55 protein-coding genes and 1 tRNA gene are annotated in these 56,539 nt (G+C 54.2%); 20 read left to right on the plus strand and 36 right to left on the minus strand.

Features of this window, described 5'->3' with window-relative positions:
* The 8 genes from HMPREF9098_RS05405 to HMPREF9098_RS05440 form a co-directional block, all read right to left on the minus strand.
* Nucleotides 1-320, minus strand: a 320-nt coding sequence (locus tag HMPREF9098_RS05405) for a DNA polymerase beta superfamily protein (RefSeq protein WP_003782732.1), incomplete at its 3' end; no start/stop codon positions are given.
* 92 nt (nt 321-412) lie between these two features.
* On the minus strand, nt 413-736 hold the full coding sequence (locus HMPREF9098_RS05410) for a DUF6968 family protein (protein ID WP_003782734.1): 324 nt from the start codon (nt 734-736) through the stop codon (nt 413-415).
* Nucleotides 729-1,487 carry a nucleotidyltransferase domain-containing protein gene (locus HMPREF9098_RS05415; protein ID WP_003782735.1) on the minus strand — a complete coding sequence of 253 codons (759 nt, stop codon included), beginning with the start codon at nt 1,485-1,487 and terminating at the stop codon, nt 729-731. The genes HMPREF9098_RS05410 and HMPREF9098_RS05415 overlap by 8 nt, the downstream gene beginning before the upstream one ends.
* 100 nt (nt 1,488-1,587) lie before the next feature.
* A complete protein-coding gene (gene carB / locus HMPREF9098_RS05420) occupies nt 1,588-4,803 on the minus strand; it encodes a carbamoyl-phosphate synthase large subunit (RefSeq protein ID WP_003782738.1) in 3,216 nt (1,071 codons plus the stop codon).
* Nucleotides 4,804-4,809: 6 nt separating this feature from the next.
* The gene (locus HMPREF9098_RS11945) at nt 4,810-5,544 is read right to left on the minus strand and encodes a hypothetical protein (protein ID WP_169309623.1); all 735 of its coding nucleotides are present in this window, start codon (nt 5,542-5,544) and stop codon (nt 4,810-4,812) included.
* Between the two features lie 625 nt (nt 5,545-6,169).
* On the minus strand, nt 6,170-7,552 hold the full coding sequence (locus HMPREF9098_RS05430) for a nucleobase:cation symporter-2 family protein (protein ID WP_003782742.1): 1,383 nt from the start codon (nt 7,550-7,552) through the stop codon (nt 6,170-6,172).
* Between the two features lie 133 nt (nt 7,553-7,685).
* Entirely contained in the window at nt 7,686-8,819 is a 1,134-nt protein-coding gene (gene carA / locus HMPREF9098_RS05435) for a glutamine-hydrolyzing carbamoyl-phosphate synthase small subunit (protein ID WP_003782743.1), read from the minus strand.
* Between the two features lie 335 nt (nt 8,820-9,154).
* Nucleotides 9,155-11,371 carry a UvrD-helicase domain-containing protein gene (locus tag HMPREF9098_RS05440; protein WP_040564293.1) on the minus strand — a complete coding sequence of 739 codons (2,217 nt, stop codon included), beginning with the start codon at nt 11,369-11,371 and terminating at the stop codon, nt 9,155-9,157.
* Nucleotides 11,372-11,535: 164 nt separating this feature from the next.
* Between HMPREF9098_RS05440 and HMPREF9098_RS05445 the strand changes: the two genes are divergently transcribed.
* Together HMPREF9098_RS05445 and recA are read left to right on the plus strand one after the other, a co-directional pair.
* On the plus strand, nt 11,536-11,742 hold the full coding sequence (locus tag HMPREF9098_RS05445; RefSeq protein WP_003782748.1) for a (2Fe-2S)-binding protein: 207 nt from the start codon (nt 11,536-11,538) through the stop codon (nt 11,740-11,742).
* 175 nt (nt 11,743-11,917) lie between these two features.
* Complete coding sequence (gene recA, locus HMPREF9098_RS05450; protein ID WP_003782749.1) at nt 11,918-13,033, plus strand: recombinase RecA; 1,116 nt, start codon at nt 11,918-11,920, stop codon at nt 13,031-13,033.
* 82 nt (nt 13,034-13,115) lie between these two features.
* Here recA and HMPREF9098_RS05455 read toward each other — a convergent pair whose 3' ends face one another.
* Nucleotides 13,116-13,724: a hypothetical protein gene (locus HMPREF9098_RS05455; RefSeq protein WP_040564294.1), complete on the minus strand. Its 609-nt coding sequence runs from the start codon at nt 13,722-13,724 to the stop codon at nt 13,116-13,118.
* Between the two features lie 119 nt (nt 13,725-13,843).
* Complete coding sequence (locus tag HMPREF9098_RS05460; protein ID WP_003782751.1) at nt 13,844-14,551, minus strand: SAM-dependent methyltransferase; 708 nt, start codon at nt 14,549-14,551, stop codon at nt 13,844-13,846.
* Between the two features lie 170 nt (nt 14,552-14,721).
* Here HMPREF9098_RS05460 and HMPREF9098_RS05465 point away from each other — a divergent pair, with 170 nt between their 5' ends.
* Nucleotides 14,722-16,005: a valine--pyruvate transaminase gene (locus HMPREF9098_RS05465; protein WP_003782752.1), complete on the plus strand. Its 1,284-nt coding sequence runs from the start codon at nt 14,722-14,724 to the stop codon at nt 16,003-16,005.
* A gap of 69 nt (nt 16,006-16,074) precedes the next feature.
* On the opposite strand, the gene HMPREF9098_RS05470 is transcribed toward HMPREF9098_RS05465, so the two are convergent.
* From HMPREF9098_RS05470 to argF, 3 genes are all read right to left on the minus strand, one after another.
* A complete protein-coding gene (locus tag HMPREF9098_RS05470; RefSeq protein WP_003782753.1) occupies nt 16,075-16,680 on the minus strand; it encodes an imm11 family protein in 606 nt (201 codons plus the stop codon).
* Nucleotides 16,681-16,752: 72 nt separating this feature from the next.
* A complete protein-coding gene (gene pdxA, locus HMPREF9098_RS05475) occupies nt 16,753-17,736 on the minus strand; it encodes a 4-hydroxythreonine-4-phosphate dehydrogenase PdxA (RefSeq protein WP_040564295.1) in 984 nt (327 codons plus the stop codon).
* A 77-nt stretch (nt 17,737-17,813) separates the two neighbouring features.
* Complete coding sequence (gene argF, locus HMPREF9098_RS05480) at nt 17,814-18,815, minus strand: ornithine carbamoyltransferase (RefSeq protein WP_003782755.1); 1,002 nt, start codon at nt 18,813-18,815, stop codon at nt 17,814-17,816.
* Between the two features lie 192 nt (nt 18,816-19,007).
* Between argF and HMPREF9098_RS05485 the strand changes: the two genes are divergently transcribed.
* The 4 genes from HMPREF9098_RS05485 (at nt 19,008) to HMPREF9098_RS05500 (ending at nt 23,215) form a co-directional block, all read left to right on the plus strand.
* Nucleotides 19,008-19,895 carry a patatin-like phospholipase family protein gene (locus tag HMPREF9098_RS05485; protein WP_040564296.1) on the plus strand — a complete coding sequence of 296 codons (888 nt, stop codon included), beginning with the start codon at nt 19,008-19,010 and terminating at the stop codon, nt 19,893-19,895.
* Between the two features lie 72 nt (nt 19,896-19,967).
* A complete protein-coding gene (locus HMPREF9098_RS05490) occupies nt 19,968-20,600 on the plus strand; it encodes a hypothetical protein (RefSeq protein WP_003782761.1) in 633 nt (210 codons plus the stop codon).
* Nucleotides 20,597-21,562: a PhoH family protein gene (locus HMPREF9098_RS05495; protein ID WP_003782764.1), complete on the plus strand. Its 966-nt coding sequence runs from the start codon at nt 20,597-20,599 to the stop codon at nt 21,560-21,562. The genes HMPREF9098_RS05490 and HMPREF9098_RS05495 overlap by 4 nt, the downstream gene beginning before the upstream one ends.
* 171 nt (nt 21,563-21,733) lie before the next feature.
* The gene (locus HMPREF9098_RS05500; protein ID WP_003782765.1) at nt 21,734-23,215 is read left to right on the plus strand and encodes a S41 family peptidase; all 1,482 of its coding nucleotides are present in this window, start codon (nt 21,734-21,736) and stop codon (nt 23,213-23,215) included.
* A 92-nt stretch (nt 23,216-23,307) separates the two neighbouring features.
* On the opposite strand, the gene HMPREF9098_RS05505 is transcribed toward HMPREF9098_RS05500, so the two are convergent.
* The 10 genes from HMPREF9098_RS05505 to HMPREF9098_RS05550 form a co-directional block, all read right to left on the minus strand.
* Complete coding sequence (locus HMPREF9098_RS05505) at nt 23,308-24,666, minus strand: DEAD/DEAH box helicase (RefSeq protein WP_003782768.1); 1,359 nt, start codon at nt 24,664-24,666, stop codon at nt 23,308-23,310.
* Between the two features lie 76 nt (nt 24,667-24,742).
* A complete protein-coding gene (locus HMPREF9098_RS05510; protein WP_003782770.1) occupies nt 24,743-25,165 on the minus strand; it encodes a F0F1 ATP synthase subunit epsilon in 423 nt (140 codons plus the stop codon).
* Between the two features lie 10 nt (nt 25,166-25,175).
* On the minus strand, nt 25,176-26,573 hold the full coding sequence (gene atpD, locus HMPREF9098_RS05515; protein ID WP_003782772.1) for a F0F1 ATP synthase subunit beta: 1,398 nt from the start codon (nt 26,571-26,573) through the stop codon (nt 25,176-25,178).
* 41 nt (nt 26,574-26,614) lie between these two features.
* Nucleotides 26,615-27,487 (minus strand): F0F1 ATP synthase subunit gamma, encoded by an 873-nt coding sequence (gene atpG, locus HMPREF9098_RS05520; RefSeq protein ID WP_003782774.1) that lies wholly within the window; start codon nt 27,485-27,487, stop codon nt 26,615-26,617.
* A gap of 20 nt (nt 27,488-27,507) precedes the next feature.
* Complete coding sequence (gene atpA, locus HMPREF9098_RS05525) at nt 27,508-29,055, minus strand: F0F1 ATP synthase subunit alpha (RefSeq protein ID WP_003782775.1); 1,548 nt, start codon at nt 29,053-29,055, stop codon at nt 27,508-27,510.
* Nucleotides 29,056-29,064: 9 nt separating this feature from the next.
* Nucleotides 29,065-29,613 carry a F0F1 ATP synthase subunit delta gene (locus HMPREF9098_RS05530; protein WP_003782776.1) on the minus strand — a complete coding sequence of 183 codons (549 nt, stop codon included), beginning with the start codon at nt 29,611-29,613 and terminating at the stop codon, nt 29,065-29,067.
* Between the two features lie 4 nt (nt 29,614-29,617).
* Nucleotides 29,618-30,088: a F0F1 ATP synthase subunit B gene (locus HMPREF9098_RS05535; RefSeq protein WP_040564297.1), complete on the minus strand. Its 471-nt coding sequence runs from the start codon at nt 30,086-30,088 to the stop codon at nt 29,618-29,620.
* A gap of 52 nt (nt 30,089-30,140) precedes the next feature.
* The gene (gene atpE / locus HMPREF9098_RS05540) at nt 30,141-30,380 is read right to left on the minus strand and encodes a F0F1 ATP synthase subunit C (protein WP_003782778.1); all 240 of its coding nucleotides are present in this window, start codon (nt 30,378-30,380) and stop codon (nt 30,141-30,143) included.
* Nucleotides 30,381-30,428: 48 nt separating this feature from the next.
* Entirely contained in the window at nt 30,429-31,295 is an 867-nt protein-coding gene (atpB, locus tag HMPREF9098_RS05545) for a F0F1 ATP synthase subunit A (protein WP_003782779.1), read from the minus strand.
* Entirely contained in the window at nt 31,285-31,635 is a 351-nt protein-coding gene (locus HMPREF9098_RS05550) for an ATP synthase subunit I (protein WP_003782780.1), read from the minus strand. The genes atpB and HMPREF9098_RS05550 overlap by 11 nt, the downstream gene beginning before the upstream one ends.
* 224 nt (nt 31,636-31,859) lie before the next feature.
* Between HMPREF9098_RS05550 and HMPREF9098_RS05555 the strand changes: the two genes are divergently transcribed.
* On the plus strand, nt 31,860-32,588 hold the full coding sequence (locus tag HMPREF9098_RS05555) for a YebC/PmpR family DNA-binding transcriptional regulator (protein WP_003782781.1): 729 nt from the start codon (nt 31,860-31,862) through the stop codon (nt 32,586-32,588).
* 94 nt (nt 32,589-32,682) lie between these two features.
* Nucleotides 32,683-33,279: a hypothetical protein gene (locus tag HMPREF9098_RS05560; protein ID WP_003782782.1), complete on the plus strand. Its 597-nt coding sequence runs from the start codon at nt 32,683-32,685 to the stop codon at nt 33,277-33,279.
* A gap of 57 nt (nt 33,280-33,336) precedes the next feature.
* On the opposite strand, the gene HMPREF9098_RS05565 is transcribed toward HMPREF9098_RS05560, so the two are convergent.
* Nucleotides 33,337-34,134: a YoaK family protein gene (locus HMPREF9098_RS05565; RefSeq protein ID WP_003782783.1), complete on the minus strand. Its 798-nt coding sequence runs from the start codon at nt 34,132-34,134 to the stop codon at nt 33,337-33,339.
* A gap of 105 nt (nt 34,135-34,239) precedes the next feature.
* Entirely contained in the window at nt 34,240-34,866 is a 627-nt protein-coding gene (gene sodA, locus HMPREF9098_RS05570; RefSeq protein ID WP_003782785.1) for a superoxide dismutase [Mn], read from the minus strand.
* 162 nt (nt 34,867-35,028) lie between these two features.
* Between sodA and HMPREF9098_RS05575 the strand changes: the two genes are divergently transcribed.
* The gene (locus HMPREF9098_RS05575) at nt 35,029-36,564 is read left to right on the plus strand and encodes an ABC transporter permease (protein ID WP_003782790.1); all 1,536 of its coding nucleotides are present in this window, start codon (nt 35,029-35,031) and stop codon (nt 36,562-36,564) included.
* A gap of 297 nt (nt 36,565-36,861) precedes the next feature.
* Here HMPREF9098_RS05575 and HMPREF9098_RS05580 read toward each other — a convergent pair whose 3' ends face one another.
* Nucleotides 36,862-37,845 carry a putative transporter gene (locus tag HMPREF9098_RS05580; RefSeq protein ID WP_003782794.1) on the minus strand — a complete coding sequence of 328 codons (984 nt, stop codon included), beginning with the start codon at nt 37,843-37,845 and terminating at the stop codon, nt 36,862-36,864.
* Between the two features lie 107 nt (nt 37,846-37,952).
* Nucleotides 37,953-39,755, minus strand: a complete 1,803-nt coding sequence (recQ, locus tag HMPREF9098_RS05585) for a DNA helicase RecQ (RefSeq protein WP_003782796.1) — start codon at nt 39,753-39,755, stop codon at nt 37,953-37,955.
* 264 nt (nt 39,756-40,019) lie between these two features.
* On the opposite strand from recQ, the gene HMPREF9098_RS05590 reads away from it, so the two are divergent.
* The 3 genes from HMPREF9098_RS05590 to HMPREF9098_RS05600 all read left to right on the plus strand — a co-directional run bounded on the left by HMPREF9098_RS05590 (nt 40,020) and on the right by HMPREF9098_RS05600 (nt 42,467).
* Nucleotides 40,020-40,682: a histidine phosphatase family protein gene (locus tag HMPREF9098_RS05590; protein ID WP_003782799.1), complete on the plus strand. Its 663-nt coding sequence runs from the start codon at nt 40,020-40,022 to the stop codon at nt 40,680-40,682.
* Between the two features lie 175 nt (nt 40,683-40,857).
* Complete coding sequence (locus HMPREF9098_RS05595; RefSeq protein ID WP_040564298.1) at nt 40,858-41,391, plus strand: gamma carbonic anhydrase family protein; 534 nt, start codon at nt 40,858-40,860, stop codon at nt 41,389-41,391.
* A 23-nt stretch (nt 41,392-41,414) separates the two neighbouring features.
* Entirely contained in the window at nt 41,415-42,467 is a 1,053-nt protein-coding gene (locus HMPREF9098_RS05600) for a metallophosphoesterase (protein WP_003782801.1), read from the plus strand.
* Nucleotides 42,468-42,565: 98 nt separating this feature from the next.
* On the opposite strand, the gene HMPREF9098_RS05605 is transcribed toward HMPREF9098_RS05600, so the two are convergent.
* The 4 genes from HMPREF9098_RS05605 to folE2 form a co-directional block, all read right to left on the minus strand.
* Nucleotides 42,566-42,642, minus strand: a tRNA-Pro gene (locus HMPREF9098_RS05605).
* A gap of 35 nt (nt 42,643-42,677) precedes the next feature.
* A complete protein-coding gene (locus tag HMPREF9098_RS05610; protein WP_003782802.1) occupies nt 42,678-42,998 on the minus strand; it encodes a hypothetical protein in 321 nt (106 codons plus the stop codon).
* Nucleotides 42,976-43,284 carry an integration host factor subunit alpha gene (locus tag HMPREF9098_RS05615; RefSeq protein ID WP_003782803.1) on the minus strand — a complete coding sequence of 103 codons (309 nt, stop codon included), beginning with the start codon at nt 43,282-43,284 and terminating at the stop codon, nt 42,976-42,978. The genes HMPREF9098_RS05610 and HMPREF9098_RS05615 overlap by 23 nt, the downstream gene beginning before the upstream one ends.
* 139 nt (nt 43,285-43,423) lie before the next feature.
* The gene (folE2, locus tag HMPREF9098_RS05620; RefSeq protein ID WP_050781232.1) at nt 43,424-44,200 is read right to left on the minus strand and encodes a GTP cyclohydrolase FolE2; all 777 of its coding nucleotides are present in this window, start codon (nt 44,198-44,200) and stop codon (nt 43,424-43,426) included.
* 248 nt (nt 44,201-44,448) lie between these two features.
* On the opposite strand from folE2, the gene HMPREF9098_RS05625 reads away from it, so the two are divergent.
* The 4 genes from HMPREF9098_RS05625 to HMPREF9098_RS05640 all read left to right on the plus strand — a co-directional run bounded on the left by HMPREF9098_RS05625 (nt 44,449) and on the right by HMPREF9098_RS05640 (nt 48,688).
* Complete coding sequence (locus HMPREF9098_RS05625) at nt 44,449-45,603, plus strand: trans-sulfuration enzyme family protein (RefSeq protein ID WP_003782808.1); 1,155 nt, start codon at nt 44,449-44,451, stop codon at nt 45,601-45,603.
* A gap of 348 nt (nt 45,604-45,951) precedes the next feature.
* Nucleotides 45,952-46,536 carry a ubiquinol-cytochrome c reductase iron-sulfur subunit gene (gene petA / locus HMPREF9098_RS05630; protein WP_003782812.1) on the plus strand — a complete coding sequence of 195 codons (585 nt, stop codon included), beginning with the start codon at nt 45,952-45,954 and terminating at the stop codon, nt 46,534-46,536.
* 14 nt (nt 46,537-46,550) lie between these two features.
* Nucleotides 46,551-47,900, plus strand: a complete 1,350-nt coding sequence (locus HMPREF9098_RS05635; RefSeq protein ID WP_003782815.1) for a cytochrome b — start codon at nt 46,551-46,553, stop codon at nt 47,898-47,900.
* A gap of 14 nt (nt 47,901-47,914) precedes the next feature.
* The gene (locus tag HMPREF9098_RS05640; protein WP_003782816.1) at nt 47,915-48,688 is read left to right on the plus strand and encodes a cytochrome c1; all 774 of its coding nucleotides are present in this window, start codon (nt 47,915-47,917) and stop codon (nt 48,686-48,688) included.
* 132 nt (nt 48,689-48,820) lie between these two features.
* Here the strand turns inward: HMPREF9098_RS05640 and HMPREF9098_RS05645 are convergent, their stop codons facing one another.
* The 4 genes from HMPREF9098_RS05645 to HMPREF9098_RS05660 form a co-directional block, all read right to left on the minus strand.
* Entirely contained in the window at nt 48,821-50,140 is a 1,320-nt protein-coding gene (locus HMPREF9098_RS05645; RefSeq protein ID WP_003782819.1) for a M16 family metallopeptidase, read from the minus strand.
* Nucleotides 50,130-50,807, minus strand: coding sequence for a trimeric intracellular cation channel family protein (locus HMPREF9098_RS05650; RefSeq protein ID WP_003782820.1), 678 nt, complete (start codon nt 50,805-50,807; stop codon nt 50,130-50,132). Before HMPREF9098_RS05650 ends, HMPREF9098_RS05645 begins: the two co-directional genes overlap by 11 nt.
* Nucleotides 50,808-50,840: 33 nt before the next feature.
* Nucleotides 50,841-52,172, minus strand: a complete 1,332-nt coding sequence (gene pcnB, locus HMPREF9098_RS05655) for a polynucleotide adenylyltransferase PcnB (RefSeq protein WP_003782822.1) — start codon at nt 52,170-52,172, stop codon at nt 50,841-50,843.
* A gap of 194 nt (nt 52,173-52,366) precedes the next feature.
* Nucleotides 52,367-52,657 (minus strand): hypothetical protein, encoded by a 291-nt coding sequence (locus tag HMPREF9098_RS05660; protein ID WP_003782825.1) that lies wholly within the window; start codon nt 52,655-52,657, stop codon nt 52,367-52,369.
* A 397-nt stretch (nt 52,658-53,054) separates the two neighbouring features.
* On the opposite strand from HMPREF9098_RS05660, the gene HMPREF9098_RS05665 reads away from it, so the two are divergent.
* A complete protein-coding gene (locus HMPREF9098_RS05665; RefSeq protein ID WP_003782829.1) occupies nt 53,055-53,534 on the plus strand; it encodes an FKBP-type peptidyl-prolyl cis-trans isomerase in 480 nt (159 codons plus the stop codon).
* Nucleotides 53,535-53,626: 92 nt separating this feature from the next.
* Nucleotides 53,627-54,229, plus strand: a complete 603-nt coding sequence (locus HMPREF9098_RS05670; RefSeq protein ID WP_003782831.1) for a Maf family protein — start codon at nt 53,627-53,629, stop codon at nt 54,227-54,229.
* A 58-nt stretch (nt 54,230-54,287) separates the two neighbouring features.
* On the opposite strand, the gene HMPREF9098_RS05675 is transcribed toward HMPREF9098_RS05670, so the two are convergent.
* The gene (locus HMPREF9098_RS05675) at nt 54,288-54,809 is read right to left on the minus strand and encodes a Spy/CpxP family protein refolding chaperone (RefSeq protein WP_003782832.1); all 522 of its coding nucleotides are present in this window, start codon (nt 54,807-54,809) and stop codon (nt 54,288-54,290) included.
* A gap of 324 nt (nt 54,810-55,133) precedes the next feature.
* Here HMPREF9098_RS05675 and xseA point away from each other — a divergent pair, with 324 nt between their 5' ends.
* Nucleotides 55,134-56,486 carry an exodeoxyribonuclease VII large subunit gene (xseA, locus tag HMPREF9098_RS05680; protein ID WP_003782833.1) on the plus strand — a complete coding sequence of 451 codons (1,353 nt, stop codon included), beginning with the start codon at nt 55,134-55,136 and terminating at the stop codon, nt 56,484-56,486.
* Nucleotides 56,487-56,539: the final 53 nt, after the last annotated feature.

The raw sequence follows: 56,539 nt of genomic DNA on the forward strand, positions 1-56,539 counted from the left end.
CTCCATTCGGTTTTGAACGCGTCCATCAGCGGCGAGCGGTAGCGCACGCAGTCGGGCGGGGAGGCGAGCAGCTCCAGCGTGTTTGGGTTGCTTTGCAGCAAAAGCTCGATAAACCGCCCCAGCTCGTAATACACGATGTCGTTGGTTTCGTTGCTGATTTGCGGGACGTATTCCATGCCGTAAAACATAGATTTGGGCAGGTAAAACACGCCTTTGATGTCGGTATCGGATTCGGGCGTCGCCAAACCGTAGGCGCGGCTGCCAGAAACGGCTTCGAGCAGAAGCAGGTTTTGTGTGTGCAAGTCTTCGATGGTGAGCATTTTCAGACGACCTTTTGTGAGGTGGTTGTGTATTAAAAAGCAGCCTGCACGTTCAGGCTGCCTTTGTTGTGTGTCGGATTTGTGAATCCAATTTATGGCTGCTGTTGGTTGGAATTATCAAGCAAAGGAAATCCAAGATTTTTATCCCCGTTCCAAGATAAATTTTCTTTTTTCCAGAAATCGGAGTAAGACAGAATAGTACCAAGTTTAATCATAGCTAAATAAATAGCCTGCAACATATCTTCACCGATTGCCCTTCCCTCATCCACATAATCATATTTGCTTATTTTATATTGGCAAATATACGCTTTGTATTCGTCAGAAAAAAAGGGGAGATACATGGTAATTTCAACAGGCTCGCCATTTTCTGTATGTAATTCTCTATGTCCTATGATTTTATGCATAAATTTATCCATTTACCGCTGCCAAGGTTTCGCGGAACAATTCATTCAGTGGTGCGCTGTCGGCAGCTTGGGCGGCAGGGGCGGATAATTCGGAAACTTCGTTATATAAATCAACAGTCAGGCGTTGTAATTCGGGCGACAGCGTATGCAGGTAACTTTCGTCCTGTTCCGCCTTGATGGCCACCAAATCGGTGATTTGGGCGGCGCAGTCCGTTTGCCATTCGCTCATCAGTTCCGCCAGCGTCATCGGCGGGATGCCGCCTTGTTTCACCGCCCACCGTGCCGCGAGCAGAGGGCGAAGGACGTAAAACCATTTTTTCAGTTTGACGGGTTGTGCCAAATCCATGTTTCTCAAAGCGTTGCCCGCAATGCCGCGATAATGGTGCAGCAGCGCGGCGGCTTGGACGTATTGCGGCGCAAGCGCGTTCAGACGGCCTGTGAAATCATCGTCCTGCGTATAAACCATCGGCGAACGCAGCCATTCGAGCAGCGTGGCATTGCTTTTCCGCAGCAGGCGCAACGCTTTGCGGATGTCCCAGCCGCCGACGTCAAACCATTGGTTTTCGATAAATTCAAAGGTGTCTTTCACTTCGTCGATTTGCAGATAATATTGCTGCGGATGGATATAAATGGCGCGCACGTCGTAATCGCTGTCGGGCGAGGCAAAGCCCCATGCGCGGCTGCCGCTCTCTACCGCCAGCAGGAAATGCAGCGGCTCGGTATGGGCGATGTGGGTGAGTTTTTCTTGAATGGCTTGTTTCATGATTCTTCCTTAAAGAAAGCCGTCTGAAAACCTTAAATCAAAGTTTTCAGACGGCCTTTGTGCAGGCTGCTTTTTATTTTTCAGGCAGCCTGTATTTCCATTACTTCAACGCCTTCAACCGTCCATGCAACTCCTGCACGCTGTACACGCCCAAGTGGTCGCGGCTTTTTGCGCCTTCGCTCATGGCTTCGCCGCCGGCGATGGTGGTGTATTGCGGCACGCGTTGGGTGAGGGAGGTGCGGCGGATGCTGTGGCTGTCGGCGATGGATTGCGCCGAGCTGCTGACAGTGTTCACCACCAGCGCGATTTCGCCGTTTTTAATCGCGTCCACGATGTGCGGGCGCCCTTCCTGCACTTTGTTTACCGCTTGCACGATGATGCCGTGCTCTTTCAGGTATTCGGCGGTGCCGCGTGTGGCGCAGACGCCGTAGCCGAGGGCTTGGAAGTTTTGCGCGGTTTTGACGATGAGCGGTTTGTCTTCGTCGCGCACGGCGAGGAAGATTTTGCCGGTCGGGTTCAGGCGTTCGCCTGCGCCGAGTTGGGCTTTGTAGTAGGCTTCGCCGAAGCTGGCGCCCACGCCCATCACTTCGCCGGTGGAGCGCATTTCCGGGCCGAGGATGGTGTCCACGCCGGGGAATTTGATGAAGGGGAACACGGCTTCTTTAACGGCATAAAAATCGGGAACGACTTCTTTTTCCACGCCTTGCTCTTGCAGGGAAATGCCTGCCATGCAGCGCGCGCCGACTTTGGCGAGCGGCACGCCGGTGGCTTTGGAGACGAAGGGGACGGTGCGGCTGGCGCGCGGGTTCACTTCCAACACGAACACCACGCCGTCTTGCACGGCAAACTGGACGTTCATCAGACCGACCACGCCCAGCGCGTAGGCCATGGCTTTGGTTTGGCGGCGGATTTCGTCTTGGATTTCTTCGCTGAGCGAGTAAGGCGGCAGCGAGCAGCCGGAGTCGCCGGAGTGGATGCCTGCCTGTTCGACGTGTTGCATGATGCCGCCGATAACCACGTCTTTGCCGTCTGAAACGCAGTCCACATCGACTTCAATCGCGTTGTTCAGGAAGAAGTCGAGCAACACGGGGCTGTCTTCGGATACCTGCACGGCTTCGCGCATGTATTTTTGCAGCTCTTCGGCGGAGTGGACGACCTGCATGGCGCGGCCGCCGAGGACGTAAGACGGGCGCACGACCAGCGGATAGCCGATTTCTTCGGCTTTGACGAGCGCTTCTTCTTCATTGTGGGCGATGCGGTTGGGCGGTTGGCGCAGACCTAAGTCGTTCAACACTTTTTGGAAACGTTCGCGGTCTTCGGCGGCATCGATGCTGTCGGCGGACGTGCCGATGATGTTCACGCCGTTTTCAACCAATGCGTTGGCGAGTTTGAGCGGGGTTTGACCGCCGTAATGCACAATCACGCCCCACGGGTTTTCGGTGCGGACGATTTCCAACACGTCTTCCAGCGTCAGCGGCTCGAAATACAGGCGGTCGCTGGTGTCGAAGTCGGTGGATACGGTTTCGGGGTTACAGTTGACCATGATGGTTTCAAAGCCCGATTCGCGCAGGGCGAGCGCGGCATGAACGCAGCAATAGTCAAACTCGATGCCCTGACCGATACGGTTCGGGCCGCCGCCGAGAATCATCACTTTTTTACGATCGGAAGGGCGCGCTTCGCATTCCTCTTCGTAAGTAGAGTAGAGGTAGGCGGTTTCGGTGGCGAACTCGGCGGCGCAGGTATCGACGCGTTTATACACGGGATGCAGCTTCAGCGCGTAGCGGTGTTCGCGCACTTCTTTTTCTTTTACGCCTAAAAGCTGCGCGATGCGTTTGTCGGAGAAGCCTTTGCGTTTCAGACGACGTAAGGCGGCAAAATCCACATCTTGCAGGCAGCCTGCACTTACCTGCTGCTCTTCTTTCACCAAGTCTTCGATTTGCGCCAAGAACCAAGGGTCGATGGCGCAGATTTCGTGGATTTCTTCCAGCGTGAAGCCCGCGCGGAACGCGTCTGCCACAAACAGCATACGCTCAGGGCCTGGGTTCGCCAGTTCGCGGCGGATTTCCGCTTTGTCGGAGCTTCTCGGATTGAAGCCGCACAAGCCTGTTTCCAAGCCGCGCAGGGCTTTTTGGAAACTTTCCTGAATGGTGCGGCCCATCGCCATTACTTCGCCCACAGATTTCATCTGCGTGGTCAGGCGGTCGTCTGCGGCAGGGAATTTTTCAAACGCAAAACGCGGGATTTTGGTGACGACATAGTCGATGGAAGGCTCGAACGACGCGGGCGTGCGGCCGCCGGTGATGTCGTTGCGCAACTCGTCCAGCGTAAAGCCGACCGCCAGTTTTGCCGCCACCTTCGCGATCGGGAAGCCCGTCGCTTTGGAAGCCAGCGCGGACGAACGGCTCACGCGCGGGTTCATCTCAATCACAATCATCTCGCCGTTTTCAGGGTTCACCGCAAACTGCACGTTCGAGCCGCCCGTGTCCACGCCGATTTCGCGCAATACCGCCAAGCTTGCGTTGCGCATGATTTGGTATTCTTTGTCCGTGAGTGTTTGCGCCGGTGCAACCGTAATCGAGTCGCCCGTATGCACGCCCATCGGGTCGAAGTTTTCAATTGAGCAGATAATGATGCAGTTGTCGGCCTTATCGCGCACCACCTCCATCTCGTACTCTTTCCAGCCGAGGACGGACTGCTCAATCAGCAGCTCATGCGTGGGCGACGCATCGAAACCGCGTTCGCAAATCGCCAAAAACTCGTCTTTATTGTAGGCAATGCCGCCGCCCGAACCGCCCATCGTGAAAGACGGACGAATCAGCGTCGGGAAGCCGACCTGTTCCTGCGCCGCCAAAGCTTCGTTCATTGTGTGGCAGACAAAGGATTTCGGGCAGGAAAGGCCGATTTTCTCCATCGCCTCCTTAAAGCGGCCGCGGTCTTCTGCCTTGTCGATGGCGTCTTCCGTCGCGCCGATCAGCTCGACATTGTATTTCGCCAGCACGCCGTTGCGCGCCAAATCCAGCGCACAGTTCAGCGCGGTCTGGCCGCCCATCGTGGGCAGAATCGCATCGGGCCGCTCCTTGGCGATAATCTTCTCCACCGTCTGCCACATAATCGGCTCGATGTAGGTAACATCCGCCATTTCAGGGTCGGTCATAATCGTGGCGGGATTGGAATTCACCAGAATGACTTTATAGCCTTCTTCACGCAAAGCCTTACAGGCCTGTGCGCCCGAATAGTCAAATTCGCAGGCCTGACCGATAACGATAGGGCCGGCGCCGATGATAAGGATGGATTTTAGGTCGGTACGTTTGGGCATGGTGTTTTAGCCTTTGTTCGGTTTTAAATAAATTTGGAGAGGATTATTCTTTAATTGCTGATTTAAATTTTTGGTCTTAATAGAAGCCCATTTTTCCAGAATATTCTTTAATTTAATTTTTTCATTTAAGTACTCTTTTAATTCCCACCTCTTATTGCTAAGAGATAAATTTCTTAATTTTATATATTGGAAAGAATTTTTTATCTGAAAAATAAGAGGAATAACATCATGTCTTTCTAATGTACTCATCCAACCAAAAATTTCATTTATGTCTATTGGAATTTCATCATAATTTGACTCTTCACAATAAGATGTAACAAACCTAACTTCTTCTAATAGCAGTCGGGGGTAATTTTTGCATGATGAATGATTTGGTAAAACATATTTAGGCTCAAACCAATCAGTATATTCATCTGAGCCATAATAATCATATAGCACATCTATGTTATTTAAAGGTGTTAAATTTTCCAATGGTTTGGAAACCCATCCTTCCCATGTGCAAATTAGTTCAGCGCCTCTATCATAAATCTCAAAATTCGGCACAATTCCTTTTTTACCTAAGAAATTCATACCTGCATCTATATTATAAGGGTCAAGTGTTTGGCTTCCTTTTGCTCCTTTTGTGGAGTCAAAACAAGCAGTTCGAGCGATTTGGATTGCACGGTTAGGATACGTTAGATGTATCAGTTTATCTTTTCCAAAAAGTTTAAATGGTTTTGCTTCATTATTTGGATATGTCATAAAATTTCCGAAGTAAGCATAGCAAGCCATAACCCACATATAGGGTGTGTGCGGAACGCACGCACGTGTTCTCCATTTTCCCTGCAACCCCAACCCACCGCGTGCGTGCCTTGCAGCACACGCCCTACCGATGGATTCAAAGGTTGTCTGAAAAAACGTTCGCAACGTTTGTTCCATCTGTCTTGCGATAAGGCTACCTGAAAAATTCCCGCTGTTGATATTTTGGGCATTCTTTTTCAGACGACCTGCAACGCTTGAATCTGCCGCAACCTGCTCCCTCCCCCGTGGGGGAGGGTTGGGGAGAGGGCATTCTCCCAAATCGCGGCAATCTTTCCCAACGCCCTAACCGCCCAAACACAAGCCTTGCGGCTTGTTGCCCTCTCTCTAGCTCTCTCCCACGGGAGTGAGGACGGGGTGGCTGTTGGGATTAAGGATTCTTGGTTGTGCAGGCTGCTTTTTGTTTTTCAGACGGCCTTTTAAACGTTCACTTCAGGCAGCATGCACGCCATAATCTTCAAAAAACCAATCAAAAGCCGTTGCCGTCATGCAGGCTGCTTTTCATTTCTGCCACCACGCTCCGCTATTATACGCCCAACGCCGTCCGTTCCGGCCGTCTGAAATGGGTTTACACTTCCAAATCGTCGCTGAGATAGACGCGGCTTGCGTTGTCGTCCGGCATCACGAGGTTCATCAGCAGCGCGGCCAGCCCGCCCATGCAGATGGGGTTTTGGAACAGCTCTTTCAGCGGCAGTTGGCCGAACACTTCGGGTTTGAAGCTCACGCCGAGGCCGAGGCCGATGGAGGTGGCGGCAATTACCATTTCGCGGCGGTTGATGCCGTGGCTCATGAGGATGCGCACGCCGGCCACGGTAATCAAGCCGAACATCAGCACCATCGCGCCGCCGATAACGGGGCTGGGGATGGTGGTGAAGGCGCGGCCGACGACGGGGAACAGCCCCAAAATCACCAAAATGGCGGCGATGAATTTGCCGACGTGGCGGGAGGCGACACCGGTCATCTGAATCACGCCGTTGTTCTGCGCGAAGGTGGTCAGGGGCAGCGAGCCAAGCGCGGTGGCAATCACGGACACCAGCCCGTCGGCCAGCACGCCGCCGCGCAAACGCTGTCTGAACGCTTCGCCTTCATAATCTTCGCCGGACACCATGGCGGTGGCGGTCAAGTCGCCCACGGCTTCGAAAATGCTGAGCAGGTACACCAGTCCGGCCACGAAAAACGCTGTCCAGTGGAATTCAAAGCCGTATTTGAACGGCACGGGCAGCGTGAATGCAGGCAGGTTTTGCAACACGGAAAAATCGACCATGCCCATTACCAGTGCGGCAATATAGCCCGCCACCATGCCGACGGCGATACCGCTCATCCGCAGCAGCGGGTTTTTCATGCAGTTGAACACCAGCACCACGAGCAGCACAAACGCCGCCAACCCGATGTTCTGCATCGAGCCGAAGGTGCCGTTGCCCAACGCGGTAAATCCGCCGCCAAATTCGGTAATCGCCACGCTAATCAGGCTCAGGCCGATCATCATCACCACCACGCCGCTGACGGTGGGCGTAATCACTTTTTTCAGATACGGCAGCAGCCAAGCCGAACCGGCCACCAGAAACGCGCCGACAAAGGCCACGCCCAAAAGCGCGGACATCATGGCGTTGGTGTCCATGCCCTGCTCTTTCATGCCGCTGCCCAGCGCAATCATCACGCCGACAAAAGAAAAGTTCACCGACTGAATGGACAGTAGCCCCGAACCGACCGGCCCGAAGCGGTTCACCTGCAAATAAGTGCCCACGCCGGAAGCGACCATCGCCATCGACACCAGATAGGCGGTCATTTCAGACGGCAGTTTCAATGCGCCGCCGACAATCAGGGCGGGGGTAATCATGGGGACGAAAATCGCCAGCAGGTGTGTTACCGCGCTGAGCAGCGCATTGGCAAAAGGCGGTTTGTCTTCGAGGCGGTAAACCAAATCGGTGGCGGGGGATTTCGGTGCGGACATTCGGATTCCTTGATGTGTGCAGATATGGCAGCAAACGGGATTGGCCATGCCATATCGGGTTTGCCAAAGGTTTTGTTTTTATAGAACGAGGGGTGCAGGCTGCTTTTTGCTGCCCAGGCAGCCTGCAGGGTGGTCAAACGCCTTTTGCCGCTTTCATATTGTCAATGAATTTGTCAAACAGATAGCCGACATCCTGCGGACCGGGGCTGGCTTCGGGGTGGCCTTGGAAGCAGAACACGGGTTTGTCGGTCAGCTCGATGCCTTGCAATGTGTTGTCGAATAAGGATTTGTGGGTAATTCTTGCGTTGGCGGGCAGGGTGTCGGCATCGACGGCGAAGCCGTGGTTTTGGCTGGTGATGACGACTTTGCCGCTGTCCAAGTCTTGCACGGGGTGGTTCGCGCCGTGGTGGCTGAAGTGCATTTTCAGGGTTTTTGCGCCGATGGCTAGGCTGATGAGCTGGTGTCCCAAACAAATGCCGAAGATGGGTTTGCCGCTTGCCATCAGTTTTTGCACGGCTTCGATGGCGTAGGTACAAGGCTCGGGGTCGCCGGGGCCGTTGGAGAGGAACACGCCGTCGGGGTTGAGTGCCAACACCTCTTCCGCGCTGGTTTGGGCGGGGACGACGGTCAGGCGGCAGCCGCGTGCGGCAAGCATACGCAGGATGTTGGTTTTTACGCCGAAATCGTAGGCGACGACGTGGAACGGCTGTTCGGCAGGGGTAACGAAACCTTTGCCCAACGCCCATTCGCCTTCGGTCCATTCGTAGGCTTCTTTGCAGGAAACTTCTTTTGCCAAATCTTTGCCGACCATGCTGCCGAACGCGGCGATGAGTTCTTGCGCTTTTTCAACCGTGGCGTCCGCGCCGGTCAAAATCGCGCCGCCTTGTGCGCCTTTTTCACGCAGCAGCGTGGTCAGACGGCGGGTGTCGATGTCGGCGATGGCGACGGTTTTGTTGCGCACCAGATAGTCGTGCAGGCTTTCGGAGGCGCGGAAGTTGCTGTGCAAGAGCGGCAGGTCGCGGATAATCAAGCCTGCGGCATAAACGCTGCGGCTTTCTTCGTCTTCGGCGTTGGTGCCGGTATTGCCGATGTGGGGGTAGGTGAGGGTAACGATTTGTTTGCAGTAGGACGGGTCGGTCAGGATTTCCTGATAGCCGGTCATGGAAGTGTTGAACACGACTTCGCCGGAAGTCGAACCTTCGTAACCGATTGATGTGCCGTGAAATACGCTGCCGTCAGCGAGAACGAGTAATGCGGGTGTGGTCATGAATGGGACTCCGTGAAGATGGGTAATCAGAATGTGCTGCCTACGGCATGAATGGGGGAATACGGCAAGGCGGCGGCGAAATTTGTTCAAAAAAAAACACACGCAACAAATTAAATTTGTGTCATGTGCTTTCATTGGTCTGCCGGTGCGTGCTTCGCCTTGCAGGAAAGCAAGCTATTTTAAGCGAAACGGGGTTTTTGTTCAAGGAAAAAAGCAGCCTGCACTTGGCCGGCACGGGCATTCAACCCAGATATTCAAAATAAAATCATGCGATTATATTTGATTGGTTTTATGGATTCGCGCGATCGGGCAAAGTGCAGGCTGCTTTTCGGGCATCAGCGTTTTTCCAGTTTGGCAAACGCGGTGTCGAGCTCTTTAATGCCTTGTTTGCCGAAGTTAATCGTGAGCCGCGCGCTGTTGTTGCGCTGCACCGCGTCGATAATCACGCCCGTGCCGAATTTTTCGTGGCGCACGTTTTGGCCGATGTGGAAGCCGTCAAAATCTTGTGCAGGCTGCTTTTGCCCGAAGTCCTGCCCGACAACGCGGCGCGGCGGATTGTGGGTTAAAGCGGCGGGTGCAGGCTGCTTTTTGGGACGCAGCAGGTGCACCAAATGGGCCGGGATTTCATCGACAAAGCGCGATGTGGTGCCGAACTGCGTCTGCCCGTGCAACAGGCGTTGCTGCGCCATGCTCAAATATAGGCGGCGGCGCGCACGCGTGATGGCGACATACATCAGCCGCCGCTCTTCGGCAATGCCACCCTGCTCTTTCAGGCTGAATTCGCTGGGGAAGCGCCCTTCTTCCAAACCGCTCAAAAACACGGTATCGAATTCCAAACCTTTGGCGGCGTGGATGGTCATGAGCTGCACCGCGTCCTGCCCCTGCTCCGCCTGCGCTTCGCCGCTTTCCAGCGCAGCATTGCTCAAAAACGCCAAAATGGGGAATTCGGGCAATGCTTCGGCGTTTTCGGGCAGGATTTCAAACGCACTTTCTTCGGGTTTGAAAAAATGGGCGGCATTCACCAGTTCGTCCAAGTTTTCGGTGCGCTCTTGCTCTGCAGGCTGCTTTTGCTGCCGGTAATGCTGATACAGGCCGCTGTCGTCCAAAATATTCTGCAGGATTTCGGGCAGCGCAATCACGCCCACCTGCTCTGTCAGTCCGTCCACCAGCCGCACAAACGCCGCCACCTTCTGCTGTTTCGCCGCCAAAGTGCAGGCTGCTTTCCAAAGGCTCGTGCCCTGCCCCTGCGCCGCCGCCTGGATATTTTCCACCGTGCGTGCGCCGATGCCGCGCGGCGGAAAGTTAATCACGCGCAACAGCGCATTATCGTCATCCGGATTCACCGCCAGCCGCAAATACGCCAGCGCGTGCTTCACTTCCTGCCGCTCGTAAAAGCGCAGGCCGCCGTAAATCTTATAAGGAATGCCCGACTGGAACAGCTGCTGCTCCAACACGCGCGACTGGGCATTGCCGCGGTACAGCAGCGCGATTTGCTGCAAAGCGTGGCCTTCGCCGTGCAGCGATTTGATTTCGTCCACCATCCATTTGGCTTCTTCCAAATCGTTGAACGCCGAGAAAAAGCGGATTTTTTCGCCCGCCTCCGCCTCTGTGTGCAGGTTTTTGCCCAAGCGGTCGGTGTTGTGGGCAATCACCGCATTGGCCGCCTGCAAAATCGTGCCCACCGAACGGTAATTCTGTTCCAGCTTAATCGGCGCATCAATGCCGAATTCGCGCATCAAACGGGTCATATTGCCCACGTTTGCGCCGCGGAAACGGTAAATCGACTGGTCGTCGTCGCCCACGGCAAACACAGCCGCACCGTCGCCCGCCATCAGTTTGAGCCATTCGTATTGCAGCGTGTTCGTGTCTTGGAACTCGTCCACCAAAATATGGCGGAAACGCTGCTGGTAATGCGTACGCAAGGCCGCGTTCCGCTGCAACACTTCATAGCTGCGCAACATCAGTTCGGCAAAATCCACCACGCCTTCGCGGCGGCACAATTCGTCGTATTGCGCATAACATTCAATCAACTGTTTGGTGTGGTGGTCGGGCGCTTCCAACTGTTCGGCGCGCAGGCCGCTTTCCTTCTGCGCGTTGATAAACCCCTGCAACACGCGCGGCGCCACGGTTTCTTCGGCAATGCCCAACTGTTTGAGCAGGCGCTTCACCACCGCCAGCTGGTCGGACGCATCCAAAATCTGAAAGCTCTGCGGCAGCTGCGCGTCGCGGTAATGCAGGCACAGGAAGCGATGGCACAGGCCGTGGAACGTGCCCAGCCACATGGCACGCAACGACACGGGCAGCATGGCGCCCAGCCGCGTCTGCATTTCTTTGGCGGCTTTGTTGGTGAACGTTACCGCCAGAATATTGTTCACGCCAGCCATGCCGTTTTGCAGCAGCCAGGCAATACGGGTCGTCAAAACGCGGGTTTTGCCGCTGCCCGCCCCCGCCAGCACCAGCACGGACTGCGCGGGATAGGTCACAGCGGAAAGCTGCTCGGGATTCAGGTGGTTCAATAAGGAAAAATGCGGATTCTGTTCGGAAAACGACATGGTGCAGGCTGCTTTTGTGTGTAGGTAAAATGAAGGGCATTGTAGTGGTTTATCCACAAAATAGCGAATAATCGTTCCGAAGGTATTGCTAAGGCGAATAGAAAACACTATCATTGCGGTTATCGAAATCATTTGGGCGAATTCTGCCGAATCAGAGGTGTGTCATGTTTGTATGTATCTGTAATGCGATTACCGACCACAAAATCAAAGAAGCCGTGGCTTCCGGCGCCAATTCTTTGACCGACTTGAAAGACCAGTTGGGTGTGGCCACCTGTTGCGGCTGCTGTGCGGATTTGGCCACTTCCTTTTTAACGGCAAACGCGGGCAATGCCCACACGCAAATGCATTCGTCCATTACCGTGGAGCGCTAAACCCGCTTCGCACCCCATCGGGAACGCCCCAATTCGGCATTCCCGTTATCCTATTCCTTTTTACTTTGTTTTGACGGCGGCTTTATCGGGCTGCCGTTTTTTTCTTCGGCGATTGCGCATTTGTGTGCGATAATGCCGTGTTTCGAATTGAATTTGAGAAAGCTAGGGAAATCTTATGGCAGAGAAAAAAAACAACAAGGTGGGCGTGAACAAGCCCGCCACGGAAGCCGAACGCGCCACCGCATTGCAGGCTGCTTTGGCACAAATCGAAAAGAACTACGGCAAAGGCGCCGTGATTAAAATGGACGGCAGCCATCAGGAAGAAGGCTTGCAGGTCATCTCCACCGGCTCGCTGACACTGGACTTGGCCTTGGGCGTGGGCGGTTTGCCGCGCGGCCGCATCGTGGAAATTTACGGCGCGGAATCATCGGGCAAAACCACCTTGTGCCTGGAATCGATTGCCCAATGCCAAAAAGCGGGCGGCACCTGCGCGTTCATCGATGCCGAGCACGCGTTCGACCCCGTTTATGCGCGCCAACTGGGCGTGGAAGTAGAAAAGCTGCTGGTGTCACAACCCGACACGGGCGACCAGGCATTGGAAATCTGCGATATGCTGGTGCGCTCCGGCGCGGTGGACATGGTGGTCATCGATTCGGTGGCGGCGCTGGTGCCGAAAGCCGAAATCGAAGGCGAAATGGGCGACAGCCATGTCGGCCTGCACGCGCGCCTGATGAGCCAGGCTTTGCGCAAATTGGCCGGCCACATCAAAAAAACCAACACGCTGGCAGTGTTCATCAACCAAACGCGTATGAAGATCGGCGTGTCCTACGGCAATCCGGAAACCACCACCGGCGGTAACGCGCTGAAATTCTATGCTTCCGTGCGCCTGCACATTTCGGGTACCACCAAAATCGAAAACAAAGCCGGAGACGTGTTGGGCAAAGAAACCAAGGTAAAAGTGGTGAAAAACAAAGTGGCGCCGCCGTTCCGCACCGCCGAATTCGACATTATGTACGGCGAAGGCATCAGCTGGGAAGGCGAACTGATTGACGTGGGCGTGGAGCTGGACGTGATTCAGAAATCGGGTTCCTGGTTCAGCTACGAAGGCAACAAAATCGGCCAAGGCAAGGACAACGTGCGCCAATGGCTGAAAGACAATGAAGACGTGGCACAGGAAATCGCGAACAAAATCCGCGAATTGATGACGAAAAACCACGTCGTGCTGGAATCGAAAAAAGGCGGCGACGATGCCGACCATGACGACGATAGCAATCCGTTCGATGACGAATAATATCGGCCGATGAGAAAAGCAGCCTGCACTTTGGAAAATGAAGTGCAGGCTGCTTTTGGGTTGGATTTACAGGAAAGAGGAATTATGCCAACAGGCCTAATACGCCGCCTGCATAGACATTATATGCATCCATTTTCTCCCAGCAGGCAATCAGCCGCCCATCTTTAAAAAAGAATCTGGTATAAAGAAACACATCCTTAATTTCATCATTCGAATATTCCTGTTCGAACTGCTCTATATCCGTAATGGGCGTACGGTATTCGACAAGGTCAAAACATTGGGTTCGGTGATTTTCTCGAAACAAACAGTAAAACAACAATTCCGACAAACCGCCATACTGAAAGCCCTCATCAATTTCACCATAACCAAATGTATGGATTTTTTGTGTATTCGGATCAATACATAAACCATCACTACCGAAATCGGTGCCGACGTAATCATAATGTTCCGGCAATATATCATCCGGCAAAGTTTCTGTTTCCGAATAGTAGTCTTTAAATTCGTTAAAGGATAAGTCGGCAAACTCGTGAGTTAAAAAAGGGCTGTTGCCGTAATCCAATATAAACCGGTAATGCTCAGGGCAGAGCCGTATTTGGTTTTGCGCCAAAAAGTCGTCCAGCTCCTGTTGGGGAACGGGCACGGCTTCGATGCGTTGCAACATGGCGTTGATGAGTTTTTGCAAAATGGTCATGGGGATTCCTTGCCGTTTCATTTGCTTGCGAATTGGGTTCGTCTATCGGGCATATCATAATATCTGCCCAAAGCAGCCTGCACTTCGTTTTTTAAAGTGCAGGCTGCTTTTTGCGCCCTTCACGCCGCGTGCAGCACAAACAGCGCAGGCCGTTTTTTCAAAGACGGCAGCATGCTCATTTTGCGCCATTGCGCCACGCTTTGGCTCACAATCTGTTGGCTGGGCAGCGTTAAATCGCAGGCAACGCACAGCCGCGTTTCGGGATGCAGCACGGCCAAAGCATCGGCCAGCAGCGCATCGTTACGATACGGCGTTTCAATGAACAGCTGCGTTTCGTTTTCCTGCCGCGAACGCTGCTCCAACGCACGCAGGCAGCCTGCACGCCCGTCTTTGTCGGCCGGCAGGTAGCCCTTGAAGGCGAAACTCTGCCCGTTTGTGCCGGAAGCCATCAGCGCCAGCAAAATGCTGCTTGCGCCCACCAGCGGCCGCACTTCAAAACCTTCCGCATGCGCCAAAGCCACCAAATCCGCGCCCGGGTCGGCCACGGCGGGGCAGCCTGCCTCGCTCACCAAACCCAAATCGCGCCCTTCGCGCAACGGCTGCAACAGCGCGGCCACTTCGCTTTTGGGCGTGTGTTCGTTCAGCGTGCAAAGGTTCAGCTCGCGAATCGGCGTGCGCACGCCCATGTGTTTCAGGTGGGCGCGCGCCGTTTTTTCGGCTTCCACCACAAAATCGGTCAAATGCACGATGTGCGCCTGCTCGTGCGGCAGCAGGCACGGCGTATCGGCCGCCCCCAAAGGCGTGGGAATCAGAAATAAGGCAGGCATGGCATTCTCCAAAAAAGACGGATTATACGGTAGTCCGGGCAAGACGGCTTGCGCTATAATTTACCGAGCCGTTCAAAACGCGGCGCAGACGGCAAAAAGCAGCCTGCACCCTGCCGCACCACACCAAAACCCCACCGAAAAAAAACCGACACAACCACAAGGAGAAACCCGTGAAATTTTCAAAATTCGGCCAAAAATTCACCCGAAAAACCGGCATCCTGCAACTGATGGACGATTTGGGCAACGCCTTGGCCGGCAGCGAACCCGTGCTGATGCTGGGCGGCGGCAACCCCGCGCGGCTGCCCGAAGTGAACGCCGCCTACGAGCGCGTGATGCGCAGTTTGCTGGATTCGCAGGCCGCCGTCGAAAGTGTGGGCAATTATTCCACGCCGCAGGGCGATGCCGGCCTGATTGACGCGCTGGCCGATTTCCTGCGCCAAGAATACGGCTGGCACATCACGCGCGACAACATCGCCCTGACCAACGGCTCGCAAAACGCCTTTTTCTACCTGTTCAACCTATTCGGCGGCGCATTTGAAGGCGGCGACAAAAAAATCCTGCTGCCGCTCGCGCCCGAATATGTGGGCTATGCCGACGCGCATATCGACGGGCAGCACTTCCTGTCCGTGCCGCCGCAAATGGAAGACGTGCAGCACGAAGGACAGGACGGTTTCTTCAAATACCGCGTCGATTTTGAAACGCTGGAACACCTGCCCGAATGGGACACGGGCGAAATCGGCGCAATTTGCTGCTCACGCCCCACCAACCCCACCGGCAACGTACTGACCGACGAAGAAATGGCACGGCTGGACGCATTGGCGCAGCGGCACGGCATTCCGCTGATTGTGGACAACGCATACGGCATGCCCTTCCCCAGCATCATCCACACGGACGCAACGCTGACATGGCACGACAATATGATTTTGTGTTTCAGCCTATCCAAAATCGGGCTGCCGGGCGTGCGTACCGGCATTGTGGTGGCATCGGCCGAAGTGGTGCGCGCTATCAGCAGCATGAACGCCGTCATCAATCTGGCACCGACACGCTTCGGCGCGGCGATTGCCACCCCCATGCTGCGCGACGGCAGCTTGAAGCAATTGTCGCAACACGTCATCCGCCCGTTTTACCGCAAGCAGGCTGCTTTTGCCGCCAACTGCCTGAAACGCGAATTTGCGGGCTACCCGCTCAAAATCCACCGCCCCGAAGGCGCGATTTTCCTGTGGCTGTGGTTTGACGGCCTGCCCGTTTCATCGCAGGAACTGTATGAACAACTGAAAGCGGAAGGCACGCTCATCATTCCGGGCGAGCATTTCTTCGTGGGCATGGACACGGGCAGCCTGCGCCACGCCCGCGAATGTATCCGCATGAGCATCGCCCAAGACGAAGCCACGCTGCGCGACGGCATCGCCACCATCGGGCGCGTGGTGCGCGGACTGTATGATGCTGCGCGGTAAAGGATATTTGCGATAAAAAAGCAGCCTGCACTTTGGAAAATGGAGTGCAGGCTGCTTTTTCATGTTCGGTTAGCTGATAAGGGGTTCATCGTCATAAGAATATCGGACAAAGCCAAATCCCGTCAGACCCGCCTGCAGCACCCGCTGTTTGAATGCCTCGGTGGTATAAATTTCTGTATCGCTGTCGGGAAGCACGAACAATTCGTTATCTCCGATTTCTTCCTCGCGCATCACCCATTCGTCCACTAAATCAAAATAGCCTTTTTGTCCGCGCTCGGTTTCTTCGAGTGCCTTAGAACCGATGGATTTCTCCCGATCCAAACAGTCAATCAGGGTATGCACCACCACCATGTAATAAGGCTCTTCGGGCTTGTCTTCCAGCAGCACGGGATACAGGGTGGCGTGTTTGTCCCAAATATCGTGCAGCGCATCGGCTGCTTTTTGGCTGATCAGATGAATCCCTCCGGTAGAAACCGCATCGGCAATGATTCTGGGTTTGCGGATACGCCTGTCGCCGATATACTGCACCAGTGTCGGGGTTTTCCATTGGGACAACGGTGGCAGCGGTGTACCCAGGATTGGACTATCCCATGAGATGGCGGCCTCATCTTCTTCTGTTTTGCCGCCATATTCGGCATATTTAAGATACGGTGCACTGGTCCATTGATAGATCATTTGAATTCCTTTTTTAATTAACGGGAACGTTTGTTAAGGGTGTAAACAGGTTGCCAAAAGCAGCCTGCACATTCAGCCGCCCGCCATTTCAAACGCCGCCAGCACCGCCGCGTGCAGGCTGCCTGAGCGTGCTTTGCCCGTGCCCGCCAAATCCAACGCCGTGCCGTGGTCCACGGAAGTCCGCACAAACGGCAGCCCCAGCGTGATGTTCACGCCCTTGCCGAACGCGGCATATTTCAGCACAGGCAGGCCTTGGTCGTGATATGCCGCCAGCACCGCGTCCGCACCGTCCAGATAAAACGGCTGGAACAGCGTGTCGGCCGGCAGCGGGTCGGTGATGTCGATACCGTGGATTTCGCGCAGTTTCCGCGCGGCAGGCTGCATGATATCGATTTCTTCGCGCCCTAGATAGCCGTTTTCGCCCGCGTGCGGATTCAGCCCGGCCAGCAGGATTTTCGGTTTGGGCAGGCGGAATTTTTCGCGCAAATCCTTGTCCAAAATCCGCGCCACGCTTTCCACCAGTTCGGGCGAAATGTGCCCCGCCACGTCTTTGAGCGGCAAATGGGTGGTGAGCAGCGCCACGCGCAAGCCGCCGCCGGCCAGCATCATCACCACTTGCGGCGTGCCGGAGCGTTCCGCCAGATATTCGGTGTGGCCGCTGAAATACATTTTGTCGCCATAATGCTGGTTAATCACGCCTTTGTGCACCGGCGCGGTGACCATGCCGGCAAATACGCCGTCTGCAATGCCGTCCATCGCTTTGTCCAGCAGTTCAACCACATAAGGCGAATTGCGCGGGTCGAGCCGCCCGGCGGTGCAAGGCGCGCGTAGGGGGATGTGGTACACGTTCAGCGCATCGGGTGCAGGCTGCTTTTCGCCGCTCCAGCGTTGGATGCGAACATGGCGCCCCAGTTGCGCGGCACGTTGCGCCAACAGGGTTTCGTCGCCCAGCACCACCACGGGGCACAGCAAATCCATGTTCGGCAAATCCAAACAAATATCAATGCCGATGCCTGCCGGTTCGCCCGAAGTAACGGCCAATAAGGGTTCGTTCATACAATATCTTCCCGTCAAACCAAGTGCAGGCTGCTTTTTTACCCTTCCAAAAGCAGCCTGCACGTTCAAAAACCAATTTAATCCATGTTGCCCAACGTGGCCACCATCACGGCTTTAATCGTGTGCATGCGGTTTTCCGCCTGGTCGAACACGATGGAATGCGCGCCTTCAAACACGTCTTCGGTCACTTCCACGCCGTCCAGCCCGAACGTCTCGAAAATCCATTCGCCCACCTTGGTTTCGCGGTTGTGGAACGACGGCAGGCAGTGCATGAATTTGGTGTCGGGCTTGCCTGTTTTCGCCATCAGCGCCGCATTCACCTGAAACGGCAACAGCAAATCGATACGCTCGCGCCACGCGCTTTCCAGCTCGCCCATGCTGACCCAGATATCCGTGTGCACGAAATCCGCACCGCGCACCGCTTCTTCAGGATTATCGGTAATCAGGATGCGCGCGCCCGTGGTTTCGGCAATCCGTCGCGCCTGTTCCACCAATTCCGCGCGCGGCTGCAACGATTTGGGCGCGCCAATCCGCACGTCCATGCCCATCATCGCGCCACCTTGCAGCAGCGAATTGCCCATGTTGAAACGCGCGTCGCCCAAATAGGCGAAACTGCATTGGTTCAAAGGCTTGCCCGCGTGTTCGCGCATGGTCAGCAAATCCGCCAGAATCTGCGTGGGGTGGAATTCGTCCGTCAGCCCGTTATACACCGGCACGCCCGAATAGCGCGCCAATTCTTCCACGGTGTGCTGGCTGAATCCGCGATATTCCACCGCATCGAACATCCTGCCCAACACGCGCGCCGTGTCTTTAATGCTTTCTTTGTGCCCGATTTGGCTGCCGGTCGGCTCCAAGTAGGTTACGCCCGCGCCTTGGTCGCGCGCCGCCACTTCAAACGCGCAGCGCGTGCGGGTGCTGGTTTTTTCAAAAATCAGCGCAATATTTTTGCCCGACAGGCGGCGCACTTCCCTGCCCTCTTTTTTGGCGGCTTTGAGTTCGGCGGCCAAATCCAGCAGCCCGGCAATTTCGGCGGGCGTGAAGTCGGTCAGGTTCAAAAACGAACGGCGATGCAGGTTCATGACGGTTCCTTTCAATGTCGGTCGGAGAAAACTACATTTACGGTACTGCAACAAAACAAACGCTTCCCAAGCACATCATAGCCGTTTCGCCCACCCCGAACAAGCCGAAAAAGCAGCCTGCACTTGGTTTCGTCAAACAAACGGCATAAAATACCGATTTCACACATCCATCAACAGACAAAAGGATTCTTTATGCGCTTGATTTACCGTGCCGGCATCGCCCTTTTGGCGGCCATCGGATTGGCAGGCTGCCCCAGCACCCAGCACTCGCAACACACACCGTCTTCAGGCGGCGGCAAACCGCGCGCGGTGGTGGCGTTGGCATTGGGCGGCGGCGCGTCGAAAGGTTTTGCGCACATCGGCGTGCTGAAAGTGCTGCACGAAAACCATATCCCTGTGCATATCGTTACCGGCACGAGCGCGGGCGCGCTGGTGGGCAGCCTGTATGCTTCGGGCATGAGCCCCGCGCGGCTGCAAACCGAAGCCATCCAGATGGAAAAAGCCGATATTGTCGATTTAACGCTTTCCACGCGCGGCTTTATCCGCGGTGAAAAACTGCAAAACTGGATTAACGCCAAAGTGGGCAACCGCCCGATTCAGCAGTTCCCGCTGAAATTCGCCGCCGTGGCCACCGAATTCGGCACGGGCAAAATGACGGTGTTCAATTCGGGCAACGCAGGGCAGGCAGTGCGCGCGTCCGCCAGCATTCCGAATGTGTTCCTGCCGGTGGAAATCCGCGGCAAGCAATATGTGGACGGCGGCCTGTCCGCGCCCGTGCCCGTGTCGGCCGCGAAACGTTTGGGCGCGAACGTGGTGATTGCGGTGGACATTTCCGCCCGCCCGGCACGCTTGGACGAATCCAGCGGCTTTTTTGCCTACTTGGACCAAAGCCTGAACATTATGAGCATTTCGGCGCTGCAACAAGAGCTGGGTCAGGCCAGCGTGGTGATTAAGCCGCAAGTGCAGCAGCTCGGCGCGGTGGGCGGTTTCGACCAGAAAACGCAGGCCATCCAACTGGGCGAACAAGCAGCGCGTGCCGCCCTGCCGCAAATCAAAGCGGTGTTGGCGCGCTATCGGTAAACAAAATCATGTGCAGGCTGCTTTTTCATTGCCCCAAAAGCAGCCTGCACATGCCCCAAACGGAGACACCCCATGCCCGAAACCTTTGACTACACCCTTCCGCCCACGCCCGAACACTATCTGAACGGCGCGTATGCCCTGACGGGCTATCACTGCAAAACCGCACCGCGCCAATATTCGCCGCTGCTGTGCCTTTACCTGCCGTTCGTCATTGCCCTATCTGCCATGGTGTTCCTGCTGCTGAACAACCAAGCCCGGCTTTCCGCCCTGCTGGAAGAATGTTATCTGGACCAAGACACACTCGACCGCATCACCGGCATCAGCATGAACACGGTTTATATCATTGCAGGCTGCTTTGTGGTGTTCGGCATCATCAGCCGACTGTTTAGCCGACGGATGATGAGCTATATCTATCACCGCAACTTCTTATTACACGAAAGCCGCTTCACCGCCGACCGTGCAGGCTGCCGCCAGATTTATCCGCAGCGGCAGGATTCATGGTTCAGCTGGGCGGCGCTGGACGGCGTGCAAACCATGAAAGGCAGCGTCCTCCTGATTTTCGGCAGCGCCTTCATCGTCCTGCCCGAAAGCGTTTTTGCCGACGAAGCCGAAAAACAAGGCTTTATCGCACAAGTAAACACATGGCGACAGGCCGCCCAAAAGCAGCCTGCACCCACATCCGACAAGGAAACCCAATCCGTATGAGTACCACCCACCTCCAATTCCAAGACTACGACCCTGCCGCCCTGCAACGGCTTTGCGGCGCGCTGGACGGCAACCTGAACACACTATCGCACGCGCTGGACACGCAAATCAGCCGCCGTTTCGACCACTTCACCTTTTCAGGCAGCCATGCCCACGCCGCGCGCGCCGCCCTTATCGCCCTGATGGACATTGCCGAAACGCGCGAACTGGAAGACGGCGACATCAACCTGGCCGCCGTGGAAGCGAAAACGCAGGACGCGGCGCACCAGGAAAAACACGACGAACACCACGCCTATTATTTCCACACCAAACGCGGCAGCATCGGCGGGCGCACCCCGCGCCAAAACGGCTATATCCGCGCCCTGCTGAACCACGACATTGTGTTCGGACTCGGCCCCGCCGGCACCGGCAAAACCTATCTGGCCGTGGCCGCAGCGGTGGACGCGATGGAAAAACACCAAATCGAGCGCATCGTGCTGGTGCGCCCTGCCGTGGAAGCCGGCGAAAAACTCGGCTTCCTGCCCGGCGATTTGGCGCAGAAAGTCGATCCCTACCTGCGCCCGCTGTATGACGCGCTGTATGACCTGATGGGCTTCGACCGCGTCACCAAACTCTTGGAAAAAGGCTTAATTGAAATCGCCCCGCTGGCCTATATGCGCGGGCGCACGCTCAACGGCGCGTATGTGATTCTGGACGAAGCGCAGAACACCACGCCCGAACAAATGAAGATGTTTTTAACGCGCATCGGCTTCGGCGCAAAAGCCGTCATCACAGGCGACATCAGCCAAATCGACCTGCCGCGCAACATCAAATCCGGCCTGAAAGACGCCAAAGAAAAACTGCGCGACGTGGAAGGGCTGTATTTCCACACCTTCACCAGCGAAGATGTGGTGCGCCACCCGCTGGTGCAGAAGATTGTGGAGGCCTATGAAGCAGCGGAAGAAGACGGCCAACACGGTTAATCTTCGGCAAAAAGCAGCCTGCACTTTGCCCGATGACGCCACATTGCAATAATTTGAACAATTTTGCATTGAAATGATTGTTAAAGCCCCAAAAATCGCCTATTCTTACGGCTTTATTTTCTGCACGCGCCCAAAGCAGCCTGCACTTTAATAGAAAGACGCTCAATCATTATGAAATCGCCCATTTGGAAAACGATTGCCCTATACACACTCGGCGCATTCAGCGGCGTTGCCATCAGCATCGGCGCACAAAGTTTCGCCGCCAATCCGAAAAACACTACCACCAACGAATCCCTGCCCATCGAATCTTTGCGCACCATGGCAGAGGTGTATGGCCAAATCAAAGCCAATTACGTGGACAACCAAACCGATGCCAAACTGCTGGAAAATGCGGTGAAAGGCATGGTATCCGGACTGGACCCGCATTCCGAATACATGGACAGGAAAGATTTTCAGGACATGCGCGAAAGCACGTCGGGCGAATTTGGCGGGCTGGGCATGGAAATCGGTTCAGAAGACGGCTTCGTGAAAGTGATTGCCCCCATTGAAGACACGCCTGCGGAACGCGCTGGTGTGAAAAGTGGCGACTTTATCGTGAAAATCGACGGCGAATCCACGCACGGCATGAGCGTGAACGATGCCGTGAAACGGATGCGCGGCAAACCCGGCACATCGATTACGCTGACCCTGTCGCGCAAAGATGCCAACAAACCCATCGTCATCACGCTGACCCGCGCCACCATCAAAGTCCGCAGCGTGCGCCACCACCTGCTGGAAAACGGCTACGGCTACGTGCGCATCACCCAGTTCCAAGAACGCACCGTGCCTGCTTTGGCCGAAGCCATTGCCGCATTGACCAAAGAAAACGCCGCGCCGCTCAAAGGCCTGGTGCTGGATTTGCGCGACGACCCGGGCGGCCTGCTGAACGGCGCTGTGGGCGTTTCGGCCGCCTTTTTGCCGCGTGATGTCACCGTGGTCAGCACCAAAGGCCGCAGCGACAACCGCGAATCCATCACCCTGAAAGCGCGCCCCGAAGACTATCTGCTCACTTCCGGCGCAGACCCGCTGGCCGCATTGCCCGCCGAAATCAAAAACATTCCTTTAACGGTGCTGATTAACTCTGGTTCGGCTTCGGCTTCGGAAATCGTGGCCGGTGCGCTGCAAGACCACAAACGCGCCGTGATTGTCGGCACGCGCAGTTTCGGCAAAGGCTCGGTGCAGTCGATTATCCCCGTATCGACCGGCGGCGCCATCAAACTGACCACCGCGCTGTATTACACGCCGAACGACCGCTCCATCCAAGCCACCGGTATTGTGCCGGACGTGGAAGTGCTGGACAAAAACCGCGTGTTTGAAAGCCGAGAAGCCGATTTGAACGGCCACATCGGCAATCCGCTGGGCGCGGACGATGTGAAAGGCGGTGTGGTGCAGGCTGCTTCTGAAGCGGCTTCATCCGCCAAACGCGAACCCGAAGAGAAACCGAAAGACGAAGATTTGTCTTCGCGCCGCAAACCGAATCCGGAAAAAGACGCGCAACTGCGTAAGGCACTGGATTTGCTCAAAGCGCCGGACCAATGGAAGAGCTCTTTGGGCCTCGCCGCCAGCAAACCTGCTCCGGCAAAAAACAGCAGCAGCCGCAATAGCAATAAATAATCTGCCCTGATGCACAACGAAAACATCGCATTTCCAAAAGCAGCCTGCACGGAAATGCGATGTTTTTTATATGGATAAATTGATATGCTGGTTTACGAACGTGGCGCGTTCAAACCAAAATTCGGTTGCAGCAAGGCACAAGTGCGGCGCCCCCTTCCACGGCGGCGGCTGCTCATCGGTGCAACAGGTGCGGGCGGCGGTGCGGCAGTTTCCGCATTGGCAGCAGAGGAACGTTGCGCCTGGCGTTTGCTGCCGCGTTCGGAACGCTGCCGTGCAACGGGTGCAAGCTGCTTTTGCTGCTCCCAGCTCGGCTCGAAATGCTCAATACGCGAAATCGGCAATTCGTTACCGGTCAATGCCTTAATCGCATCATACATTTTCTGTTCCGACTCATCCATCATGGAAATGGCAACACCATCCGCGCCGGCCCGGCCCGTACGGCCGATGCGGTGCACATAATCTTCCGCCTGTACCGGCATTTCATAGTTCACCACGAACGGCAGCTCGGCAATATCCAAACCGCGCGCCGCCACATCGGTCGCTACCAAAACGCGCAGGCTGCCTGCTTTAAACTGGCTCAATACGTCCAACCGTGTCTGCTGCGATTTATCGCCGTGAATCGCGCTGACGGAAAGCCCGCGCCGCGCTAAATCACGCGCCACTTGGTCGGCAGACTGCTTGGTTTTGCAGAACACAATCACTTGCTGCATACCCAAATCCACAATCAAACGTTCCAGTAAATCACGCTTACGGTGCGTATCCACCGCAATCACATGTTGCTCCACATTGGCATTGGTGGTGTTTTGCGCGGCCACCTCCACCACTTCGGGCGAGTGCATGAAATCTTGCGCCAATTTACGGATAGCCGGAGCAAACGTGGCTGAGAAAAGCAGCGTCTGGCGCGGGCGCGGCAGCATTTGCATGATGTTGCGGATATCGTCGATAAAGCCCATATCCAGCATGCGGTCGGCCTCGTCCAGCACCACAATTTCCACTTTGTTCAGCACAATATTTTTTTGTTTGACATGGTCAAGCAAGCGCCCAACGGTTGCCACGACAATTTCGCAGCCTGAACGCAACTGCGCCGTTTGCTTATCCATGTTCACGCCGCCGAACAATACCGTATGGCGCAACGGCAGGTTTTTGATATAGCGCTGGGTATTTTGGTCGATTTGGTCGGCCAATTCGCGCGTTGGCGTCAACACCAACATGCGCACAGGGTGCATGGCGGGAGAGGCGCTGGCATTGGCATAACGTTTCAGCCGCTCCAAGCTCGGCAGCATAAAGGCCGCCGTTTTGCCCGTGCCGGTCTGCGCCGCCGCCAATAAATCATGCCCCGCCAATGCTTTGGGTATGGCGGCTTCCTGAATCGGAGTGGGCTGCTGATAGCCCTGCTCTTCCAAAGCAGCAACGATTTCCGCCCCCAAACCCAATTCCGCAAATTTATTCATAATAATGTTTCCCGTTCAGAAGGAACAATGTGAAAAAACCGCCTCCCTTGCAGAGAGACGGTTTCACCGATGATGATTATTTCTTATGCATACGCAAATAATCCAAAGTTTTCAGCTCGGCAATCGCTGCCGCCAAAGCAGCCTGCGCCTTCGCCTGCGCCTCTCCGTCTTTTGCTTGCGATAAGTCTTGCTCTGCCGCACGTTTTGCTTCTTCAGCACGCGCCTGATCCATTTCGGTACTACGTATTGCAACGTCCGCCAAGATGGTAATTTTATCAGGCTGCACTTCCAAAACGCCACCGGATACGGCAACGAGCACTTCTTCATTAGAGCCAGCTTGTGTCAAACGCAATGCACCAGGGCGCACCAAACTCATAATCGGTTCATGGCGCGGGTAAATACCTAATTCGCCGGACAGTGTCGGCACTACCACAAAACTCGCTTCACCTGAATAAATTTGGTCTTCGTTACTGACTACTTCAACTTGCATGACACTCATGCCAACCTCCTTAATTTAAGGTTTTCGCTTTTTCAACAGCCTCTTCAATGCCGCCAACCATATAGAACGCTTGTTCTGGCAAGTGGTCATATTCGCCGTTCAAAATCGCTTTGAAACCTGCAATTGTGTCACGCAATGCAACATATTTACCTGGAGAGCCTGTAAATACTTCTGCTACATGGAAAGGTTGAGACAAGAAACGTTGGATTTTACGTGCACGGATTACTGTCAGTTTGTCTTCATCAGACAACTCATCCATACCCAAGATGGCGATAATATCGCGCAATTCTTTATATTTCTGCAACGTTGATTGTACGCCGCGCGCCACATCATAGTGTTCTTGGCCCAATACCATCGGATCTAATTGACGCGAAGTAGAATCCAAAGGATCCACAGCAGGATAAATACCCAAAGAGGCAATATCACGGCTCAATACCACGGTCGCATCCAAGTGGGCAAATGTTGTTGCCGGAGACGGGTCAGTCAAGTCGTCCGCAGGTACATAAACGGCCTGGATCGAAGTAATGGAGCCAGTTTGTGTAGAAGTAATACGCTCTTGCAAACGACCCATTTCTTCTGCCAGCGTCGGCTGATAACCTACCGCAGACGGCATACGACCCAGCAATGCGGAAACTTCCGTACCCGCCAAAGTATAACGGTAGATGTTGTCCACAAAGAACAATACATCGCGGCCTTTGCCGTTTTCGTCTTTCTCATCGCGGAAATGCTCGGCCATAGACAAACCGGTCAAAGCAACGCGCAAACGGTTACCCGGAGGTTCGTTCATCTGGCCATACACCATGGCCACTTTATCCAATACGTTGGAATCTTTCATCTCATGGTAGAAGTCGTTACCTTCACGAGTACGCTCGCCCACGCCTGCAAACACAGATAAACCACTGTGTGCTTTTGCAATATTGTTGATCAATTCCATCATATTAACGGTTTTGCCCACACCGGCACCACCGAACAAACCAACCTTACCGCCTTTGGCAAAGGGGCAAAGCAAGTCAATCACTTTAATGCCTGTCTCCAACAATTCTGTTGTGCTGGACAGCTCATCAAATTTAGGTGCAGGCTGGTGAATCGCGCGTGTTTGGTCGGAACCGATAGGACCTGCTTCATCCACAGGATTACCCAACACGTCCATAATACGACCCAATGTCGCTTTGCCCACCGGCACAGTGATTGGCGCACCAGTATTGTTCACGGCTAAGCCGCGTTTTAAACCATCGGTACTACCCATTGCAATGGTACGCACCACGCCGTCGCCCAGTTGTTGTTGGACTTCCAATGTCAAGTCCACATCAACCAGCTTCAGCGCATCATAAACACGAGGGATTGCATCACGTGGAAATTCCACGTCTACTACTGCACCAATGATTTGTACGATTTTGCCTTGGCTCATTATCGTATCCTAATTTCTTTGGTCAAAGTGCAGGCTGCTTTTTACACAGCCGCCGCACCTGCCACAATTTCTGACAACTCTGTAGTAATTGCTGCTTGGCGCGATTTATTGTAAACCAAGCGCAATTCTTTAATCGCATTACCGGCATTATCGGTAGCGGCTTTCATCGCCACCATACGTGCAGCCTGCTCGGCAGCCATATTTTCGCTTAATGCGCGATATACTACAGACTCTAAATAACGGCGAACTAAATACTCCAACACAGCAACAGGACTGGGTTCGTAACGGTATTCCCAGTTGTATTTGTCGGGAACAGGTTCGCTCAAAGCACCTTTGCCAATCGGCAGCAGCACTTCTGAACGTGGTTCCTGCTTCATCGTGTTAACAAAATGAGAGCTGATCAGATGGATAATATCCAAATCATGTTTCTCATAACGTTGGAATATCTCTGTCAATGCCCCCAAAATGATTTCCATTTTAGGCGTATCACCCAAATTGGTCACACTGGCAATCACATTCAACCCAACGCGCTGACACGCAGCCAAACCTTTGCTACCCAAACATACGACCTCAACGGCAACACCCTGCTCGTGGTATTCCTGTACTTGAGCAAAAAACTTTTTCAGTACATTTGCATTCAAACCGCCGCACAGGCCTTTATCCGTTGTAATTAAGATAATCCCCGCGCGACGAATTTCCTGACGCGATTCCAACAGTTGGATACCGTGGTCTTCCTGTGTTTGCGCCAAATGACTCATCACTATGCTGACACGGTCTGCATATGGACGAGCCAAGCGCATACGCTCTTGAGTCTTCCGCATTTTAGAGGTTGACACCATTTGCATCGCTTTGGTAATTTTTTGCGTATTTTGTACGCTGCGAATTTTGGTGAGAATCTCTTTTCCTACTGCCATTTCAAGACTCCTTTCGACGCTTATGCTGCGTAATTGTAAGAAGCCTTGAACGATTTCATTGCATCGGACAATGCTTGTTCATCTTCGCCGGACATCGCACCTGATGCATTGATTGCAGCCAAAGTTTCAGGTTTTTGCGTGCGCACAAAACTCAAAAACTCCGCTTCAAAGGCCAATGCTTTTGATACAGGGACATCGGAATATGAACCGTTGTTAATTGCCCACAATGTCAATGCCATTTCTGCCGTATCCAACGTACTGAATTGTTTTTGTTTCATCAATTCAGTTACCACTTCACCGTGTTGGAGTTGCTTGCGAGTTGCCTCATCCAAATCAGATGCGAATTGCGAGAATGCAGCCAATTCACGATACTGTGCCAACGCCAAACGGATACCGCCGCCCAATTTCTTAATAACTTTGGTCTGTGCAGCACCACCAACGCGAGATACGGAAATACCCGCATTGATTGCCGGACGGATACCGGAATTGAACAAATCAGTTTCCAAGAAAATCTGACCGTCTGTAATCGAAATCACGTTGGTCGGTACGAAAGCAGATACGTCGCCGGCCTGAGTTTCAATGATTGGCAAAGCAGTCAAAGAACCCGTTTTTCCTTTAACCTCGCCGTTCGTCAATTTTTCAACTTCGTCGGCATTGATACGCGCGGCACGTTCCAGTAAGCGTGAGTGCAAGTAGAACACATCGCCAGGATATGCTTCGCGGCCTGGTGGACGACGCAACAACAAAGAAATTTGACGGTAAGCAACCGCTTGTTTAGACAAATCATCATAAACAATCAGCGCATCTTCGCCGATATCGCGGAAATACTCGCCCATCGTGCAGCCTGCATATGGCGCGATAAATTGCAATGCCGCGGCTTCAGACGCTGTGGCTGCTACAACAATGGTATGTTCCATTGCGCCATGTTCTTCCAATTTACGCACCACGTTGGCGATAGAAGATGCTTTTTGGCCGACAGCAACGTAAATACAAATAACGCCTGTACCTTTTTGATTGACGATGGCATCCAACGCAACCGCAGTTTTACCTGTTTGGCGGTCACCAATGATCAATTCGCGCTGGCCACGGCCAACAGGAACCATAGAGTCAATGGCTTTCAAACCAGTCTGCATTGGCTGGTCAACAGATTGACGCGCAATCACGCCCGGCGCAATTTTTTCGATAGGCGCGGTTTTCGATGCGTTAATCGGACCTTTACCATCAATCGGCTGACCCAATGCATTCACAACACGACCAACCAGCTCGCGACCAATAGGCACTTCCAAAATACGGCCTGTGCACTTAACTTCGTCGCCTTCTGTAATATGTTCGTATTCACCAAGAATTACAGCACCGACAGAATCACGCTCCAAGTTCATAGCCAAACCGAACGTATTGCCGGGAAACTCCAACATCTCCCCTTGCATCACATCGGACAAGCCATATACACGCACAATACCATCGGTAACAGAAATCACCGTACCGCGAGTACGCGCCTCTGTTTTGGTATTTAAATTTTCAATTTTAGCTTTCAGCAAATCACTGATTTCCGCAGGATTAATTTGCATGAAACCCTCCTAATTCATCATAGTCGTGTACAGTTGCTGCAATTTGCCCTGCACAGACAAATCCAATATTTGGTCGCCCATAACCACTTTTACACCGCCAATCAATTCGGGATCGGTTTTAAAAGTAGCCTGCAAACGCACGTTAAAACGCTGCTCCAAATCACTTACAATTTTCGCACCTTGACCTTCGCTGGCAACATCATACGCCGTATAAATAATTGCCTGCTTTGCCTGATCTTTCTGCAAAACCAGCGATTTATAATGGTTGAAAATTTCGGGCAACGCCATCAAACGTTTTTCTTGGGCAACCACACAGATGAAGTTTTTAAACTCTGCGCTTTTAACTGCCTCAACGCCGTCCATCAACCGAATAATATCCATCGCCTTTTGCTCTGCATCAGAGCTTGAGTCTTGCAGCAAGCCGCTCATTTTAGGCTGTTCAACCAGCCATGCCAGCTGAGCCAAACCGTCTAACCAGCTCTGCGTTTGTGCTTTTTCCTCCGCCAATTCATATAATGCCTTGGCATACGGACGGGCAACAGTTGCGAACTCTATCATAGACTCACAGCTCCTGTTTTAAGGTACTCAGCATTTGTGCATGTTGCGCCTCATTTACCTCATGACGCAAAATCGCTTCCGCACCTTTCACCGCCAATGCAGCCACCTGTTCACGCAAAGCTTCGCGGGCACGGTTGATTTCCTGCTCCACATCCGCCTTTGCTTGGGCTGAAATGCGCGCTGCTTCAGAAGCAGCCTGCACTTTTGCATCTTCTACAATTTGTGCTGCGCGTTTTTCAGCATTAGCGACCATTTCGGCAACTTGGCTGCGTCCATCAGTCAAGAGTTCTGCAACTTTCTTTTCTGCCTGTTCAAAATCGCTTTTACCGCGCTCGGCAGCCGCCAAGCCTTCTGCGATTTTGTCGGCACGCTCATCCAACGCTTTTGCAATCGGTGGCCACACAAACTTCATGGTAAACCAAACCAATCCAAAAAATACAAGGACTTGCGCAATTAAGGTTGCATTTAAATTCACTTTGCCTACCCTCGTTATAGGGATTAATCAATACGTTCTACACTAATCCGGATTAGCCGGCAAACGGGCGAACGAAGGCAAACAGCAACGCAACTGCAACACCGATCAAGAATGCCGCATCGATCAAACCAGCAATCAAGAACAATTTGGTTTGCAATGGACCAATCAACTCTGGCTGACGCGCAGAAGATTCCAAATATTTAGAACCTACCATTGCAATGCCGATAGAAGCACCCAATGCGCCCAAAGAAACAATCAAACCACATGCAATAGCGATCAAACCTGCATCCATAATAAACTCCTAAAAAGAAAGGTTAAACAACATTAAAGAAACTAAATCTTAGTGATGGTCGTGTGCTTGTCCAATATAGACAAAAGCCAGAGCCATAAAGATAAACGCCTGCAAAGTAATGACCAAAATATGGAAAATTGCCCATGCCAAGCCGGCCAAAATATGGAAAACAAACAGCACAGGATCCAACAGGCTCACACTGCCGGAAGCCGCCCAAGCGCCACCCAGCAAGGCAATCAGCATAAACACCAATTCGCCTGCATACATATTACCAAACAAACGCATACCGTGAGAGACGGTTTTGGAGAAAAACTCCATAATATTCATTACAAAATTGATAGGGCCAAGCTTAGGGCCGAACGGCGCAGAAAACATTTCGTGCATCCAGCCCCCGAATCCTTTGATTTTAATGCTGTAATAAATACAAGTCAGCAAAACTCCGATAGCAAGCGCCAAAGTCGTATTCAAATCAGCAGTAGGAACAACGCGCAACAACGCATGGTGTTCGCCCGTCATGCCTTGGAAAACGCGCGGCAGTAAATCAACCGGCAGCATATCCATCGCATTCATCAGGAAAATCCACACAAACAGTGTCAGCCCCAAAGGTGCAACCACTTTGCGCGATTGTTCATTATGGATGATACCTTTGCACATATCGTCCACAAATTCATACAAAATTTCAACGGCAGCCTGAAAACGGCCGGGCACACCCGAAGTGGCTGTGCGTGCGCCGCGCCACAGCAAGAAACTGCCCAAAATGCCGAGCACGACAGCAAAGAAAATCGCATCAATATTGAAAAATGAAAAATCGGCGATGTTTTGCAAACCTTGACCTTCGGTCACATCTGAAAGACTGGTTAAGCTTTGCAAATGGTGTTTGATATAATCTGCAGGCGCAATGACTTCACTTGCCATGACGATGAACCTTTAAGAAAAATAAAAAAGCGAAATGACTGGCACTCAACAGCCCGATAAAGTAAGCAATAAAATGCAGGCTGCCATACAGCACGAACGACAGTACCATCAAAACCAGACACAATATTATTTTTAATGCTTCTGCAAGAATAAACCCAGACCCTGCCAGCGCAGGATAAGGGCGCAGAAATTTTAAAAGCAATACCGCTGCAAATGTCGGGACAATATAGGAAAAGCCGCCCAATATGAGCGAAAACGCTGGAATGTCGCCCCCAATTGCCCACGCGGCCGCTGCCAGCAAGCCGATTGTAATTAACTGTAATCCAACCAATCTAAACACGCAGCCGTCCGAATATCTCTTTTGCAAGCAGCGCAAATATAATCAAACACCCCGATAGAGTCAAGCAAATTCGTTAATTCTTGTGAATTTTGTCTTTTGTAAAACGCGCTACCAGTGTTGCACGACCGCAAAAGCAGCCTGCACCTGCCTGCATCACCGACAGCAAATAAAAAATATGTTATGATAACGCGTTTTATCTATTGTCTGTTTTAAGGAGTATTTTTATGGCCGGGCATAGCAAGTGGGCGAATATCCAACACAAAAAAGCACGTCAAGATGCAAAACGCGGCAAAATCTTTACCAAACTGATTAAAGAAATTACGATTGCGGCCAAACAGGGCGGCGGAGACCCGAACGCGAACCCGCGCCTGCGTTTGGCCATGGAAAAGGCATGGGATGCCAATATGCCGAAGGACAACGTGCAACGCGCCATCGACAAAGGCACGGGCAATTTGGAAGGCGTGGAATACATCGAACTACGTTACGAAGGCTACGGCATCGGCGGCGCGGCGGTGATGGTGGATTGCATGACCGACAACAAAACGCGTACGGTGGCCGATGTGCGGCATGCCTTCACCAAAAACGGCGGCAACCTGGGCACGGACGGCTGCGTGGCGTTCAACTTCGTCCACCAAGGCTACCTGCTCTACACCAATGCGGATGAAGACGCTTTGATGGAAGCCGCTTTGGAAGCAGGCGCGGAAGACGTGATTGCCGACGAAGAAGGCGTGATTGAAGTGATTACCGCGCCGACAGACTGGGCGAACGTGAAAACCGCACTGGAACAGGCCGGCTTCAAAGCGGAAGACGGCGACGTGACCATGCGTCCGCAAACCACCACCGAATTGAGCGGCGCGGAAGCCGAAAAAATGCAAAAACTGATTGACGCGCTGGAAGATTTGGACGACGTGCAGAATGTGTACACTTCCGCCGTTTTGGATTTGGGCGATTAAACCCGCACCATTTTTATTTTTAAACGTGCAGGCTGCTTTTTAACAAGCCGCAGCCTGCCACCTCTGTTTTTCAATATCGACAACGGAAATACCCATGAAATCTTATACACTTATGCTGGCTGCCGCCTTGGCGCTGGCCGCCTGCAAAGGACAACCCGAAAACGTCCAACAGGCACAGGCTGATGCCCAACCCACACCTATCGCCGCGTCCGATGCACCCATCGCATCCGCACCGGCCGCCGCACCCGCAGGCCCCATCAGCAGCAAAGACGGCGTGTTCCAATTCACGGCCGACGGCAATTTCAGCGACAGCCTGAACGAAAGCAGCCTGCACCCTGAAAACCTGGGCGCAGAGCAAATCACCCTGTTGCAATACGATGCCGACCGCAACCTCACGCTGACCGCCGTGCAATATGGCAAAGCCGAAGGCGACAGCAAAGCCGTGTTCGGCAAAATTAAAGCGCAAATCGAAAAAGAGAAATCGCTGGCCAACGTGAAAATCGGCGAAGCAAAAGACGCGCAGATGACATACTCTTTCGAGCGCAAGACCGGTGAAGACACCACATCCGAAAGCTGCATTGCCCACATATCCGCTGAAAAACAAGTCAGCAGCATCTGTGCCAGCAGCACCGAATTGTCGGCGGACGATTTGGCGAAATTCCTGGCGCAAACCGTTCAAGTCAAATCGTAACGGATTGCCGATAAAAAACCTTTGCACGGAATCTCATTCCCATGCAAAGGTTTTTTGCTATTTGCGCCGCAAGCGTTGCCGCAGCAGCCATTTCATGCGGATACGGATGTCGTAGCCCACCGAGTTCATGCCGAGCATAAACAAAATCAGCGATACGGGCAGCGTGAAATGGTAGCCCAAATATTGATAGCCCCACGTGCCGATAACACCGCCGCCGATAAAACTGCCCAATATGCCCAGCAAAAACCGCATTTTGGGCCGGTTCACATTCACGGAGGGCAGGCGCGGGTTGGTATCGCGCCGGTAATACAGCATTTTCGATAATTCGATGCCCAAATCGGTGGCGGCACCGGTCATGTGGGTGGAGCGGATGACGCTGCCGGAAAGCACGGTCAGCACGGTGTTGTGCATACCCATGATGAACGACAGCAGCCACACGGTCGGATGCACCAGCGACCAGCCTTGGTTCAGGCCGAAGCCGAGCAGGCCGAAAAACAGCAGATACAGCGCTTCCAGCCACATCGACATGCCGTAGCTGCTGCGGAACTTCTGCCGCTTTGCCCACAAAATCAGCCAACTGGCGTGCGCCGAGCCAAGCACGAACGCCACCACGCCCGCCATAGCCAGCAGTGCCAAAAACCATTGGCGCGCGTATAACTCGTTGGCGGTGTGCGACAATGCGCCGGTAATGTGCGACGTAAAACTATTGACGGCGAAAAATCCGCCCGCGTTAATCGCGCCGGCCAGCCCGGTCATTAGGTAGCCCAATGCGCGGAAATGGCTGTCGGAAATTTCGCCCGAATGCAGATAGGGCCGGTCGGAATACCAAAACCAATGTTTGTTCTGCCGCGGCATCGGCCTGCCTCCTTTTGCAGTTGGATATGCGTCCGTAAAACATCCGTAAAAAAGCAGCCTGCACTTTGCGGTATTCGGAAAAGTGCAGGCTGCTTTGTGCGGCGGTTAGGCTGCTTGGTCAAAGCGGCGTTGTGCTTCGTCCCAGTTCACCACGTTCCAGAATTCTTTGATGTAGTCCGGACGGCGGTTTTGGAATTTCAAATAATATGAGTGCTCCCAAACGTCCAGGCAGAACAGCGGCGTGCCTGAGCAGCCTGCAATTTCTTTGCCCATCAAAGGCGAATCTTGATTGGGCGTGGACACTACTTTCAGTTTGCCGCCTTCGGCCACCAGCCAAGCCCAGCCGGAACCGAAACGGGTTTGCGCCGCTTTTTCAAATTCTGCCTTGAATGCGTCCACGCTGCCGAAATCGCGCTCGATGGCGGCTTTCAGGCTGCCGCCCAAAACCGTGCCTTTTTTCAGCGATGCCCAGAAGAATGTGTGGTTGGCATGGCCGCCCACGTTGTTGCGCACGGCGGTTTGTTTGTCGGCCGGCAGTTCGGCAATGCGCGAAATCACTTCGTCGGCGCTCAATGCGGAAAACTCAGGCATGCCCAATGCTTCAACGGCGGCGTTGGCATTGTTCACATAAGTTTGGTGGTGTTTGCCGTGGTGGATTTCCATTGTGCGCGCGTCGAAATGCGGTTCCAATGCGTCATAGGCATAGCCCAGTTCAGGTAAAGTAAAAGCCATGGTTGTGTTCCTTCTTATCGTAAGTGTGTTGGAAAAACCGAATGATAGCGGTATCCCGCCGGCAAGGCAAGCTGCAGGGGGTGCAGGCTGCTTTTTTCGCCGCAGGCATTAGCAATTACGCGCCAACCCTGTATCATTGCGTTTTTCCAACGCCCCTTTGCCATGATGAAACGTCTGCCGACCACGCTTGCCTTATCCGCCCTGCCCGCCCTGTTTTTGTGGACGCTGGCCGTTGTGCCGCTGTGGTCCATGCTCGGCTATGGCGGGCGCACGCTCTGGCGCGAAATGTTTACCGATGCGTATTACCAACACCGCCTGCTGTGGACGGTGGTGCAAGCAGCCTGCACGGTGATGCTGACATGGATGCTGTCTCTGCCCTGCGCGTGGACGCTGGCGCGGCTGCAATTTGCCGGCAAAACGCTGATTTTGCGATTATTGATGCTGCCGTTCATCATGCCCACGCTGGTGGCGGGTATGGGCGTGCTGGCCTTGTTCGGCGAACACGGGCTGCTGTGGCGCGGCTGGCAGGACACGCCCGCGCTGCTGCTGTACGGCAATCTGTTTTTCAACCTGCCCGTGGCGGTCCGTTCGGCCTACCAAGGATTCCTCACCGTGCCCGCCCACCGCATGGCCGCGGCGCAAACATTGGGCGCGAACGCATGGCGGCAATTTTGGCATGTGGAACTGCCCGTGTTGCGGCCGTGGCTGGCGGGTGCAGGCTGCCTGATTTTCCTCTACTGCTTTTCCGGCTTCGGGCTAGCGCTGCTATTGGGCGGCCGGCAATACGCCACCGTCGAAGTGGAAATCTACCAGCTCATTGCTTATGAATTGGACATGGAACACGCTGCCGTGCTGGTTTGGCTGGTACTCACCATCACCGCCGGCGCAGGCATATTGAACGCGTGGTTCGGACGGCAGACCAAAGCGGCGGAATGGCGGCCGGTTGCGCCCAAAGCCCCAAGCAGCCTGCACCAATACGCCCTGCTCGCCCTCACCGCCGCCCTGTTGCTCTGCTGCTGCGCCCTGCCGCTGGCCGCGATTGCATGGCATGCGGTGCAGGCCGGCAGCGCGTGGCGCATCTTGGCCGACGGCGACACTTGGACGGCGGTGGGCAACACCCTGCGTTTTTCCGGCATCGCGCTGATAGGTGCCGCCGCATTGGGCATTCTGCACGCCGCCGCCGCACGTCGCAGCGCGCTGTTCCGCAGCATCACCTTCCTGCCGTTTATGATTTCGCCCGTGTGCCTGACCTTCGGCGCACTGCTCGCCTATCCGCAGCACGCAGGCAGCCTGCACTTATTGCTGGCGCTGTATATCCTGATGGCCTATCCGTTTGTCAGCAAAGATGTTTTGTCCGCCTGGGACGCATTGCCCCGCCACTATGCCGCCGCCGCACGCACCAACGGCGCCAACGCGCTGCAAACCGCATGGCACGTCCTGCGCCCGCTGCTCACCCCCGCATTGCGGCGCGGCATGACGTTTGCCGCCGCCACCGGTATCGGCGAATTTGCCGCCACCCTGTTCCTGTCGCGCCCCGAATGGCAAACGCTCACCACGCTGATTTACGAACACTTGGGCAAAGTGGGGCAGGAAAATTACCACAAAGCGATGGTGCTGACGTTCGTGCTGATGGCGTTGGCGGGCACGGTATTTTTGTGCCTTGACCAGAAAAGCGGCCGTGACGGATACGGGCAGTGAAACCAAGGCAAAATCCGCTTGGAAACACGGCAAAAAAAGCAGCCTGCACTCGGAAAACCAAAGTGCAGGCTGCTTTTTGACCTGTTTTTCATTGTATAATGAATTAAAATCGCAATGATACGGCGTTGGCTCGCCTTGACGTACTACTTGTACGCCTTGCGGCTCGCCGCCTTGTCTCATTTTTATTTTAATCCACTATAAACACAGTAGGCGGCACAACGCCATGCAGTCCATACAAACACGGGAATGTGCAGGCTGCATTTCCATTCCGCCCAAAAGCAGCCTGCACTTCTCAATTCATCTTCTAACCGATGCGTCAATCTGTTTCTCAAATTCTTTCAACCGTTTATAAATCGACAGCAGCTCCACAATCGTCGTCCACGACTGCACTAGAAACTGAAACGAATCCTGCACCCTGTCGAACGTGCGCACGATTTTCTGGAAGCTGCCCAGCGTGAGCGCGCCCGCCAAAAGGCTCGGTGCCAGCACGATATACGGCATAATCACCGAAAATTGCAGATACGACCAGCGCGCCATATCGAAATACATATAATGCCAATACAGGCGGTAATTGTTTTTGCGTACCGCGTGGAACAAATCTTTCAACACGGGCGGACGGGCGCAGTTGCCGTCGTCCTCGCCCAGCACCAATTCTTTGCGGTAGGCCGCTTCCACCTTTTGGTTATTGAATTCCAGCCCCGGCAGCTTCACGCCCACCAAAGCCAAAGCCACCGTGCCGAACAGTGAAAACAGCACCGCCAAAAACACCAGCGCATGGTCCACATGCCCAATCCACGGTATTTCCGTTATCTTCTCGCTCAAATCCCACAAAATCGGCAAAAACGCCACCAGCGTCAGCACCGCTTTCAGGAAACTCACGCCCAAAGCCTCCATAATCTTCGCAAAGCGCATCGTGTCTTCCTGAATACGCTGTGAAGCGCCCTCGATATGGCGCACCTTGTCCCAATGCGCCTGATAATAGTCCGTCATCGCCTCGCGCCAACGGAAAATGTAATGCCGCCCGAAAAATTCCAGCAGCACCGCAATCACCACATACACCGCCGCCAGCAGCGCAAATTGCAGCACCAGCTTCAAAAAATCGCCAAACGACATGCTGTTGGGTTTTTGCAAAACCGACTGAATCGTGTCGTAAAACGTGCCGAACCAGTCGGTAATTTGCACGTCCAGCGACACGCGCCACCAGGTGACCAGCAAAATCACCAGCGTGCCGCCCAGCGACCAGCGCCACCATTTTTTGTCGAGAAAGAAGGTTTTGAACATAAATATCCGTATCTATTTGATATTGTTTGAATTAAAAAAGTGCAGGCTGCTTTCGGATTCGGCAAAGGCAGCCTGCACTTGCCTTCGCAATGCTGCGGCGGCCGCGCTTAATCCGCGCGGTGTTCCGCCACCACGCGCAAAATTTCGCCGCCGAGTTTTTCGATTTTCGCCTCGCCCAAACCGTACACGTCACGCAGGTCCGCCAAATGTGCAGGCTGCTTTTCCACAATGTCGCGCAGGGTTTTATCGCCGCAAATCACATAGGCCGGCACTTCGTCCGCTTTGGCTTTGGCCAGCCGCCATTGGCGCAACGCCTGCCACAGCCGCTCTTCGCGCTCGGTACGCAGCCAGTTGTCGGTTTTGGCCACGCGGGTGGCCGCCTTGTCGCGTTTCAGCGGCCGCAGCAGCACGGTTTCTTCGCCGCGCAACACGGGCAATGCGGCTTCGGTCAGTATCAGCGCCTGATGGCGGTGGATGTCGTTGGTCAGCAGCCCCAGCCCGATGCACTGCCGCACCACGTTGCGCCAATCTTTGTCGCTCAATGTGCTGCCGATGCCGAAGGTGGACAGCTGCTCGTGGCGGTTTTGCCGCACCCAGTCGCCGTCTTTGCCGCGCAACACGTCAATCACATAACCCGCCGCAAAGCACTGCCCGACACGGTACACGCAGCTCAACAGCTTTTGCACCAGTTCCGTGCCGTCAAACCGTTCGGGCGGGTGCAGGCAATTGTCGCAGTTGCCGCAGGGGGCGGATTCTTCGCCGAAATGGCGCAGCAGCAGTTGGCGGCGGCAGGCAGCGGTTTCGCACACGTCGAACATGGCGTTGAGTTTTTGCAATTCGATTTGTTTTTGAAAATCGGAAGCCTGGCTTTCGGCAATGCGCTCTTTCAGCAATACCAGCGTGTTCATGCCGTAACACAGCCAGCTCACCGCGGGCAGGCCGTCGCGCCCCGCCCTGCCGCTTTCCTGATAGAAATGCTCGATGCTCTGCGGCATGTCCAAATGCGCCACAAAGCGCACGTCGGGCTTGTCGATTCCCATGCCGAAAGCCACCGTGGCCACAATGATGATGTTGTCTTCGTGCGTGAAACGGTGCTGGTGGTGCTGGCGTGTTTCCAAGCTCATGCCGGCATGGTACGGCACGGCGTTCAGGCCGTTTTCGCACAAAAAGGCGGCGGTGTCTTCCACCGATTTGCGGCTTAAGCAATACACAATGCCGTTTTGACCGTGCATTTGTTTTTGAATGAAATCCAACAGCTGCTTTTTGCCGTTGTTCTTTTCCATGACTTGATAATAGATATTCGGCCGGTCAAAACTGGAAATAAATTCCGGCGCATCGGCCAATTTGAGATAGTGCTTCATATCGGCGCGGGTTTCCGCATCGGCGGTGGCGGTGAGCGCGATACGCGGCACGTTTGGATAACGTTCGGCCAAAATGCCGAGCTGTTGGTATTCGGGGCGAAAATCGTGCCCCCATTGGCTCACGCAATGCGCTTCGTCAATGGCAAACAGGCTGACGGCGGTGTTGTCCAGAAAGCGCAAAAAGCGTTCGGTCACCAGCCGTTCGGGCGCGACATACAAAAGTTTCAGGCTGCCTGCATGGATATCGTCCGCCAGCCGCCGCACCGTTTCGGGCGGCGTGCCGCTATGGACGGCGGCGGCATGGACACCGGCGGCGCGCAGGTTGGCGACTTGGTCGTCCATCAGCGCAATCAGCGGCGACACGACCACGGCCACGCCTTCTCGCATCAGCGCGGGGATTTGATAACACAGCGATTTGCCGCCACCCGTGGGCATGAGCACCAGCGCGCTGCCGCCCTGCGCCACGGTTTCGACGATTTCGGCCTGCCTGCCGCGGAAGGCGGGGTAGCCGAAGGTGTCTTGTAAGATGCGTTGGGCGGTGGCGGACATGGTGGTGGCAATCGTAAAAAAGGGCGTATTTTAGCACGGCGGCAAACCGTGTGCAGGCTGCTTTCGGTGCGGTTGGGCGGCGTGCAAAAGCAGCCTGCACGGCTTTACACTGCAAACCTTGGCACGGTCGCCATTTCCCTTGTCTTGCTGCGCGGCAAATAACGAAAACGACAAAAACGCAGGGTGCAGGCTGCTTTCAACGCGGCCAACGGCAATTTGCGTTAAAATACCGCCGTTTCGGTTTTAAAAATGGGAAATCGGCTAATGCGTTTACATATTTATCTGATGCGGCACGGGCAGACCGAGTTCAACCGCCAAGGTTTGGTTCAGGGCTGGGCGGATTCGCCGCTCACGGAAGAAGGCAAGGCGGGCATTGTGCAGTCGGCGCAGTATTTTGCGCAGCATTACGCACAGCGTTTCGATGCGGCGTTTTGCAGCACGCTGGCGCGCACGCAGGCCACGGCGCAGCTGTTCTTGGACACCTTGCAACAAGGCGATTTGCCGATACAGGCGCTGGATGATTTGCGCGAGTACCGTTTCGGCGGCTTCGAGCGGCAAAGCAGCCTGCAACTGCAACAACGCCTGGCGCAGGAAAACGGCTTCGACAACGTGGACGACTGGCTATATGCCTACCGCCACGGCAAAACGCACCGCTTGGCGGAAACCGTGTCGCGCATCGACCCGGCACGGCAGGCGGAAAACGAACAAGACTTCATTGCCCGGCTGCAACGCGGCATGGACGCCGTGATAGACGCATCGCCCAACAACGCGCATGTGCTGGTGGTGTCGCACGGCATGGCGATTACCGCGCTGCTCAAATGTATCGACCCCGAATCGACCGCCTACCGCAGCGTGCCCAATGCCAGCCTGTCGCGCATCAGCTACGACAGCGCGGCAGGTTGGCGCATCCACAGCATCGGCGAATAAGGTGCAGGCTGCTTTTGAAGCCGCCAAATTTTCCATATATTATTGATTTTTATAGTGGATTAAAATAAAAATGAGACAAGGCGGCGAGCCGCAAGGCGTACAGGTAGTACGTCAAGGCGAGCCAACGCCGTATCATTGCGATTTTAATTCACTATATATAGACAAGGAATTGTTCATGCCATCCGTCCGCCCCTATCTGCATTACCTGCCGCACATCGCGCCCAATGTTTATATCGACCCGTCCGCCACCGTGATTGGCAATGTGCGGCTGGGCGAAGACAGCTCCGTGTGGTGCGGCAGCGTGATTCGCGGCGACGTGAACCATATCCACATCGGCCGGCGCAGCAATATTCAGGATTTGGCCATGCTGCACGTGTCGCACAAAACCGAACAGAAACCCGAAGGCTCGCCGCTGCTGATTGGCGACGACGTGACCGTGGGCCACCACGCCATGCTGCACGGCTGCACCATCGGCAACCGCGTGTTGGTGGGCATGGGCAGCATTGTGCTGGACGACGCGGTGGTGGAAGACGAAGTGGTGATTGGTGCAGGCAGCCTGGTGCCGCCGCGCAAACGCCTGAAAAGCGGTTTCCTGTATATGGGTTCGCCCGCCGTCGCCGTGCGCGAACTGACCGATGCGGAACGCGCACATTTTCTATATTCGGCGGCACATTATGTTAAACTGGCAGCCGATTACCTCCAACCGTAACCCCATCAAAAGCAGCCTGCACCATGTCGCTGATACAAACCCTCCCCAACACACCGTTAGACATCATCGGCGATGTTCACGGACAATTCGAAGCCCTGCAAAACCTGCTGCACTATCTGGGCTACACACCCGACGGCAGGCATCCGCAAGGCCGCAAACTGGTGTTTGTGGGCGACCTGGTCGATAGGGGCCCCGACTCCCCCGCCGTGCTCCAATGGTTCAAAGAAGCCCATACCGCCGGCAATGCCTTCATGGTGCTGGGCAACCACGAACTCAACCTGCTCACCGGCGAAGCCAAAGACGGCTCCGGCTGGTTTTTCACCCACCGCTACGAACACGACAGCCGCAACTACGCCCCCTGGCGCAAACTGCCCGACTGCCGCCACGCCGAATTCCTAGATTTGCTGGCACGGCAGCCGCTCATTTTGCAGCGCGGCGATTTGCGCATCGTCCATGCCGCCTGGCTGCCGGACGCCATCGAAAAAATCCGTTCGCAGCAGCAGCGCAACATTGTCGATCTTTATCAGGAATGGGACGACGAACTGCAATGCTGCATCAAACACACCCCGTGGTACGACCAATATCTGGACGAACAGCGGCAATACGCGCACACGCTGGAAAACCACGGCAACCCGCCTGCCATGCTGCCCGCCACCGCCGCGCACGACGTGTACCGCAGCAGCTACCACCCCATCCGCACGCTCACCTGCGGCATTGAAAAAACCACCGCTGAACCTTTTTTCGCCGGCGGGCGTTGGCGGTTCTCCGTGCGCAACCCGTGGTGGAACGATTACCAAGACCCGATTCCCGTCGTGATTGGCCATTATTGGCGCTGCTTCCATCCCCACGCCGCACGCGCCAAGCACCGCGAAGGCATCTTCACCGTCCCCGCCCACCATTGGCACGGCGCGCGCCGCAACGTGTTCTGCATCGACTTCTCTGTCGGCGCACGCTGGCGCGACCGCAAACGCAACATCTGCGCCAGCCAATCGCAACACCGACTGGGCGCACTGCGCTTCCCCGAACGTGTTTTGGTGTTCGACAACGGCGACACCCTGCCCACGGAAGCCGCATAAATCCGCATTCCCCAAAGCAGCCTGCACTTGAAAAAATATAAGGAAAACAGGCATGGAAAAAGGGCTTAACTTCATTCAAGTTAAGCCCTTAAATTCATTGGTCGGAGTGAAAGGATTCGAACCTTCGACCCCTTGCACCCCATGCAAGTGCGCTACCAGACTGCGCCACACTCCGACTGAAAAAGAGTTCGGATTATAGATTTATTGTTTTTAATTGGCAAGCGTTTTTTCGATGTCGCCCAGCAGCCCTGCCAGGTGTTCGCGCATCTCGTCCGCACCGATAACGGGATTGCCCTGCGCATCCAGCGAGCCGCGCGCAAAATAATCACCGATACTGTGCCGCAACTGGCGCAGTTTCAACACGTCAAGCCGCGTTAAGGTGTTTGCGCCCTTGCCCAGCAGCATGCCTTCCTGGCGCTGCCACTCCATCAGCTGCGCGCGGTCGATGTCGAGAACGGCGCAGGCTTCATCGATGCTGAAATACCGTTTGGCGGGAATCGCCTGCGGATTATCGTGCTTTATTGGCTTCACTGTGATGCTCCACCATGCCTTTCAATTTTTGGCTGGCATGGAAAGTAACGACGCGGCGCGCCGAAATGGCCACTTCTTTGCCGGTTTTCGGATTGCGGCCCGGACGTTCGGGTTTGTTGCGCAGTTGGAAATTGCCGAAGCCGGAAATTTTGATTTCTTCGCCGCGTGCCAATACGGAACGGATTTCCTCAAAAAACAGTTCAACAATCTCTTTTGCTTCGGTTTTGCTTACGCTGCTGACTTTTTCTACTAATATATCAGCGAGTTCTGCTTTGGTTAATGTCATGGCTGTACCTTTTGTAAATCCAGTAAAACTGCGTATTATCCCTAATAATGTTTTTCTATTCAAGAGAATAGTGCGATTTACTGTATTTTTTTACAATTTACCCCGTTCCGTGCGACAAATGTGCAGGCTGCTTTTGGGTTCACCGCTGCCAGCAAATCACTGCATAAGCCGAATGGTTGTGGATGGATTCGAAATTTTCGCTTTCCAATTCAAAGGATTCTATGCGCGCATCTTGCTGCAATATCAAGGCGATGTCGCGCACCATGTCTTCCACGAATTTCGGGTTGTCGTATGCACGTTCGGTCACGTATTTTTCGTCCGGCCGTTTGAGCAGACCGTAAAGTTGGCAGGACGCCTGCCCTTCCACCCAATCCAGCACTTCTTCGATTTCGACGGGCGCGTTGGTGTGCAGGCGTACGGTAACGTGCGAGCGCTGGTTGTGCGCGCCGTATTGCGAGATTTCTTTGGAACATGGGCAAAGGCTGGTAACGGGCACGACAACGTGCAGGCTGCTTTTTGCGGCGCCGTTGCGGATTTCGCAGGAAAGCGACACGTCATAATCCAGCAATGACCGTATGCCGGAAACGGGGGCCGTTTTGGTGCGGAAAAACGGGAACGACGCGCTGATTTTCCCTGCGTCCGAATCGAGCCGTGCCAGCATTTTTTCGGTCAATCGCTGCAATTCTGCGGCGGAAAATGCAGCCTGCTGCTCCTCCATCAATGCCACGAAGCGCGACATGTGCGTGCCTTTTTGGTCGGCCGGCAGGAAGACCGTCATGGTCAGCCGCGCCACGGTGGACTGCTCTCCGCTTTGGCTTTGGATGCGGATGGGGAAGCGCAAATCTTTAATCCCGACTTGGTCGATGGGGATATTGCGTAAATCTTGACTGCTCTGCACGTCTGCAATGGCGTTCATGCCGTATAATTCCTCGTTGGTGTGTACCAAAGCCCCGCAGCCGTAACGCTCGATTCTGCAAAGGTTTTGTATGCTGTTAAAAGCAGCCTGCACTTCTTGCTTCCGGCAAATAAGAATGGCTACCGTTTTGAGTAGCGCGCAGTATATCACTTCACCGTATTTTGGCATACAATCGCACCGTTTGATTATCTTTAAATGCCAAGTGCAGGCTGCTTTTGCACCGGCACCGCCCAACAGGAGAACCCGCCATGAAATTCGCCACCCAAACCATCCACGCCGCCTACAATCCGGACGAACACAACCGCGCCATCATGCCGCCGCTGTACCAAAACAGCATGTTTGTCCAACACGAATTGGGCGAAAACATCCCCCATCGCTATTCGCGCCTGTCCAACCCCACGCGCCAGATATTGGAAGACACCGTGGCGGAACTGGAACACGGCACGCACGGCTTTGCCTTTTCCAGCGGCATGGCGGCCATCGACTGCATTTTCCGTACCGTCCTGCGCCCCGGCGACACCGTCATCGCCGTGTCCGACATTTACGGCGGCAGCCACGATTTGCTGACCCAAGTGTATGCCGCATGGGGCGTAAACGTGATTTTTGCCGATTTAACGCAACCCGATGCCATCGACAGCCTGCTGGCGGAACACCGCGTCAAACTCGTTTGGCTGGAAACCCCGTCCAATCCGCTGCTCCGGCTGGTGGACATCGCCGCCGTAGCCGCCAAAGCCAAAGCACACGGCGCATGGGTCGGCATCGACAACACCTTCGCCACGCCCTATCTGCAAAACCCGCTGGACATGGGCTGCGACATCGTCTTCCATTCCGCCACCAAATACCTGTGCGGCCACTCCGACGTACTGATGGGCGTGGCAGCCGTGAAAGACGCGGCATTGGGCAAGGAAATGCGCCACATGATGGTGAACACGGGCGCTGTGGCCGGTCCGATGGACTGCTGGCTCGTGCTGCGCGGCATCAAAACGCTGGTCGTCCGTATGAAGCAGCATATGGAAAACGCGCAAATCCTCGCCGAGCGCCTGCAAAACCATCCCGCCGTCGAGCGCGTATACTACCCCGGCCTGCCCTCGCACGAACACCACGAATTGGCCAAACGGCAAATGCGCGGTTTCGGCGGCGTGGTCAGCATCTGCCTGAAAAACGACAGCCGCGAAGCCGTGAACACCGTCATCAAAAACCTGCACACCGTGCAGCTTTCCAGCAGCCTGGGCGGCGTGGAAAGCCTGGTGAACCACTGCTATTCGCAATCGCACAGCGGCATGGCGCACGATTTGAAAATCGCGCTCGGCATCAAAGTCGGCCTGCTGCGCTTTTCGGTGGGCATCGAAGACATTGACGACATTTATGCCGACATCGACCAAGCCCTGCGTGCCACGCTATAAATCAAATTGGCCGCCGCCGGTTTATTCATGTGCAGGCTGCTTTCGCCCGACCTTCAAAAGCAGTCTGCACTTTTCCGATGCCATATTTCGACAACGGAACGACAGCGTTGCAGCGCCGCAGATTTATGAATTGTAAAAAAGCAGCCTGCACCCGCTTATTTGAAAAAAATCTGCGGAAAATCAAATCAAACACAAAAATCTTTACCTAATTTTAAATATTGCTTTAAGTTCTCGAAAAAAATCAGGTAAAATTGCGGAGTTTATATTTAAAGGCACTTTCCACTCACCAGCGCGCAAAGTCTTTGTCCGCAAAAACAATGCGCCAAAAACACTGGATGACTGAATAACATGGATAACAAAGAAATCAATCAAGGACGCCGCCGCTTTTTGACACTTGCCACCGCAGGTGCCGGCGCAATCGCCGCAGCAGGCGTGGCAACACCGTTGGCCGCCAGCTGGTTCCCGTCCGAAAAAGCGAAAGCGGCAGGTGCATCGATCGAAGTCGATGTCAGCAAAATCGAAGCAGGCCAGCTTACCATCGCCGAATGGCGCGGCAAGCCCATTTTCGTGCTGCACCGCACACCGGCTCAGCTGAAAGACCTGCCCTCTCTCGACAGCGCATTGGCAGACCCTGCCAGCACTGCGGATCAGCAACCTGAATACTGCAAAAACCCGACCCGCGCCATTAAAGAAAACATCTGGGTGGCCATCGGTATCTGTACCCACTTGGGCTGCTCGCCCACTTACCGCCCAGATGTCGGCGCGGCAGATTTGGGCGGCGGCTCATGGAAAGGCGGTTTCTTCTGCCCCTGTCACGGCTCCAAATTCGACTTGGCCGGCCGTGTCTATGCAGGCGTTCCTGCACCGACCAATCTGGTCATTCCTCCATACAAATATCTGAATGACAACGTTATTCTAGTTGGCGAAGACTAATTAAGGGGCGCACTATGGAAAACCAAAAAAACAGCAAACTCAAAGCATTGCTGGGCTGGGTGGACGCTCGTTTCCCCCTGACCAAAATGTACAACGAACACGTTGGGCAATACTACGCACCGAAAAATTTCAACTTCTGGTATTTCTTCGGCTCGCTGGCTCTGTTGGTACTTGTCATCCAAATCGTGAGCGGTATTTTCCTGACCATGAACTTCAAGCCCGACGGCACAACCAACGCGCAAAACCTGCCGGTGGCCTTTGCCGCAGTCGAATACATCATGCGCGATGTGTCCGGCGGCTGGATTATCCGCTACATGCACTCCACCGGTGCATCGTTCTTCTTTATCGTGGTATATCTGCACATGTTCCGTGGCCTGATTTACGGCTCGTACAAAAAACCGCGCGAATTGGTGTGGGTATTTGGCTCGCTGATTTTCTTGGCATTGATGGCGGAAGCCTTCATGGGCTACCTGCTGCCTTGGGGTCAAATGTCGTTCTGGGGCGCACAGGTGATTATTAACCTGTTCGGTGCGATTCCCGTGATCGGCCCCGACCTGTCCACTTGGATTCGCGGCGACTTCAACGTTTCCGATGCCACATTGAACCGCTTCTTCGCATTGCACGTGATTGCCGTGCCTTTGGTATTGATCGGCTTGGTGGTGGCGCACTTGATTGCCCTGCACGAAGTCGGCTCGAACAACCCTGACGGCGTAGAAATCAAAAAACTGAAAGACGAAAACGGCATTCCTTTGGACGGCATCCCGTTCCATCCTTACTACACCGTAAAAGATATTTTGGCCGCGGTGGTCTTCCTGATTGTCTTCTGCTCCGTTATGTTCTTCGCACCTGAGGGCGGCGGCTATTTCTTGGAAAAACCCAACTTCGACCCCGCCAACCCGTTGGTAACGCCGCCGCACATCGCGCCGGTATGGTATTTCACGCCGTTTTACGCGATTCTGCGCGCCATCCCGTCATTCGCCGGCACACAAGTTTGGGGCGTTATCGGCATGGGCGCGGCCGTTATCCTGATTGCACTGCTGCCTTGGCTTGACCGCTCTCCTACCAAATCCGTACGTTATCGCGGCCCGGTATTCAAATTCATGCTGGTACTGTTCATCATTTCCTTCATCGGCTTGGGTATTCTGGGTGCGATGGTGGCAAACGATGTACGTACTTGGGTAGCGCGCGGCCTGTCCGTGGTTTACTTTGCCTTCTTCCTGCTGATGCCGGTGTACACCAAACTGGACAAAGACAAACCTGTTCCAGAACGTGTCACCATGGGAACGACCAAACAAAAAATCCAATTCTTTGTTTATGTCATCATTACCTTTATTGGCGCATACTTGTTTGCAACCAATATTTAACGAGGGCAGTGAAAATGAAAAAAACATTTAAGAACACAATTGCTGCCTTGCTTTTGGTGGCACCTATCAGTTTTGCGGCAGCTTCCGGCGGCGGTGATTACGACCACGCCCCTATCGACCCGCGCGATAAAGTCAGCCTGCAACGCGGCGCACAGATTTTTGTGAACAACTGTCTGTCCTGCCACTCTGCTTCGGCCATGCGTTACAACCGTTTAAAAGACATCGGTTTGTCGGAAGACGACATTAAGAAAAACCTGATGTTTACCACCGATAAAGTGGGTGATGTGATGCAAGCGCACATGTCACCTGCGGACGGTAAAAAATGGTTCGGCGCAGCGCCACCTGATTTGACGCTGATTGCCCGTTCACGCGGCGCGGATTACATCTACTCTTATCTGCGCGGCTTCTACAAAGACCCGACACGCCCGACCGGCTGGAACAACCTGGTATTCGACAAAGTGGGTATGCCGCACGTTTTGTGGGAACAACAAGGCATCCGCGCCGTGAAACTGGACGCAAAAGGTAAGCCTGTTTTGGATGAACACGGCAAACCCGTTCTGGTTTGGGAGAGCGCCGGCAAATTGACACGCATGGCGAAAGACGGCTCCGTCGTTACCACAGAATACGACGAATATGCGCGCGATTTGACCAACTTTATGTCGTATATGGCCGAACCTGCGCAAGTTCAGCGCAAGCAAATCGGTTATGTCGTTTTGATGTTCTTGTTGGCGGTATTGCTGCCGTTGGCCTACTTCCTGAAAAAAGAATATTGGAAAGACGTACACTAGTCCTGTGAAGAAACCGCACTCGAGCATTGGCTATCGGGTGCGGTTTTTTATTGCATATTACCGGAGAAAAAAATGCAGGCTGCTTTTAGATAAATTTCAAAAGCAGCCTGCACTTTTTCGTGGCTTTGAATTTTATTTAGACGATGACACACCGCCGGTCACGACCACATTCATCTGTTTGGGCTGAATGTGTTTTTGCCACGCGCGGCGAACATCTTCCGCCGTTACCGCCCGGATTTTTGCCGGATAAGTATCCAGCCAATCGTTCGGCCGGTTATGCACGGCAACGCCGACCAGCATATGAATCAGCTTGGCATTGCTGTCGAAATTCAGCGGGAAGCTGCCGGTCATATTGTCTTGCGCCTGTTTCAGTTCCTCTGCCGTCGGGCCTTCCGCCACGAATGCCGCCAACACCTGTTGTGCAGCCTGCAATGCTTTTTCGCTGTTCTCGCGCTTGGTGGTGAAGCTGATGGTGAACGGGCCTTTTTGTTCATACGCAACAAAGCTGCTGGTGGCGCCATAGGTATAGCCATGTTTATCGCGCAACACTTTCATCAAACGGCTATCGAACCCGCCCGCACCCAATACATAATTGCCCACCATCAATGGGAAATAGTCGGGGTCGTCATATTTCAGCACGGGCAGGCCAATCTTGATGCTGGCCTGCTCGCTGTGTGCGAAAGGCAGCCTGCGGATTTTGCCGCCTTCCACGTTCACAGGCGGTGTTGCGGCGTGCCGTGCCGCATGTGCAGGCAGCTGCCCCAGAGTTTGCCGCACCAATTTTTCCGCACCTTCACGGTTCACATCGCCTACCAGCAATACGATGGCGTTGTCCTGCGCGTAATATTGGCGGTGGAACTGTTCGATATCGCCCAGCTGCACGGCGCGGATGCTTTGCTCGCTGCGGTTGGCGGATTTGCCGTATGGGTGGCTGCCGTAATTCAAACGGGTGTATTCGCGCTGGGTCAGATAGCCGGGATAGGCTTGCGATTGTTTCAACGACACCACGGCTTGGTTTTGCAGGCGGGTCAAAACGGCGGCATCAAAACGCGGCGCACTCACGGCCTGCCCGAACAATTTGGCGGTTTCGTCCAATGCATCGGCGCGGCTTAAGCTGCGGAAGCTCATCATGCTGTATTCCGGGCTGCTGCTGCCTTCCATGTGCGTCGATAAATCGGTGGCTTTCTCCATGAATTGTTCTTCGTTCAAATCGGCCGTGCCGCGCAACATCATGGCGGCAGTGGATGAGGCGATGTCGCTTTTGCCTTCGGGTTCGGCCGTGCTGCCTGCGCCTTTGAACACCACGGCATAGTCCACAATGGGCAGCTCGTGGCGTTCCACCAAGACGATTTGCGTGCCCGCATCGGTTTGCCAGCGCTGGATGTCCACCGCATAGGCCGATGTGGCAATGCCGGCGGCCAATAACGAAAATACAAGCGTTTTAATGTTCATCTACATTCCTTTCCAATGTGCAGGCTGCTTTTTTCGGCCGCCACGTCAAGCTGGGCAGATTCCAGCCGCGATACACGGCCAACATGCGGATGGCCACAATCAAAATCATGGTGGACACGCTGCGCATCCAACTGTTCGCCCAATCGCTCGGCAGCCATAAATAATACATACTGCCCAGCAGCGAGGCGGTGATATAAATCTCTTTTTGCAGCACCAACGGAATCTGGCGGCAGACAATATCGCGCAGCACGCCGCCAACCACGGCCGTCATCGCCCCCATCAGCAGCACAATCGGCGCACTCATGCCGCGGGAAATGGCAGCCTGCGCGCCAATCACGGTAAACGACGCCAATCCGACCGCGTCAAACCAGCGCAACATTTTGTCCACGCGTTTGAAATAATCGTAAAACACCTGCACCAGCACCGAAACGCCGATAATCCAATATAGGTAATTCAAATCGTGCAGCCAAAAAATGGGGTGGCGGTTCAGCAGCAAATCGCGCAGCGTGCCGCCGCCGACGCTGCCCAAAAATGAAATCATGACCGCGCCGAAAAAATCGAATTTGAGCTGCTGCGCCAATAGGGTCGCCGCAATCGTGCACGCCACCACGCCGACAAAATCCAACGTGTAAATAATGATTTGTAACGACGGAAGCTGGTCTAACATAACAGAAGTCCCTGTGATTTTTCCCACCGGCAATTAAGATTCGGCAACCGCCGGTTTCTTCCGGCGCGGCCTGCGTCTGCGTTTTTTCTTGGGCTCGGCATCCGTTTCGGAAACCGCCTGCACCATTTGTTCGCGCTCGGCACTGCCGGCCGACTGGAACTTCGTCCACCATTGCGCCAATTCCGACAAATCGGGTTCGATGCGGGCGCGCAGGCATAAAAAATCATAAGCGGCTCGGAAACGCGCCTGCGACAACAAACGGAATGCCCGCTGCCCGCGCCGATAGGCAAACAGCGGCTGCAACTGCCAGATTTCACGCATGGTGGCGGAAAACCGTTGTGGCACGCCCCAACCGCGTTCCAATTCGCCGCGCAATTGTATCATTGCCGAATTCATGGCAGCAATGGGCGATTCCCGCGTTTGCGCGTCCTGCCAGCGCGCATTCAGCTCATCCCAAAACAATGCCGCCAAAATAAAGCCGACCGACACCGATTTGCCTTCGTGCAATCGTTCGTCGGTTTGGGCCAAAGCCGGCACGCAGATGTGCAGGCTGCTTTTTTCAGCGGCACGCAGCATGGCGGTGAGCATGGGGTGGATGGCGACATCCTGCAAACCGCATGCCTGAAACTGCCGCAGGCAGCCTGCAGCATGACCCGACAGCAAAATTTTTAGCAATTCGTCAAACAGGCGCGACACCGGTTCGTGGCGCAGCAATGCCGCATGGGCCGCCAAAGGCGCGGCAGTGGCTTCGTCCAACGTCAAACCCAGCTTGCCCGACAAACGGATGGCGCGCAAAATCCGCACGGGGTCTTCCACATAACGCTCCGCCGCATCGCCAATCATCACCAACCGTTTGGCGCGGATATCCGACAATCCGTTGTGAAAATCAATAATCTGCTGATTTTGCACATCATAATACAGCGCATTGCAAGTGAAATCGCGCCGAAACGCATCTTGCGCCAGCGTGCCATACGCATTATCGCGCACAATCCGGCCGCTCTCGTTGTGCTTCACATTGCCGCCGCCGCGAAACGTGCTCACTTCAATCGTTTCTGCACCCACCATCACATGCACAATCTGAAAGCGCCGCCCGATAATCCGGCTGCGCTTGAACACGCCGCGCACCTGTTCCGGCAGGGCGTTGGTGGCCACGTCAAAATCTTTCGGCGTTTTGCCCAGCAGCAAATCACGCACCGCACCGCCGACCAGATACGCCTCAAAACCGGCACGGTGCAGGCCGGACAACACTTTCAGCACGGCATGGTTGCGAATATCCAATGCCACCGGATGCCGGGCAGCCTGCACTTTGTCGCTGCCCTCTTTATTTTTCGGACTGCGCCACGCCTTCAACCATTTTTTCAACATAATCTTCCCTCAATGATGTGCAGGCTGCTTTTGCCTGCCGCCAATGATACCGTTATAAAATCAAAATCGTGCAACGCCGCATAACCATGATTTTGCAACAATACCCGCCCGCTGCCAAAACAAACAGGCCGAATACCAAAGTATCCGGCCTGTAAAGCGCACAAGACACCGGCGGTGCCTTTTCACGGCTCAAATTATTGAGGAGCAGATGCAGACAATGCACCTTGAGCTTCGGAAGCAGCAGCTTTCACTTCAGAAGCAGCATCTGCCGCCATTGCTTTAGTTGCAGAAGCAGCTTCATCTACTTTTGCTTGAGCAGAAGAAGCGGCTTCAGCAGCAGCTGCATCGGCAGCAGAAGCAGCAGAGGCCATTTCGGCAGCCACCGCAGAAGCGGCGTTAGATACGGCTTGTTCGGTTTGCGCTTTGTCACCGCAAGCAGCAACGAACAAAGACAACAATGCAGCAATAGCCAAAGATTTTTTCATGGTTTATCCCTCAAAATTGAAATGGAATGTATTTAAAATTTAAATATGCTTCTATTTTTTCATATAGAAAAAAGAAAACACAACAGAAAGCGTTGTGCAATCGGCGAATTCTGCATAATTTTTTTTCGAATTGCAACCTATTTCGTTCACATCATCAAAGTACAGCAATATTGCATATATATTGCATATATTGAAAAATAAAAATATCTTATTGTTCATAAAATAGAAAAATAATCTTTACTTAAGAAATATCCAGCCAACAGTCTTTTTTACAGACAAAATTTAACGCACAATGTTGCTATTTTGCAACAATTTGACGCTATATAACGCAGGTTATGTTATGATAGCCCGTTTTTTGGCGCATATCCGCCAATAATTTTAATGATGAGGATTCGTTATGAGCATTCAAAAAAATTCCGTGGTAACCCTGCATTATGAAATGTTTGACGCAGACAACCAGTTGCTGGACAAAACCGTGGAGCCTGTGGAATATCTGCACGGCGGATATGACGGCATTTTCCCTTTGGTGGAAGAGGCTTTGCACGAGAAAAACGTGGGCGACACGGTGGACGTGTTCATGCAGCCTGAAGATGCCTTCGGCGAGCAAGACCCTGAATTGGTGCGCATTGAAGATGTGAAAGTTTTCCCTGTCGAAGTGGAGCCGGGCATGATGTTCGAGGCGGACGACCCGGAACACGGCGGCGTTTTGGTGTACCGCGTAACCGACGTGGCGGACGGCAAAGCGGTGGTGGATGCGAACCACCCGCTGGCCGGCATGAAAATCCGCTTTAAGGCCACAGTGGAAGCGGTGCGTGAGGCCACTGCGGACGAAATCGCCCACGGCCACAGCCACGGCGCGCACGGCCATCATCATTAAGCCTTCGCCGCACCCATGAAAGTGCAGGCTGCTTTGATCGTATTCAAAAGCAGCCTGCACTTTATTTATGATTGATTTAAAAAGGATTTATCATGCAACCGATTTCTCTGATTCTGGCTTCGGGCAGCCCGCGCCGCCACGAACTTTTGACGCAGCTGGGTTTTCAGGTGCAAAAGCAACCTGCGGATATTGACGAGGCGCGGCAAAACGGCGAAGCGCCCGAAGATTACGTGGCGCGGCTGGCGGTGGAGAAAAACCGCGTTGTTGCCGCACAGTCGCCCGATATGCCCGTGGTGAGCGCCGATACCTGCGTGGTGCTGGGCGATGAAATCTTGGGCAAGCCCGAATCGCCCGAACATACCCGCCAAATGCTGCGGCAACTGTCCGGGCAAACCCACCGCGTGCTGACGGGTGTGTGCGTGTCGCTGGGAGGGCGCGCGGTGCATTGCGTGCAGGTGAACGAGGTGCGCTTCAAACCTTTGAGCGAAGAAGAAATTACGGCCTACCTATCCACCGGCGAACCTTTCGACAAAGCGGGCGGCTACGGCATTCAGGGCATTGCAGGCTGCTTTGTGGCGCATTTGTCGGGCAGTTTCACGGGCGTGATGGGCCTGCCGGTATTTGAAACGGTGCAGTTGTTGCAGCAATGTGGCATCGCCCTGCCCGATATTCTGGCACAGCACGCGGTAAAATAAGGCAAAAAAAGCAGCCTGCACTTCCAATCATCGGGTGCAGGCTGCTTTTGAAAGATGCTTAATATTCATCATAGGCCGCGTGTGCCGAACGCAGGTGCAGATATTGTTCCTGCTGCTCCGGTGTCAGCACTTGGAAAATCGCGTGTTTTTGGCGCATCAACTGTAATTCGTGTTCTGCGTATTCCTGTTTTTTCCCCGCATTTTCCTGCCGGTATTTCGCAATGGTCGAACGTGCCTCTTCCTCGTCGAAGGTCGGTTTGCGCAGGATTTTTTCCACGCGCTGTTCATATTGTGAACGCTGCTTTTCCCGCGCAGAAGTTACCTGCGGGCGGAAACGCTGCACAATCACGCGGATTTTGGTTTTCTGCACATCCGACAAATTCAGTTCTTGGACATCCTGCGGCATGCCGCCCTGCTGCCTTGCCGGTGCAGGCTGCTCTTGCACAACAGTTGCCGGCGTACACATCACGGGCTCCACCGGTTCTTTATACAGCCGCGCGCTCACGGCCGCAAAAATCACGCCCACACCGGTCATCAGCGCCACAACACCGGCCGTTAAAACAGTTTGCCTGTCCATCATTGACTATTTCCACCATCATTAAAGGTATTCTTTTGTTAATACAAGGGCGGCATAATAGCAAATATTTTTGTTAATTTATGCCGTTAATCCGTAATATGCGGTTTTAAAATGCCATTATTTTGTGATTGAACGCAATTAAAATACCGCCGCCCAAATATAGTGGATTAAAATAAAAATGAGACAAGGCGGCGAGCCGCAAGGCGTACAGGTGGTACGTCAAGGCGAGCCAACGCCGTATCATTGCAATTTTAATCCACTATAAACCCGAACCGCCGCGCGCCAACGCGGTATCATTCATCCTTTTACCCCGCCAGCCATACCGCAATGTCCGACTTATTCCGCTCCGCACTCACCCTCACCGTGTCCGAACTCAACGCCGCCGCCGACGATTTGCTGCAAACCGAATTGGCAGGCTATTGGGTCAGCGGTGAAATTTCCAATCTGACCCGCGCCGCCAGCGGGCACTATTATTTCGCGCTCAAAGACGACCAAGCCCAAGTGCGCTGCGCCCTGTTCAAATTCGCCGCCGCCCGCCTGGCACAGCCGCTCAAAGAAGGCGACCATGTCGAAGTGCTGGGAAAAATCGGCATTTACGGCGCGCGCGGCGAATTCCAAATCACCGTGAACGAAGTGCGCCAAATGGGCTTGGGGCGGCTGTTCGAGCGCTACGAGCGCCTGAAAGCGCGTTTACAGGAACAAGGCTTTTTCGATGAAGAGCGCAAACGCAGGCTGCCTGCACAACCGCGTGCCATCGGCATTGTGACCAGTTTGGCCGCCGCCGCATTACGCGATGTCGTCAGCACACTCAAACGCCGCGCGCCGCATATCCCCGTGATTGTGTACCCCACCCCCGTTCAAGGCGCAGGCAGCGAACAACAGATTGCCCAAGCCATTCAAACCGCGCAGCAGCGGCAGGAAGTCGATGTGCTTATCGTGTGTCGCGGCGGCGGTAGCATTGAGGATTTGTGGGCATTTAACGAAGAAGCGGTCGTCTATGCCGTGGCAGCCTGCACTTTGCCGGTGGTCAGCGGCGTGGGGCATGAAACCGATTTCACCTTATGCGATTTCGTTGCCGACGTCCGCGCGCCCACGCCCACGGCCGCCGCCGAGTTGGTCAGCCCGAACAATGCGGAGCATCTGCGCCGTCTGCAGCACATCGGGCAAGTTTTACAGCAGTACGCTTGGCAGCATTACCGCAACGCAGCGCAGAAAACCGACTGGTTGGCACAGCGAATTCAGCATCCGCGACAAAAATTGGCAGAACAAAACAAAACATTACAATATTTGGCACAATCCATGCAGCATTACGGCCGCCAACGGTGCGAACGGCAGCAACACCGATTACAGCAACTGGCGTACAACCTGGCGGCCAACCGCCCCGATATTGCGCAACAAAAACAACGCTTATCGCAAGTGCAGGCTGCTTTATCCGCTGCCATAAAACAAAATTTACAAGATAAAATACAACGGGTTATGCAATACCGACAACTCATGGACGCCACATCACCCTACTCTGTCTTACGGCGCGGTTATGCGCTGGTCCGCGATGCGCGCGGCCATGTGGTGCGGCAGGCGGAACGCTTGCGCCTGGGGCAGAAAGTGCGCGTGGAATTTGCAGAAGGGCAAGCGGATATGCAGGTACTGCCGCAGCAAGCGCAGGACGATTTATTTGATTAATATCAAACAAATTGTAAAATTTTGTGATTTTTCGAGTTTGAGTTCTATTCTTG

Origin of the sequence: Kingella denitrificans ATCC 33394 (assembly GCF_000190695.1) — a bacterium.
GTDB lineage: Bacteria > Pseudomonadota > Gammaproteobacteria > Burkholderiales > Neisseriaceae > Kingella_A > Kingella_A denitrificans.

Excerpts from the sequence above, each read along its gene's own strand:
- HMPREF9098_RS05410 (WP_003782734.1), bottom strand. The coding sequence starts at position 736 with ATGGATAAATTTATGCATAAAATCATAGGACATAGAGAATTACATACA.
- HMPREF9098_RS05415 (WP_003782735.1), bottom strand. The coding sequence starts at position 1,487 with ATGAAACAAGCCATTCAAGAAAAACTCACCCACATCGCCCATACCGAG.
- carB (WP_003782738.1), bottom strand. The coding sequence starts at position 4,803 with ATGCCCAAACGTACCGACCTAAAATCCATCCTTATCATCGGCGCCGGC.
- HMPREF9098_RS11945 (WP_169309623.1), bottom strand. The coding sequence starts at position 5,544 with ATGACATATCCAAATAATGAAGCAAAACCATTTAAACTTTTTGGAAAA.
- HMPREF9098_RS05430 (WP_003782742.1), bottom strand. The coding sequence starts at position 7,552 with ATGTCCGCACCGAAATCCCCCGCCACCGATTTGGTTTACCGCCTCGAA.
- carA (WP_003782743.1), bottom strand. The coding sequence starts at position 8,819 with ATGACCACACCCGCATTACTCGTTCTCGCTGACGGCAGCGTATTTCAC.
- HMPREF9098_RS05440 (WP_040564293.1), bottom strand. The coding sequence starts at position 11,371 with ATGTCGTTTTCCGAACAGAATCCGCATTTTTCCTTATTGAACCACCTG.
- HMPREF9098_RS05445 (WP_003782748.1), top strand. The coding sequence starts at position 11,536 with ATGTTTGTATGTATCTGTAATGCGATTACCGACCACAAAATCAAAGAA.
- recA (WP_003782749.1), top strand. The coding sequence starts at position 11,918 with ATGGCAGAGAAAAAAAACAACAAGGTGGGCGTGAACAAGCCCGCCACG.
- HMPREF9098_RS05455 (WP_040564294.1), bottom strand. The coding sequence starts at position 13,724 with ATGACCATTTTGCAAAAACTCATCAACGCCATGTTGCAACGCATCGAA.
- HMPREF9098_RS05460 (WP_003782751.1), bottom strand. The coding sequence starts at position 14,551 with ATGCCTGCCTTATTTCTGATTCCCACGCCTTTGGGGGCGGCCGATACG.
- HMPREF9098_RS05470 (WP_003782753.1), bottom strand. The coding sequence starts at position 16,680 with ATGATCTATCAATGGACCAGTGCACCGTATCTTAAATATGCCGAATAT.
- pdxA (WP_040564295.1), bottom strand. The coding sequence starts at position 17,736 with ATGAACGAACCCTTATTGGCCGTTACTTCGGGCGAACCGGCAGGCATC.
- argF (WP_003782755.1), bottom strand. The coding sequence starts at position 18,815 with ATGAACCTGCATCGCCGTTCGTTTTTGAACCTGACCGACTTCACGCCC.
- HMPREF9098_RS05485 (WP_040564296.1), top strand. The coding sequence starts at position 19,008 with ATGCGCTTGATTTACCGTGCCGGCATCGCCCTTTTGGCGGCCATCGGA.
- HMPREF9098_RS05490 (WP_003782761.1), top strand. The coding sequence starts at position 19,968 with ATGCCCGAAACCTTTGACTACACCCTTCCGCCCACGCCCGAACACTAT.
- HMPREF9098_RS05495 (WP_003782764.1), top strand. The coding sequence starts at position 20,597 with ATGAGTACCACCCACCTCCAATTCCAAGACTACGACCCTGCCGCCCTG.
- HMPREF9098_RS05500 (WP_003782765.1), top strand. The coding sequence starts at position 21,734 with ATGAAATCGCCCATTTGGAAAACGATTGCCCTATACACACTCGGCGCA.
- HMPREF9098_RS05505 (WP_003782768.1), bottom strand. The coding sequence starts at position 24,666 with ATGAATAAATTTGCGGAATTGGGTTTGGGGGCGGAAATCGTTGCTGCT.
- HMPREF9098_RS05510 (WP_003782770.1), bottom strand. The coding sequence starts at position 25,165 with ATGAGTGTCATGCAAGTTGAAGTAGTCAGTAACGAAGACCAAATTTAT.
- atpD (WP_003782772.1), bottom strand. The coding sequence starts at position 26,573 with ATGAGCCAAGGCAAAATCGTACAAATCATTGGTGCAGTAGTAGACGTG.
- atpG (WP_003782774.1), bottom strand. The coding sequence starts at position 27,487 with ATGGCAGTAGGAAAAGAGATTCTCACCAAAATTCGCAGCGTACAAAAT.
- atpA (WP_003782775.1), bottom strand. The coding sequence starts at position 29,055 with ATGCAAATTAATCCTGCGGAAATCAGTGATTTGCTGAAAGCTAAAATT.
- HMPREF9098_RS05530 (WP_003782776.1), bottom strand. The coding sequence starts at position 29,613 with ATGATAGAGTTCGCAACTGTTGCCCGTCCGTATGCCAAGGCATTATAT.
- atpE (WP_003782778.1), bottom strand. The coding sequence starts at position 30,380 with ATGGATGCAGGTTTGATCGCTATTGCATGTGGTTTGATTGTTTCTTTG.
- atpB (WP_003782779.1), bottom strand. The coding sequence starts at position 31,295 with ATGGCAAGTGAAGTCATTGCGCCTGCAGATTATATCAAACACCATTTG.
- HMPREF9098_RS05555 (WP_003782781.1), top strand. The coding sequence starts at position 31,860 with ATGGCCGGGCATAGCAAGTGGGCGAATATCCAACACAAAAAAGCACGT.
- HMPREF9098_RS05560 (WP_003782782.1), top strand. The coding sequence starts at position 32,683 with ATGAAATCTTATACACTTATGCTGGCTGCCGCCTTGGCGCTGGCCGCC.
- HMPREF9098_RS05565 (WP_003782783.1), bottom strand. The coding sequence starts at position 34,134 with ATGCCGCGGCAGAACAAACATTGGTTTTGGTATTCCGACCGGCCCTAT.
- sodA (WP_003782785.1), bottom strand. The coding sequence starts at position 34,866 with ATGGCTTTTACTTTACCTGAACTGGGCTATGCCTATGACGCATTGGAA.
- HMPREF9098_RS05575 (WP_003782790.1), top strand. The coding sequence starts at position 35,029 with ATGATGAAACGTCTGCCGACCACGCTTGCCTTATCCGCCCTGCCCGCC.
- HMPREF9098_RS05580 (WP_003782794.1), bottom strand. The coding sequence starts at position 37,845 with ATGTTCAAAACCTTCTTTCTCGACAAAAAATGGTGGCGCTGGTCGCTG.
- recQ (WP_003782796.1), bottom strand. The coding sequence starts at position 39,755 with ATGTCCGCCACCGCCCAACGCATCTTACAAGACACCTTCGGCTACCCC.
- HMPREF9098_RS05590 (WP_003782799.1), top strand. The coding sequence starts at position 40,020 with ATGCGTTTACATATTTATCTGATGCGGCACGGGCAGACCGAGTTCAAC.
- HMPREF9098_RS05595 (WP_040564298.1), top strand. The coding sequence starts at position 40,858 with ATGCCATCCGTCCGCCCCTATCTGCATTACCTGCCGCACATCGCGCCC.
- HMPREF9098_RS05600 (WP_003782801.1), top strand. The coding sequence starts at position 41,415 with ATGTCGCTGATACAAACCCTCCCCAACACACCGTTAGACATCATCGGC.
- HMPREF9098_RS05615 (WP_003782803.1), bottom strand. The coding sequence starts at position 43,284 with ATGACATTAACCAAAGCAGAACTCGCTGATATATTAGTAGAAAAAGTC.
- folE2 (WP_050781232.1), bottom strand. The coding sequence starts at position 44,200 with ATGAACGCCATTGCAGACGTGCAGAGCAGTCAAGATTTACGCAATATC.
- HMPREF9098_RS05625 (WP_003782808.1), top strand. The coding sequence starts at position 44,449 with ATGAAATTCGCCACCCAAACCATCCACGCCGCCTACAATCCGGACGAA.
- petA (WP_003782812.1), top strand. The coding sequence starts at position 45,952 with ATGGATAACAAAGAAATCAATCAAGGACGCCGCCGCTTTTTGACACTT.
- HMPREF9098_RS05635 (WP_003782815.1), top strand. The coding sequence starts at position 46,551 with ATGGAAAACCAAAAAAACAGCAAACTCAAAGCATTGCTGGGCTGGGTG.
- HMPREF9098_RS05640 (WP_003782816.1), top strand. The coding sequence starts at position 47,915 with ATGAAAAAAACATTTAAGAACACAATTGCTGCCTTGCTTTTGGTGGCA.
- HMPREF9098_RS05645 (WP_003782819.1), bottom strand. The coding sequence starts at position 50,140 with ATGAACATTAAAACGCTTGTATTTTCGTTATTGGCCGCCGGCATTGCC.
- HMPREF9098_RS05650 (WP_003782820.1), bottom strand. The coding sequence starts at position 50,807 with ATGTTAGACCAGCTTCCGTCGTTACAAATCATTATTTACACGTTGGAT.
- pcnB (WP_003782822.1), bottom strand. The coding sequence starts at position 52,172 with ATGTTGAAAAAATGGTTGAAGGCGTGGCGCAGTCCGAAAAATAAAGAG.
- HMPREF9098_RS05660 (WP_003782825.1), bottom strand. The coding sequence starts at position 52,657 with ATGAAAAAATCTTTGGCTATTGCTGCATTGTTGTCTTTGTTCGTTGCT.
- HMPREF9098_RS05665 (WP_003782829.1), top strand. The coding sequence starts at position 53,055 with ATGAGCATTCAAAAAAATTCCGTGGTAACCCTGCATTATGAAATGTTT.
- HMPREF9098_RS05670 (WP_003782831.1), top strand. The coding sequence starts at position 53,627 with ATGCAACCGATTTCTCTGATTCTGGCTTCGGGCAGCCCGCGCCGCCAC.
- HMPREF9098_RS05675 (WP_003782832.1), bottom strand. The coding sequence starts at position 54,809 with ATGATGGACAGGCAAACTGTTTTAACGGCCGGTGTTGTGGCGCTGATG.
- xseA (WP_003782833.1), top strand. The coding sequence starts at position 55,134 with ATGTCCGACTTATTCCGCTCCGCACTCACCCTCACCGTGTCCGAACTC.